48 protein-coding genes and 2 tRNA genes (1 of these 50 running past the window's edge) are annotated in these 57,671 nt (G+C 60.3%); 39 read left to right on the top strand and 11 right to left on the bottom strand.

Annotated features, from left to right (window positions below; all coding sequences use genetic code 11):
• The 6 genes from alr to AAAX31_RS06815 all read left to right on the top strand — a co-directional run.
• Window positions 1-984 carry the 3' portion of an alanine racemase gene (gene alr / locus AAAX31_RS06840; RefSeq protein WP_349076639.1) on the top strand. Its footprint begins 162 nt before the window's first position, so 984 of the gene's 1,146 nt are visible here — the last part of the coding sequence; its start codon lies off the left edge, out of view; its stop codon occupies window positions 982-984.
• Between the two features lie 8 nt (window positions 985-992).
• Window positions 993-1,613, top strand: a complete 621-nt coding sequence (locus AAAX31_RS06835; RefSeq protein WP_117776930.1) for a uracil-DNA glycosylase — start codon at window positions 993-995, stop codon at window positions 1,611-1,613.
• Window positions 1,614-1,625: 12 nt separating this feature from the next.
• Window positions 1,626-2,132, top strand: a complete 507-nt coding sequence (gene tsaE, locus AAAX31_RS06830; RefSeq protein ID WP_006235849.1) for a tRNA (adenosine(37)-N6)-threonylcarbamoyltransferase complex ATPase subunit type 1 TsaE — start codon at window positions 1,626-1,628, stop codon at window positions 2,130-2,132.
• Window positions 2,119-4,503 carry a tRNA (adenosine(37)-N6)-threonylcarbamoyltransferase complex transferase subunit TsaD gene (gene tsaD / locus AAAX31_RS06825; protein ID WP_349076637.1) on the top strand — a complete coding sequence of 795 codons (2,385 nt, stop codon included), beginning with the start codon at window positions 2,119-2,121 and terminating at the stop codon, window positions 4,501-4,503. Before tsaE ends, tsaD begins: the two co-directional genes overlap by 14 nt.
• Window positions 4,504-5,313: 810 nt before the next feature.
• The gene (locus AAAX31_RS06820; RefSeq protein ID WP_349076636.1) at window positions 5,314-7,203 is read left to right on the top strand and encodes a carbon starvation CstA family protein; all 1,890 of its coding nucleotides are present in this window, start codon (window positions 5,314-5,316) and stop codon (window positions 7,201-7,203) included.
• Window positions 7,204-7,386: 183 nt separating this feature from the next.
• Window positions 7,387-9,579, top strand: a complete 2,193-nt coding sequence (locus tag AAAX31_RS06815) for a hypothetical protein (protein WP_349076635.1) — start codon at window positions 7,387-7,389, stop codon at window positions 9,577-9,579.
• Window positions 9,580-10,455: 876 nt separating this feature from the next.
• Here the strand turns inward: AAAX31_RS06815 and AAAX31_RS06810 are convergent.
• The 4 genes from AAAX31_RS06810 to AAAX31_RS06795 all read right to left on the bottom strand — a co-directional run bounded on the left by AAAX31_RS06810 (window position 10,456) and on the right by AAAX31_RS06795 (window position 15,205).
• Window positions 10,456-10,530 (bottom strand) — tRNA-Gln (locus AAAX31_RS06810).
• 38 nt (window positions 10,531-10,568) lie between these two features.
• Window positions 10,569-11,474, bottom strand: coding sequence for a peptidoglycan-binding protein (locus tag AAAX31_RS06805; protein ID WP_192934558.1), 906 nt, complete (start codon window positions 11,472-11,474; stop codon window positions 10,569-10,571).
• A gap of 139 nt (window positions 11,475-11,613) precedes the next feature.
• Window positions 11,614-12,627: a polyprenyl synthetase family protein gene (locus tag AAAX31_RS06800; RefSeq protein ID WP_349076633.1), complete on the bottom strand. Its 1,014-nt coding sequence runs from the start codon at window positions 12,625-12,627 to the stop codon at window positions 11,614-11,616.
• A gap of 127 nt (window positions 12,628-12,754) precedes the next feature.
• Window positions 12,755-15,205 carry a PTS transporter subunit EIIC gene (locus AAAX31_RS06795; RefSeq protein WP_349076632.1) on the bottom strand — a complete coding sequence of 817 codons (2,451 nt, stop codon included), beginning with the start codon at window positions 15,203-15,205 and terminating at the stop codon, window positions 12,755-12,757.
• Between the two features lie 224 nt (window positions 15,206-15,429).
• On the opposite strand from AAAX31_RS06795, the gene AAAX31_RS06790 reads away from it, so the two are divergent.
• The 5 genes from AAAX31_RS06790 to ugpC all read left to right on the top strand — a co-directional run bounded on the left by AAAX31_RS06790 (window position 15,430) and on the right by ugpC (window position 20,821).
• Window positions 15,430-16,149 carry a GntR family transcriptional regulator gene (locus AAAX31_RS06790; RefSeq protein ID WP_055252172.1) on the top strand — a complete coding sequence of 240 codons (720 nt, stop codon included), beginning with the start codon at window positions 15,430-15,432 and terminating at the stop codon, window positions 16,147-16,149.
• A 306-nt stretch (window positions 16,150-16,455) separates the two neighbouring features.
• On the top strand, window positions 16,456-17,772 hold the full coding sequence (locus AAAX31_RS06785; RefSeq protein ID WP_055252173.1) for an ABC transporter substrate-binding protein: 1,317 nt from the start codon (window positions 16,456-16,458) through the stop codon (window positions 17,770-17,772).
• Window positions 17,773-17,859: 87 nt separating this feature from the next.
• Window positions 17,860-18,714 (top strand): sugar ABC transporter permease, encoded by an 855-nt coding sequence (locus AAAX31_RS06780; RefSeq protein WP_349076631.1) that lies wholly within the window; start codon window positions 17,860-17,862, stop codon window positions 18,712-18,714.
• Window positions 18,714-19,553 carry a carbohydrate ABC transporter permease gene (locus tag AAAX31_RS06775; RefSeq protein WP_349076629.1) on the top strand — a complete coding sequence of 280 codons (840 nt, stop codon included), beginning with the start codon at window positions 18,714-18,716 and terminating at the stop codon, window positions 19,551-19,553. Before AAAX31_RS06780 ends, AAAX31_RS06775 begins: the two co-directional genes overlap by 1 nt.
• 68 nt (window positions 19,554-19,621) lie before the next feature.
• Window positions 19,622-20,821: a sn-glycerol-3-phosphate ABC transporter ATP-binding protein UgpC gene (ugpC, locus tag AAAX31_RS06770; RefSeq protein ID WP_035137764.1), complete on the top strand. Its 1,200-nt coding sequence runs from the start codon at window positions 19,622-19,624 to the stop codon at window positions 20,819-20,821.
• Between the two features lie 457 nt (window positions 20,822-21,278).
• On the opposite strand, the gene glgP is transcribed toward ugpC, so the two are convergent.
• The 3 genes from glgP to galE form a co-directional block, all read right to left on the bottom strand.
• Window positions 21,279-23,546 carry a glycogen/starch/alpha-glucan family phosphorylase gene (gene glgP, locus AAAX31_RS06765; protein ID WP_233547417.1) on the bottom strand — a complete coding sequence of 756 codons (2,268 nt, stop codon included), beginning with the start codon at window positions 23,544-23,546 and terminating at the stop codon, window positions 21,279-21,281.
• 128 nt (window positions 23,547-23,674) lie between these two features.
• Window positions 23,675-25,180, bottom strand: a complete 1,506-nt coding sequence (gene malQ, locus AAAX31_RS06760; protein ID WP_117848868.1) for a 4-alpha-glucanotransferase — start codon at window positions 25,178-25,180, stop codon at window positions 23,675-23,677.
• A gap of 221 nt (window positions 25,181-25,401) precedes the next feature.
• Window positions 25,402-26,463, bottom strand: a complete 1,062-nt coding sequence (gene galE / locus AAAX31_RS06755; protein ID WP_349076628.1) for a UDP-glucose 4-epimerase GalE — start codon at window positions 26,461-26,463, stop codon at window positions 25,402-25,404.
• Between the two features lie 266 nt (window positions 26,464-26,729).
• On the opposite strand from galE, the gene AAAX31_RS06750 reads away from it, so the two are divergent.
• On the top strand, window positions 26,730-27,935 hold the full coding sequence (locus AAAX31_RS06750; RefSeq protein ID WP_349076627.1) for a hypothetical protein: 1,206 nt from the start codon (window positions 26,730-26,732) through the stop codon (window positions 27,933-27,935).
• Window positions 27,936-28,163: 228 nt separating this feature from the next.
• Here the strand turns inward: AAAX31_RS06750 and murB are convergent, their stop codons facing one another.
• Window positions 28,164-29,126, bottom strand: coding sequence for a UDP-N-acetylmuramate dehydrogenase (gene murB / locus AAAX31_RS06745; protein ID WP_117770535.1), 963 nt, complete (start codon window positions 29,124-29,126; stop codon window positions 28,164-28,166).
• A 183-nt stretch (window positions 29,127-29,309) separates the two neighbouring features.
• On the opposite strand from murB, the gene AAAX31_RS06740 reads away from it, so the two are divergent.
• The 20 genes from AAAX31_RS06740 to hisE all read left to right on the top strand — a co-directional run bounded on the left by AAAX31_RS06740 (window position 29,310) and on the right by hisE (window position 47,292).
• The gene (locus tag AAAX31_RS06740; RefSeq protein ID WP_006235873.1) at window positions 29,310-30,338 is read left to right on the top strand and encodes a LacI family DNA-binding transcriptional regulator; all 1,029 of its coding nucleotides are present in this window, start codon (window positions 29,310-29,312) and stop codon (window positions 30,336-30,338) included.
• A gap of 248 nt (window positions 30,339-30,586) precedes the next feature.
• Complete coding sequence (locus tag AAAX31_RS06735; RefSeq protein WP_117770536.1) at window positions 30,587-31,078, top strand: hypothetical protein; 492 nt, start codon at window positions 30,587-30,589, stop codon at window positions 31,076-31,078.
• A 35-nt stretch (window positions 31,079-31,113) separates the two neighbouring features.
• The gene (locus AAAX31_RS06730; RefSeq protein ID WP_117770537.1) at window positions 31,114-31,881 is read left to right on the top strand and encodes a GntR family transcriptional regulator; all 768 of its coding nucleotides are present in this window, start codon (window positions 31,114-31,116) and stop codon (window positions 31,879-31,881) included.
• A complete protein-coding gene (locus AAAX31_RS06725; protein ID WP_006235877.1) occupies window positions 31,866-32,579 on the top strand; it encodes a GntR family transcriptional regulator in 714 nt (237 codons plus the stop codon). Before AAAX31_RS06730 ends, AAAX31_RS06725 begins: the two co-directional genes overlap by 16 nt.
• A 275-nt stretch (window positions 32,580-32,854) precedes the next feature.
• Entirely contained in the window at window positions 32,855-33,916 is a 1,062-nt protein-coding gene (locus tag AAAX31_RS06720; protein ID WP_117770657.1) for an SIS domain-containing protein, read from the top strand.
• A gap of 21 nt (window positions 33,917-33,937) precedes the next feature.
• Window positions 33,938-34,357: a hypothetical protein gene (locus tag AAAX31_RS06715; protein WP_006235880.1), complete on the top strand. Its 420-nt coding sequence runs from the start codon at window positions 33,938-33,940 to the stop codon at window positions 34,355-34,357.
• Between the two features lie 57 nt (window positions 34,358-34,414).
• A complete protein-coding gene (locus AAAX31_RS06710; protein WP_055252644.1) occupies window positions 34,415-34,897 on the top strand; it encodes a PTS sugar transporter subunit IIB in 483 nt (160 codons plus the stop codon).
• 294 nt (window positions 34,898-35,191) lie between these two features.
• On the top strand, window positions 35,192-35,965 hold the full coding sequence (locus AAAX31_RS06705; RefSeq protein ID WP_006235882.1) for a PTS sugar transporter subunit IIC: 774 nt from the start codon (window positions 35,192-35,194) through the stop codon (window positions 35,963-35,965).
• Window positions 35,955-36,779 carry a PTS system mannose/fructose/sorbose family transporter subunit IID gene (locus tag AAAX31_RS06700; protein ID WP_197032845.1) on the top strand — a complete coding sequence of 275 codons (825 nt, stop codon included), beginning with the start codon at window positions 35,955-35,957 and terminating at the stop codon, window positions 36,777-36,779. Before AAAX31_RS06705 ends, AAAX31_RS06700 begins: the two co-directional genes overlap by 11 nt.
• Before the next feature lie 112 nt (window positions 36,780-36,891).
• The gene (locus tag AAAX31_RS06695; RefSeq protein ID WP_117770651.1) at window positions 36,892-37,737 is read left to right on the top strand and encodes a sugar phosphate isomerase/epimerase family protein; all 846 of its coding nucleotides are present in this window, start codon (window positions 36,892-36,894) and stop codon (window positions 37,735-37,737) included.
• 267 nt (window positions 37,738-38,004) lie between these two features.
• Window positions 38,005-39,066, top strand: a complete 1,062-nt coding sequence (locus AAAX31_RS06690; protein WP_117770657.1) for an SIS domain-containing protein — start codon at window positions 38,005-38,007, stop codon at window positions 39,064-39,066.
• A gap of 262 nt (window positions 39,067-39,328) precedes the next feature.
• Window positions 39,329-41,044, top strand: coding sequence for an ATP phosphoribosyltransferase (hisG, locus tag AAAX31_RS06685; protein WP_349076626.1), 1,716 nt, complete (start codon window positions 39,329-39,331; stop codon window positions 41,042-41,044).
• A gap of 105 nt (window positions 41,045-41,149) precedes the next feature.
• Window positions 41,150-42,586, top strand: a complete 1,437-nt coding sequence (gene hisD, locus AAAX31_RS06680; protein WP_117769954.1) for a histidinol dehydrogenase — start codon at window positions 41,150-41,152, stop codon at window positions 42,584-42,586.
• A 1-nt stretch (window position 42,587) separates the two neighbouring features.
• Window positions 42,588-43,703, top strand: coding sequence for a histidinol-phosphate transaminase (hisC, locus tag AAAX31_RS06675; RefSeq protein WP_197032780.1), 1,116 nt, complete (start codon window positions 42,588-42,590; stop codon window positions 43,701-43,703).
• Window positions 43,704-44,291: an imidazoleglycerol-phosphate dehydratase HisB gene (gene hisB, locus AAAX31_RS06670; RefSeq protein ID WP_117769952.1), complete on the top strand. Its 588-nt coding sequence runs from the start codon at window positions 43,704-43,706 to the stop codon at window positions 44,289-44,291.
• 80 nt (window positions 44,292-44,371) lie between these two features.
• Window positions 44,372-45,073 (top strand): imidazole glycerol phosphate synthase subunit HisH, encoded by a 702-nt coding sequence (locus tag AAAX31_RS06665; RefSeq protein WP_117769951.1) that lies wholly within the window; start codon window positions 44,372-44,374, stop codon window positions 45,071-45,073.
• Complete coding sequence (locus tag AAAX31_RS06660) at window positions 45,070-45,813, top strand: HisA/HisF-related TIM barrel protein (protein ID WP_117769950.1); 744 nt, start codon at window positions 45,070-45,072, stop codon at window positions 45,811-45,813. Before AAAX31_RS06665 ends, AAAX31_RS06660 begins: the two co-directional genes overlap by 4 nt.
• A 3-nt stretch (window positions 45,814-45,816) precedes the next feature.
• Window positions 45,817-46,599, top strand: a complete 783-nt coding sequence (gene hisF, locus AAAX31_RS06655; RefSeq protein ID WP_117769949.1) for an imidazole glycerol phosphate synthase subunit HisF — start codon at window positions 45,817-45,819, stop codon at window positions 46,597-46,599.
• The gene (gene hisI / locus AAAX31_RS06650) at window positions 46,600-46,929 is read left to right on the top strand and encodes a phosphoribosyl-AMP cyclohydrolase (RefSeq protein ID WP_117769948.1); all 330 of its coding nucleotides are present in this window, start codon (window positions 46,600-46,602) and stop codon (window positions 46,927-46,929) included.
• A 45-nt stretch (window positions 46,930-46,974) separates the two neighbouring features.
• Window positions 46,975-47,292, top strand: a complete 318-nt coding sequence (gene hisE / locus AAAX31_RS06645; RefSeq protein WP_006235893.1) for a phosphoribosyl-ATP diphosphatase — start codon at window positions 46,975-46,977, stop codon at window positions 47,290-47,292.
• 147 nt (window positions 47,293-47,439) lie between these two features.
• Here hisE and AAAX31_RS06640 read toward each other — a convergent pair whose 3' ends face one another.
• The gene (locus AAAX31_RS06640; RefSeq protein WP_117769947.1) at window positions 47,440-48,351 is read right to left on the bottom strand and encodes a PHP domain-containing protein; all 912 of its coding nucleotides are present in this window, start codon (window positions 48,349-48,351) and stop codon (window positions 47,440-47,442) included.
• Window positions 48,352-48,670: 319 nt separating this feature from the next.
• Between AAAX31_RS06640 and larC the strand changes: the two genes are divergently transcribed.
• From larC to AAAX31_RS06610, 6 genes are all read left to right on the top strand, one after another.
• Window positions 48,671-49,156, top strand: coding sequence for a nickel insertion protein (gene larC / locus AAAX31_RS06635; RefSeq protein WP_117769946.1), 486 nt, complete (start codon window positions 48,671-48,673; stop codon window positions 49,154-49,156).
• Window positions 49,157-49,229: 73 nt separating this feature from the next.
• Window positions 49,230-49,778 carry a phosphodiesterase gene (gene yfcE / locus AAAX31_RS06630; protein ID WP_217108252.1) on the top strand — a complete coding sequence of 183 codons (549 nt, stop codon included), beginning with the start codon at window positions 49,230-49,232 and terminating at the stop codon, window positions 49,776-49,778.
• Window positions 49,779-49,780: 2 nt separating this feature from the next.
• Window positions 49,781-50,641, top strand: coding sequence for a nucleoside triphosphate pyrophosphohydrolase (mazG, locus tag AAAX31_RS06625; protein ID WP_117769944.1), 861 nt, complete (start codon window positions 49,781-49,783; stop codon window positions 50,639-50,641).
• 189 nt (window positions 50,642-50,830) lie between these two features.
• Complete coding sequence (eno, locus tag AAAX31_RS06620; protein WP_117564903.1) at window positions 50,831-52,120, top strand: phosphopyruvate hydratase; 1,290 nt, start codon at window positions 50,831-50,833, stop codon at window positions 52,118-52,120.
• A 196-nt stretch (window positions 52,121-52,316) separates the two neighbouring features.
• Window positions 52,317-53,078 (top strand): hypothetical protein, encoded by a 762-nt coding sequence (locus tag AAAX31_RS06615; protein WP_233506155.1) that lies wholly within the window; start codon window positions 52,317-52,319, stop codon window positions 53,076-53,078.
• Between the two features lie 20 nt (window positions 53,079-53,098).
• Window positions 53,099-54,100 carry a hypothetical protein gene (locus AAAX31_RS06610; protein WP_117847847.1) on the top strand — a complete coding sequence of 334 codons (1,002 nt, stop codon included), beginning with the start codon at window positions 53,099-53,101 and terminating at the stop codon, window positions 54,098-54,100.
• A gap of 145 nt (window positions 54,101-54,245) precedes the next feature.
• On the opposite strand, the gene AAAX31_RS06605 is transcribed toward AAAX31_RS06610, so the two are convergent.
• Together AAAX31_RS06605 and AAAX31_RS06600 are read right to left on the bottom strand one after the other, a co-directional pair.
• Window positions 54,246-55,547, bottom strand: a complete 1,302-nt coding sequence (locus tag AAAX31_RS06605; RefSeq protein ID WP_117847849.1) for an AAA family ATPase — start codon at window positions 55,545-55,547, stop codon at window positions 54,246-54,248.
• A gap of 440 nt (window positions 55,548-55,987) precedes the next feature.
• A tRNA-OTHER gene (locus AAAX31_RS06600) sits at window positions 55,988-56,088 on the bottom strand.
• Window positions 56,089-56,213: 125 nt separating this feature from the next.
• Here AAAX31_RS06600 and AAAX31_RS06595 point away from each other — a divergent pair.
• On the top strand, window positions 56,214-57,467 hold the full coding sequence (locus AAAX31_RS06595) for a site-specific integrase (RefSeq protein WP_158556974.1): 1,254 nt from the start codon (window positions 56,214-56,216) through the stop codon (window positions 57,465-57,467).
• The last annotated feature ends 204 nt before the right edge of the window (window positions 57,468-57,671 follow it).

Raw genomic sequence — 57,671 nt, 5'->3', positions numbered from 1 at the left:
ATCATGTATTCGGCTGGTGCCGACATGTTTGCCGTGGCGACGGTCAACGAGGGCGTTGGGCTCCGTCAGGGCGGAATTACTAAGCCCATCCTGATTCTAAGCGAGCCGCCTATCGAGGCTATTCCTGCATTGCTCGAGTTCGATATCATGCCCTCGGTCTATACGTCCGATTTTGCTCTCGCGTATGGCGAATGCGCCGTCGCGGCGGGCAAGGTGGGCAAGTACCATCTTGCCATCGAGACGGGCATGAATCGTATCGGCGTTCACTACACACAGGTGCTCGACTTTGTCCGCGGCATCAGCTTCCATCGCGGTATTCAGTGCGACGGCGTATTTACGCACTTTGCCACGGCCGATGAACCTTCGGGTTGGGACTACAAGCTGCAGTGCCAGCGTTTTACCGAGGCCGTTCAGGCCATTAAGGACGCAGGTTTTGAATGCGGTATCGTGCATTGTGCCAATACGCCATCCTCGATGCTCGATTCTTCAATGCACTTTGACATGATTCGTGCCGGCATCGGTTTGTATGGTCTGCAGCCATGTGAGCTGAGTGGTCGTGTGATGCAGCTTGATCCCGTCATGAGCGTCCACGCGCGTGTGACGCGCGTGGCGCATCCTGCGATGGGCGAGGGCGTGGGCTACGGCTTTACCTACCGCGTACCGCGCACGCGCGTTCAGATCTGCACCCTTCCGATCGGTTATGCCGATGGCCTTTCGCGTACGCTTTCCAATCGTATGGACGTGCTGTATCGCGGCGAGCGTGTGCGTCAGGTGGGCAATATCTGCATGGACCAGTTTATGGTCGCCATTCAGTCCAACCCGGCGCATGAGATTCCCGAGGCCGAGTATGGTGACGAGATGATCATTGTCGGCCGCGATGGAGATGCCGAGATTACCATGGACGAGATGGCGCGCCTACGCGGCACGATTAACTACGAGGTCGCTTGCGGCTTTGGTATGCGTCTCGACAAGGTCTACGTGTAGGAGTCGCTGTGGGCGTCATGCACATTCCCGGCCATAGCCATCAGGCGCCGCGTGAGGTCGCACTCGAGGAGATCGAGGCCGTTCTGGGCGATTGTCACCTTTGCCAGCTTTACCAGTCGCGCCACAACATCGTGTTTGGCGTGGGAAACCCCCGCGCTCGCGTGATGTTTATTGGCGAGGCGCCGGGCCGTAATGAGGATTTGCAGGGCGAGCCCTTTGTGGGGGCGGCAGGCGAGGACCTCAACGGCATTTTGTCGCTGGCGGGGCTCAAACGCGAAGACGTCTACATTGCCAACGTGCTTAAGTGCCGCCCGCCGGGAAACCGCAATCCGCGCCCCGAGGAAGTGCTGGCTTGCTCACCGTTTTTGCGCGAGCAGATTCGAAGCATCTGGCCCGATATTATTGTGACGCTCGGCAACCCCGCGACGCACTTTGTGCTAAAGACCGAGATCGGCATTACTAAGCTGCGCGGCAGGTTCCACCAGATGGGGCATTTTGTGGTAATGCCCACGTTCCATCCGGCAGCAGCGCTGCGCAATCCGGCGTGGCAGGAGCTGCTGGAGGAAGACTTTAAGATGCTGGGCGACTATCTGGAGCGACATCCCGCGCCAGAGGACGCCTCGGAATAATAAGGAGCATATATGTCCCTGGAGCGCCTGGGGGTAGGTACTTACAAAACGACTTGCGCTGCCGATACGGAGTACTTTGGCGAGCTAATTGCACCGTGCCTTGAGGACGGCGATGTGCTCATCCTGACCGGTGGCCTGGGAGTGGGCAAAACTCACTTTACCAAGGGCGTCTCGCGCGGGCTGGGCGATGGGCATATGGTTACGAGCCCTACGTTCGCGCTCATGGCCGTTCACGATCAAGGTCGTATTCCGCTGTTTCACTTTGATCTATACCGCCTGGAGCATGCCTACGAGCTCGAGGATACGGGCATTTTCGATGTGCTGGGCTATGAGGGTGCTTGCCTGCTGGAATGGGGCGAACAATTCCAGGACGAGCTGACGGATGAGTATCTTTCGGTGACGCTCAAGCGCGATGAGGGCGACAGCGATGTGCGAACGATAACGCTTGAGGCGCACGGTGACCGCGCAATGGAGCTTTCCCATTTGATTGATAAGGCTGTACAAGATGAGCTTGCATAACGACAACGCGCTGGTGGTGGCGCTCGATACCTCGACCGACATGCTTGCCTGCGCGGCAAGCTGGATTGATGGGCAGACGGGCGAGACGAAGCTCGTGAGTGGCGACCACATGTGTCGCCGTCACGCCAACGTTGAGCTCGTGAATACCGTTGATGGCGTGCTGGCTCAAGCCGGTCTGGATCGCAGCGATGTTGGTTGCTATGTGGTCGGCCGCGGCCCGGGGTCCTTTACGGGTGTGCGCATCGGCATCTCCACTGCCAAGGGCCTCGCGCGTGGTGCCAATGTTCCGCTGCTGGGCGTGTCGACGCTCGACGCTTGCGCTTGGACGGCGTGGAAGGTTGGCGTGCGCGGCAAGCTTGGTATCATGGCCGATGCTATGCGCGGTGAGGTATATCCGGCGCTGTATATGCTGGTCGATGAGGGTCCCGAGCGTCAATTTGAGCGCGAACACGTGGTCAAGGCCGCCGTGGCGCTCGATGAGTGGCGCCGAGCAGCGGACTGGGACCAGGTTCAGCTGACCGGTGACGGTCTCGTGCGCTATGGCAAGCTGCTGGGTGAGGACGAGACCGCCCGCTGCGTGGAGCGCGACCTGTGGTGGCCTTCGGGCGAGGGCTTGCTGCTCGCGCACGCTGCGGGTGACGGCGATCCGGCCCGCGTCCTGCCGATTTACACGCGCCTTTCGGATGCCGAGGAAAACGAGCGCAAGCGTCTTGGTCTTGCCGAGAGTGCGCAGAGCGAAATTACGGGCGTTGCCGATGAGCTCGCCGGTCGTCATCTGCAGTTCCGTCCCATGGGCGCGGCGGATGCCGAGGGCGCGAGCGCGCTAGAGGCTGCCTGCTTTGAAGGTGCCGGACACAAGGCGTGGACGCCGGGCATGTTCCTGTCCGAACTGGGCGAGGACGTCGCTGCGCCGCGTAGTTGGTGGGTGGCACACGACGACGGCAAGCTGCTGGGCCTTGCCGGCGGTATGGTCGTGGACGGTGATGTGCAGATTCTGGATGTCGCCGTCGACCCGGCACATCGCCGTGAGGGCATTGCCCGCAAGCTGCTGTCGCACGTGAGCTATGATGCCCAGATGCTCGGCTGCACTACGGCTTCGCTCGAGGTCGAGGACGGTAACGAGGGAGCGACCGCGCTTTATAACGCTCTGGGCTTTACCGAGGCTGGCCGTCGCCGCGGCTACTATGGTGCCGGCAAGGACGCCATCGTCATGACGGCTCCGCTGCCCCTGGTGCTTCCGGTCGACAATGCTTCGCCCGAGCCGACGGCGGCAGAGCAGCGCGTATGGCCGCTGCCTGCGCCTGGGCGCTCCGAGGGGGAGCGTGCCGAAATTGAGCGCCGCCGCCTAGTGCTCGCTATCGAGAGCTCCTGCGACGAGACGGCCGTGGCGATTATCGATGCGGATGGCAATATGCTGGCCAACCAGGTGTCGACACAGATTGATTTTCACGCCCGCTTTGGCGGCGTGGTGCCCGAGATCGCCTCGCGCAAACACGTTGAGGTGATTGTGAGTGTCGTGGATGCGGCGCTCGAGGATGCCGCAGCATCGCTTGGTCTTGAGGGTGGAGCCATCGCGCCGAGCGAACTCGCCGCTGTTGGCGTGACGCAGGGTCCGGGCCTGGTGGGCGCCCTGGTGGTGGGCGTCGCCTTCGCCAAGGGCTTTGCCTATGCCGCCGGCAAGCCGCTCGTGTGCGTCAACCATCTGGAGGGCCATCTGTTCGCCAACCTGCTGGAGCAGCCCGATCTCAGGCCGCCGTTTATCTTCACGCTCGTCTCGGGCGGTCATACCATGCTCGTGCACGTGAAGGCATGGGGCGACTACGAGGTACTTGGTGAGACACTCGACGATGCTGTGGGCGAGGCCTTCGACAAGGTAGCCAAGGCGTTGGGTCTGGGCTATCCCGGTGGCCCCATCATCTCCAAGCTGGCCGAGACGGGCAACCCCCGCGCGATCGATTTTCCTCGCGCGCTTAACAGCAGGGGAGACTATCGTTTCTCGCTTTCGGGTCTTAAAACGGCCGTGACGCTCTACATCGAGCAGGAGACCAAGGCCGGGCGCACGATTCACCTGCCCGATCTGGCGGCTTCGTTTGAGGCAGCCGTCTTTGACGTTCAGTACAAGAAGGCCAAAAACGCCCTGCATGCCACCGGATGCAAGGAATACTGCATCGGCGGCGGCGTCTCGGCTAATCCGCATCTGCGCGAGATGATGATCAAGAAGCTTGGGCGTCAGGGGATCCGCGTAACGGTGCCACCTTTGTCTGCCTGTACCGATAACGCAGCCATGATCGCGGAGGTCGCTCGCCGTAAATTCGACCGAGGTGAAATCTCGCCGTTCGACGTCGACGCCGATCCAAACATGACGCTGTAGCTGGTACGGCGCGGTCCCCGGACGGAGGGGCCGGATATAAGGTTTCCTGCTCTACAGTCCTGCGCAAGACGAAGGCCACATTAAGTGGCCTTCTTTGCGTGCGGAACTCGCGATAAACCTTATATCCGGCCCCTCCGGCCGGGGACCTTTCTGTATTGATGTAGCTTCTGAGCTGGTTTGGCGTCGACAACGTCCAGCAAGGTTAACAAGCCAGTGTCGAATTTCCGGCGTTCTTTAGCTGAAAGAAAAAGTTGGCGTGCGGAGCTTTGCTCCGCACATTTGGGATGGGAATCCCTGAGAGCCGCGGGGGCCGGGCGGCGCATATGAACTTTATCGCGAGTTCCGCACGCAAAGGAAAGCACTTAATGTGCTTTCCGTCTTGCGCAGGACTGTAGAGCAGGAAAGTTCAAATGCGCCGCCCGGCTCCCGCGGCTCTCAGGGGCATCTCTTAAGCAAAAACTGTCGTTCGGTAAAGTCCGAGGTCAGTGGCGTTTTATACCGAGAAATTCAAAAAAGTTGAAAATTCATTACATATTTGCGTTGACTTTAGGTAACTAAAGTTTCATACTCCTTTTCAACCACTGGGGGATGTGAACACGCACGGATCGTTCACATCATGATTGAAGAGGATTTCCTAGACATGTTCACGCATCAGCTAAACATTATCAGCGTAGTAATTATCTGATGCGGGTTAGCACATACAGCTAGCCCGTACGATAACGGGCGGCTGATGAAGATGAGGGCCGTCGAGCGCAACCGACGGCCCTCATTTTTTATGTCTAGGAAGTTCTTTTTAGAGGAGGAAATGTAATGAACGGAGTTTTGCTCATGGTTGTGGCCGCGGCGGTGCTCGCCTGCGGCTATCTGGGCTACGGCCGCTGGCTGGCCAACAAGTGGGGCGTTGACAAAGAGACCCTCACGCCGGCCAAGCGCATGAAGGACGGCAAGAGCTTCTCGCCCGTCTCCGCCTTTACCGCGTTCTCGCACCAGTTCAGCTCGATCTGCGGTGCTGGCCCTGTCACGGGTACGATCGTCGCCATGGCCTTTGGCTGGCTGCCCGTCGTGCTCTGGGTCCTCGTCGGCGGCATCTTCTTTGGCGCCGTCCACGACTTTGGTGCTCTGTACGCTTCGATGAAGAACAACGGCAAGTCGCTCGCTCAGCTCATCGAGAAGTACATCGGCAAGACCGGCCGTCGCCTGTTCCTGCTGTTCTGCTGGCTGTTCTGCATCATCGTCATCGCCGCCTTCACCGACATGGTCTGCAAGACGTTCATGTTCACCCCGGCCGTTGACGCTTCTGGTGCTGCTACCGGTGCCATCGACTTCACCAAGTCCTATGCCGCCGGCTGCGCTGGTACCATCTCCATCCTGTTCACCTTCGTCGCTATCGCCTTTGGTTGGGCCCAGAAGAAGTTCAACCTCACCGGTGCTACCGAGTTCGTCACCGGCGTGGTCCTCATGGTTCTCATGTTTGCCGTCGGTATGCAGTTCCCGGTCTACCTGGATAAGTTCCAGTGGTTCGCCGTCGTCATGGTCTACCTGGTCTTCGCTGGCGCTATGCCCATCCAGATGCTCAAGACCCCTCGCGACTACCTCACTTCCATCATGATGATCGTCATGATCGTTTGCGCTGTCCTCGGTATCGTCGTCCTGGGTGTTAACGGCCAGGCCACCATCACCGCTCCGGCCTTTACCGGCTTCTCCAGCGCTTCTGGCATGATGTTCCCGGTCCTGTTTGTTTCCGTTGCCTGCGGTGCCCTCTCCGGCTTCCACAGCCTCGTTTCTTCTGGTACCTCCTCCAAGCAGGTCGAGAAGGAGCAGGACGCCGTCAAGGTCGGTTATGGCGCCATGATCGTCGAGTCCTTCGTCGGCATCCTTGCCATCATCGTCGCCGGCATCATGTTCTCCGATATGAACACCGCCGGTACTGGCGCCCTCAACGCCGGTGTCGCTTCCACCCCGTTCCAGATCTTCGCCGCTGGCATCTCCCGCGGTATGCAGGCCTTCGGTGTTGACGGTACGCTCGCTACCGTCTTCATGACCATGAACGTTTCCGCTCTGGCCCTGACCTCGCTCGACGCCGTCGCCCGCATCGCCCGCACCTCGTTCTCCGAGTTCTTTGCCCAGACCAACGACGCCCTGGCCATCGAGTCCAAGGCCGGCTACATGAAGGTTCTCGGCAACCCCTGGTTCGCCACGGTCGTCACCCTGCTTCCCGGTCTCGCCCTTGCCTTTGGTGGCTATGCCAACATCTGGCCGCTCTTTGGTGCTTCCAACCAGCTGCTCGGCGGTATGACCATGATCACCCTCGCCGTGTTCTGCAAGTGCACCGGCCGCAAGGGCTGGATGCTCTACGTGCCCGTCGCCTTCCTGCTCTGCTGCACCTTCACCTCGCTGGTCCAGAGCGCCATGGGCTGCATGACCGCTGTCCAGGCTTACGGCTTCTTCGGCACCATCCCGGCTACCGCCACCACGGCCGCCGTCTCCGTCGCCGCCACCAAGGGCCTGCAGCTCGTTTTTGCCGTCCTGCTGATGGTCCTGGGCCTCATCGTTGCCGTCAACTGTCTCAAGGAGTTCTTCGGCAAGGAGGCCGGCTCCATGCCCGACGAGGAGCCCGAGTGGTCCGAGATGGGCAAGGCCGAGTACGGTCGCGCCGCTGCCGCTGAAGCTCCTGCCGACGCCGAAGCCGCCAAGGCCTAGTCGGTCGGACGGGTTGAATCTCCCATCTATTTGACTCGGAAAGACCGGGTCCGCAATCAAGCGGACCCGGTCTTTTTTCTTGTGAGAACAGGTGGTGCAAGGGCGTTCTCGCAGATGTTTTGCGTGGATAGGCTCGTGCGTTGTACCATATGAACGTATATGTGTGCATATGAAAGGGGCCCCGTGGCCAAGACGGTATATTCCGATAATCAAAACAATGTCGATGCTCTGGCTGAGCGTCTGAGCAGCCAGACGTCGCTTTCTGCCGAGCGCGCCAAGCTGGTTGCCTACGACCTGCTCTGCCGCAAGGCGCTCAAGATTAAGTCGAGCGCGCTGGCGCAGATTTTCCGCTCCGTCGATAAGGAATGCGACACCAAGGCGATGCGCGATGAGCTTATCGCGGCAAATATCGTGACCAAGATCGAGGGCAGCGGCATTAACGGGCGCCCGGCGTTCTATACCATCAATGTCGAGATCCGCGATGCCCAGGAGCAGCCTGCCGAGTCCGTCGAAGATTTTGTCGTCGAGGATTCCGCTGACGTGCCTGCTGTGGAAGAAGTTGCTCCGCGTGAGCATGTTGATACCGATGAGTTGCTCGATGAGAACGTCGTGCGTGCCTTTACGGCCAAGGCAGGACGCGGCGGTTTTGGCGGGGGTGGCAAGCGCGATGCGCAGCGTCGCGCCCAGCAGGAGCGCTTCCGTCGCGCCGTTGCTCAAAAGGGTGAGACGGATGCCGAGGCTGTTGAGAACGAGGTTGCTGCCGAGTCGCAGAGGCCCGCGAAGGAGCAAAAGCCCGTGGAGGCCCAGGAGCCCCAGCGTCGCCGTGGTGCCCACTTTAAGGCTGCGCAGCAGGATGTCGCGCATGAGGTTGAAGAGCTTTCCGAGGCTGCAGACGATGTTGAGGAGTCTGCCAAGAAGGCCCCGGGCTCATGTCGTCCCGGACGTGGTTTTGCGAGGCGCGCGTATCCCGTAAGGCGTCAGGAGAAGGGCGAGCCGGCTTCGACCACTCAGGACAAGAAGGCCGAACAAACCGAGAAAACCGTTGAGCCGGCGGCTCGCGAACAGAAGCCTGTTGAGCCGCAGCTTGAGGTTGCTGCCGAGGCCAAGGGCCAGCAGCCTACTGATGAGCGGACGGAGCAGGGCGCGTCGAGCAGGCCTCGCCGCCGTCGCCATCGCGGGGGCCGCAGTTCCCATGCCGAGACTGCAGCCGAGAAGACCACGCCGCAGGACGAGGATGCGAAGGCCGAGGTTTCTTCGGGGCAGCCTAAGCGCCAGCCGGCGAAGGAGAGCAAGTCCGATCGTCCGCAGAAGCAGGCGTCTATGCCGAAGCGCGAGCGCAATTCCCAAGGCGATTCTAAGCGCAGGTCTCAGAAGAAGCCGGAGTCTGCCGCAGCAGATGCTGCTGCCCAGCAGCCCGAGCCGGCCGTCCACGGCGAGGTATCGGCGTTTGCCCTTGCCCGCGTTTTAGGCAGGCAGCTGCTCAAAGTTGTCCCTACGCCTACGGCGCTCTCTAAGATCAAGGAGCAGCAGACACAGATCGTAAAGGTCGAGGGCAAGGACGGCAAAAAGGCTCCGCAGCGCACCCAGCACAACGAGATGTCCAACCGCAAGATTGCCGAGGAGATTGCAATCATCCAGGCTTGGATCGAGCAGAACCGAGGTGCCGATACGCCGGTTGCTTCGCGTCGCCAGCGCGCCTACCAGATTTTTAACGATGAGAAGGCCTTTGACGGCAAGCACGGCGAGCGCCTAATTCGGCGTATGACCGAAAAGGGCATCAGCATGCAGGCGATTAAGGTCGCCCCCAACCGCCCCGTTCACTTTACGGGTTTCTTTACGCTGGGCGCCGATAAGCCGTTCATTATGGTCGAGAACCTGGACACCTACGACGAGATCGTCAGGCTACTGCGTGGCCGCAAGCACGCCAAGCTCTTTGGCATCAAGGTGGGCGGCGTGATTTTTGGCGGCGGATGCAAGGCGAGCGTCTCGCATGCCCTGGACGATTATCTGGCTGAGATCGGCTATCGCTTTAACTACGTCTACTACGTGGGCGATATCGACCGCGAGGGCGCGCGCATCGTCGAGCAGGCTCGCAATGCCAATGTGGTTGAGATTCGCCTGCATGCCGGCATGTACCGCGCCATGCTCGCCGAGCATAAGCGTCGCGTGAAGGCCGGCGGCGAGTGCGAGCCCGCGGCTGCCAACCAGGGCGTGCCGCAGAACTTGGCGGCGACGATCAAGGATCTGCCCATGGTCACGCGCGTGCAGTTCCGCAATGTGCTGCGCGAGGGCGGGCGCATTCCGCAGGAGATTCTGATGACCGCCGACTATCGGGATGGCGACTCGGGAAGCTTCGACCGCATGCTTAACAACTAAATTCCGCCGGCCCCGGGAGAGCGGGGACACCGGCTTAGGTTTCCTGCTCTACAGTCCTGCTCACGACGGAGGCCACATTAAGTGGCCTCCTGTTCGTGCGGAACTCGCGATAAACCTAAGCCGGTGTCCCCGCTCTCCCGGGGCCTGTCGTGGCTTGGCCGTTGCATGCGGCTCGCTTTTCGGAACGGGGCTGACGGACACGTTCCGAAATCTACCACCGTCGCTGTGCAGGGTGTCTATAAAGAGCCGTGGCCAAAAAACATCAAATATGAGTACTGATACTCTTTTAGTAGCAGTAATTTTGACCACATTTAAGGTGATTTGACGTGTCGATCGAGCAGATAAGCTGCCGTATCTCCTCAAGTGTTCATTAAAGGAAGACCTTGATGCGAATAAATCTCATTAAGATCTTCTTTTATTAACGAAAATAATGTAGCTACAACGGTAACAGTACTCATATTTGCCGTTTTTTGGCCACAGTCCTTCGGAGGGTCCTCGAAAATAGTCCCGAGCCGGCACTTGGGGACGTTCCTATAATGCCGGCACTTAGGAGCGTCCCCAAGTGCCGGCACCGCGTCTGCCTGCGGCGGCCGCGCCCCGCTGCGTCGCTCCGCATCCTTGCGGGTTCGGATTCCTCCGCTTGGCGGCGTTGGCTCGATTTGCTTGACGTGAGGGGCTCTTGGCTGGTGTGGGACGGAGGGATTCCGCGTCCGCCTGGTCGGCGGCCGCGCCCCGCTGCGTCGCTTCGCTCCTTGCGTGCTGCGCTAGAAAACGCTTCGCGTTTCCTCAGCTCCGCACCCTTGCGGGTTCAAATCCCTCCGCTTGCCCACAAGAAAGCGCCCTGGGCCGTTATGGGCTCAGGGCGCTCAATTTTAATGGCTGGGACGGAGGGATTCGAACCCCCAACAGCCGGCACCAAAAACCGGAGTTCTACCGTTGAACTACGTCCCAATGTTTGGCGTTGCCCAAAAGCAACTCGTCTAGTTTACCTAATCTGCGAGGGCATCGCAAACGCCATCGAGCAGACGTACGGCGAGGGTCTGCGCGTCGCTGGCCGTGAAGGTGCCGTTGTAGCGCGTCATTCCCGTGAGCTCGATGCGAATTCGTGCCGGCTTTTGCTGTGCGGCGACATTGGCGGTACGGATGCGCTGGGCCAGGTTGTGGCACTCGGCGAGGGCGATCGTGGCGCGCGGGGCGGCGTCTGCAGGCAACTCGTCGCTTGCAATCTCGAGCACCAGGTCGACATCGGTCGGAACCTCGGAATCGCAAAGCATCATGCCGCTGCTGTCGGTCGTCGCCGTGGCGATGTTCCACATGCGCGATGCTACGCTGCGCGCGATAGGGTCCTCGCCGATGACGGCAATCTGGAAACGCTCGAGCACGTTGGCGGCGCGCGCAAAACCGATGCGAGACTCGGCTTCGGTGACCGAGGGCTTGCCCTCCCACACATGGTGCAGGCGGTTGATGTAGGCGTAGGTGTCCTGGAAGGCCATGCCGTCGGCAAACAGGCCGACATTTTCCTGGAACTGCTGCAGGGCGGCCTCGGTATGCGGACCAAAGTAGCCGTCGTCTTCGCCACAGGCAAAGCCCAAAACGTTGAGAGCGCGCTGCAGGGCCTGCACATCGGCGCCATGGAAATTGGGCATGCGCAGATACAGAGTGCGGTCGCCCAGCTTATACGAGGCGTCGACCAGGGCGCTCCAACAGGGGATATCGACGGCATAACCGGCCGCAAGGCCGCTATCGAGCCTAAACGTGCCAACGGCCTGCTCGGTGGTGGTGCCAAAGCGCTTGTCGGCGACCTCGTCGGCATCGATGGCGTAACCGAGCTGCAGAAGGCGGGACTGAACATCCTCGACGGCTGCTCCCTGCATGCCCGTGGTAATAGGTTCCATGAACGAACCCCTTTCGGCGTACGATTCGTACTATTTTGAGCGCGTGTCGGATAGACAACGCGAGACAATGCATAAACATGCACTCAACAGTGTAGCAACTTGTACCCAAACGCGCTGCCCACAGGTTTTGTGACCCCCGCTAGTTGAGGCGCTCCACAAAGAAATCTGCCATGGAGAGGAACAGTTCGCGTGCGTGCGGGTCAAGCTCAACGTTCTCGATGGCAGCCTTGGCTTTTGCGGTCAGGTCCAGCGCGTAGGCGTGAGCATATTCGATGGAGCCGGTCTGCTGGAAGATCTCCACGGCGCGCGCGAGCTGCGTGGGGTCCTCGGTGCCCGAGGAAAGGATTGCCTCGACCTCGTCGTGATGGCGCTCATCAGACAGGGCGTGCACGGCAACGAGCGTGCGTTTGCCCTCGGTGATGTCGGTGCGGAAGTCCTTGTTGGCGGCCTCTTTGGTGCCGACCAAGTTGAGCAGGTCGTCCTGAATCTGAAAGGCAAGGCCGGTGTGCAGGCCAAAGGCGCGTAGCGCCTCGACCTGCTCTTCGCTGCCGCCGCCGATAATGGCTCCGGCGGCAAGCGGCGTGGCTCCGCTGTAATACGCGGTCTTGTGCGTCGCCATGTCCAGGTAGTCATCAACCGAGATATCAAAGCGCTCGTCACGGACCCAACCCAGGTCAAGCGCTTGACCCTCGATGGTGCGGACGATCATCTCGGTAAGCTCGTGGAGCACACGCAGCTTCACGTCGGACTCGAGCGTGGGATCGTCGAGAACCGTCTTGGTGACCATGGTGAGCGCCAGGTCGCCACAATTGATGGCAAGGCCCGTGCCCTCGGTAAGGTGCATGCAGGGCTTGCCTCGACGAAGCTGTCCGTTGTCGGCGATGTCGTCGTGAATCAGCGCGCCTGACTGGAAATGCTCGATAGCTGCCGCGGCGCTGCGGGCGCTCTCAAAGCTACCGCCCACTGCGGTTGCGGCGAGCATGCAGATAAGCGGGCGGTGGCGCTTGCCGGCGTTGGCCGTAAAAGCCGAGAGCGGCGCGTACAGGTAGCGCTCGATATCGGCGGAAGTCGCCTGTCCGTCAAAGAACGTGGCCAGATAGTCGTTAATCTGGTCAAAGTGCTGGGCTAAAAAGCTGGTAAACGGACTGGACACGGGTTCTCGCATTCTTTGATAGGTTGCATCGTTGCATTATGCAGACAACATATTGCCACATTAGGGCGTCGAGCGCGGCGGTTGAAGACGATTGGTCCATGCGGCCGCAAGTGCGGTAGGGGCTTGGCTAGATAAGCCCAAAGTGTTCGAGCGCGGTGACGACGCCGTCGTGGTCGATGCTGTCGGTGACATAGTCGGCCTTTTCCTTGAGGAAGTCCGGCGCATTGCCCATGGCGATACCGACATCGACGGCGTTCATCAGCGAGACGTCATTGCTGGCGTCGCCGATGCCGTATACGGTTCCGTGGTGGGGATCGAGGGCGTCGAGTACGGACTGGATACCCTCGCGCTTGGTGCATTCGCGAGGCGAAATCTCGGTCACTTCGAGCTCGAGCTCGTTAAAGCAGAGCAGCGGCTCAAACGCTTGATCCTGAGCGATGCGGCTGGCAAGCGACGTGGACATTAAGATCTTGTAGGCGCTGTAATGTTGCAGCTGCGTAATTGCATCGCCCACGGTGCGGGCGTATCCCGGGGCGTCGGGCGCATCGGCACTCATGCGAACGACGCCATTGAGTCCCTCAAAACGAATCACTTCGTCCGATTGCTCAAGAATGGGAGCAAGGCGCTGCAGCATGCCGGGCGTCATCGCCAAATCGCGAATCACGTGTCCCTCAAGTTCGACATAGCCACCCGCGAGGCAGACGATGCCGGTCCAGGGCAGCTCGAGCAGCTTTGGATGGATGCAGCTCAGCGTGCGCCCTGTGCAGATAAACGCCATATTGCCCTTGGCGACAAAAACACGGATGGCTTGCGAGACCGCTTCATTGGGATAGGGGGAGAGGTCTCGCTCGCTCTCGGGAAGCTCTTGTGCCACTCGAGGGTCTTGCCAGGCGAGTGTTCCGTCGATATCGAAGAAGCAGATATCGCCGCGCTTATGGGCTGCGCTGGCGGCAGGGGAGGCCGAGGTGGTGGGCACAAATCCCGGCTCGAGGCCCATGATCTGGTCAAAATGCTCTTTAACGCGGGGAACGGAGATGCCAATAATCACCTGGGCGGTCTTGCCCGTAATGATGAGGCCCTTGGCGCCCACCGCGACAAACGACGCATTATCTGCAACGATGGAAGGGTCTGCGACCTCGACGCGCAGGCGCGTGGCGCAGTTGGTTGCGCCCACGATATTGCCAACGCCACCTAAAAGCTGAATTACCCGCTCGGCGAGGACGTGATCTTGATCGGATTGAATACTGACCTCGCCATTGGGAGATTGCTCTTTGGCAAAGCCGCTTCCCGTTAAACGATCGATTGCCGCGCGATTGGAGGCATGATTCTCGCGGCCCGGCGTCTTAAGGTCATAGACCAAGATGAGTGCTCGAAAACTAACAAAAAAGATGAGGCTAAAGGCAAGACCGATACCGAGCGCCAAAAGGTAGGAGCCGGCATGCATTCGCATAAGTGGGATGAAGTTGAAGGCCGTCATTTCCATGAGACCGCCCGAGAAGATGCCGACGATGCCAAAGAAGTTCATGGTCATGGCAAGGCAGGAGGATAGGACGGCGTAGAGCAAAAAGAGTCCGGGATAGGTGAACATAAAGAGAAACTCGAGCGGCTCGGTGACGCCGCAGACCACCGAGGCGACGATGGCGGGCAAAAGGATGACTTTAAGGCCGGCGCGGCGTTCGGGTTTGGCGGTGAAATAGAATGCTGCCGCGATGGCGGGAAGGCCAAAGAGCTTGCCCCAGCCGGTGGCGGTAAAACCTGCCCAGGGCGCAAGTTCATTTAAAGGGCGCGTGCTATGGGAGAGAATGGGGAGCAGGTTGGTCCACGTGGCGTAAATACCGTCGTGAATGACCAGATTGTCGTAATAGATGGGCATATAGAGCAGATGGTGCAGCCCCATGGGCTCGAGCGCTCGCTCCAAAAACACAAAGATGCCCACGCCGAAGGGGCCGACGCCCGCAAGTGCGTGGCGCAGCGTTTCGGTCACAGCGTATGCGAAGGGCACGATGGCGGCCGAGATGGCGGCAAGGGCAAACACGGCAAAAAAGCTGATGAGGTAGACCAGCGAGGAACCCGAGAAGGTGCCGAGCCAATCGGGAACCTTGGCATCGTAGAAGCGGTCATGGATGGCAACGACGGTTGCCGACACCGCCAGCGGGCCGATAATGCCGGTGTCGAGCGTCTTGATGCCGTCGATGACGGTGATGCCGCTGGCGGGGGTCAAAGATGATGGGTACTTAAGTCCAAGGTTGTCTCCGCTCAGCTTAATGATCTCGCTCAAAAAGAAGCAATAGGCAAAATAGGCCACGAGTGCCTCGAGGCAGCAGCGTGCCGGTTGCTTTTGGGCAAGACCGATAGGCAGCGCTACGGCAAAAAGGAGCGGGAGACGTTTAAAGACCGTCCACGAGCCGCGCTGAATGATAGTCCAGAAAACGTACCAGGGGGTTCCGTATACGGCGAGGTCGCCGACGATATCCACGGTCGTTGCGAGGGCGGAGATGCCGACCATGAGGCCTGATATAGAAAACAGCATGGCGGGCGCGAACATGGCTCCGCCAAAACGTTGGATTTTCTGCAGCATAATATGCCTTCCGGATGCAACATGCTGTGCGAGCAAGAACGTTTAAACAATGAACTCATTGTAGAGGACTGGCTGCTTGCCGCATTGACGGTTTTGATTCGGTCCGATTTGGGTTTCGGGGGAACCGTCGACGGTAAATAATCCGTGCTTTACCGATAATCGGTTTAAACAACTTTAAGAAATGCTATCGTGCCTAGCCATACATATTCATTAGAGGTGAAATCATGCCAAAAGCGATTTACGAAGGAATCTACCGCGAGATCCGTTCGCGCATCATCAACGGGACCTATGCGTTTCAGGAGATGCTGCCAACCGAAGCCGAGCTGACCGCGGAGTTTGGCTGCACGCGCAATACCGTTCGACGCGCCTTGAGCATGCTGGCCGACCAGATGTTTGTGCAGCCTATACACGGTAAGGGCGTGCGCGTTATTTGGCTTAAGGGCGAAACCGACATGCTGGGCGCACTCGAAGAGGTTGAGTCGTTTGGCGAGTTCGCAAAACGCAACAATGCCGTCGCATCGACCGAGGTCAAGTCTTTTGAACATTTGATTTGCACTGAGCAACTCTCTCGTCGCCTGGGCTTTAAGGTGGGCGAGGAGCTGATTCGCGTAGTGCGTGTCCGAAGCCTCAACGGCAGCGCGCGCCAAGTGGACCATGGCTACTTTTTGGCGTCGATCGCCAAGGGCCTGACCCCCGAGATCGCGGCGGATTCTATCTACGGCTATCTGGAGCACAAGCGCGGCGTCAAAGTGATGGCGAGCCGTCGTACGGTGAGCGTCGAGCTTGCCAATGATGAGGACTGCAGCTACTTGGACCTTGGCAAGTACAACTGCGTCGCCGTTATGGAGAGCCAGTCGTACACCTCGGACGGCATCTTATTTGAGGTGACGCACGCTCGCACACACCCCGAGATCTTCCACTACCGCGTTAACTCCAAGCGATAGCCGGCTAGCTCGCAGCCTGACGAGACTCATGCCCTCAAAGCGAAAACGCCCGGTCAAACCGACGATGCATCGGCTTGATCGGGCGTTTTCTCTGCATTCGATAACAAATAATTGTTTATACAAAACTTGTCAAGTATCAAGTCGAAATTACCGTTCACCGAAGTTTTTCTACCGCTCTAGTAATACTTGTTCAAACAACTAGCCAAATAGCGTATTGTACAAGTCAGCAAAAGGGGCAAAGTCCCCGAGCCAATCTCCGAAGGCGGCGGCAAAGGGTGCCGCCACGGTGTGAAAGGGTGGATTGTAATGAAGAACGAAATGAGCAGAAGGCAGTTCCTGGGCTTTGCTGGTTCCGCGGCTGCGGTTCTTGGTCTGGGCCTCGTGGGCTGCGGTGGTTCTGCCGGCTCTGGCTCCTCTGCTTCTGGTGACGCTGCCGAGGTCTACTTCCTCCAGTTCAAGCCCGAGGTCGACAAGGAGTGGAAGGAGATCGCCAAGGCGTACAAGAAGGAGAAGGGCGTCGAGGTCAAGATCGTGACCGCCGCCTCCAACACCTACGAGGAGAAGCTCAAGTCCGAGATGTCCAAGAGCTCCGCTCCGACGCTGTTCCAGGTCAACGGCCCCACCGGCCTTAAGAACTGGAAGGACTACTGCGCCGATCTTTCCGACACCAAGCTCCGCGGCGAGCTCATCGACGACTCCCTGGCGCTGCAGTCCGACGGCAAGGATCTGGGTATCGACTGGGTTCAGGAGAGCTACGGCATCATTTACAACAAGGAGCTCCTCGAGAAGGCCGGCTACAAGGCCGAGGACATCAACTCCTTCGACAAGCTGAAGGCTTGCGCCGATGACATCCAGGCCCGCAAGGACGAGCTCGGCGTTGACGGTGCCTTCACTTCCGCCGGTATGGATGACTCCTCCAGCTGGCGCTACACCACGCACCTCGCCAACCTCCCGCTCTACTACGAGTTCGAGAAGGAGCACAATCAGGAGGACGACGAGATCAAGGGCGAGTATCTCGACAACTTTAAGCAGATCTTCGACCTGTACATCACCGACTCCACCTGCGATCCTTCGCAGCTCGCCTCCAAGACCGGTGACGACGCCACCAACGAGTTCGCAACCGGCAAGGCCGTCTTCTACCAGAACGGCTCTTGGGCCTACGCCGACCTCACCAAGGCCGGTATGACCGACGACCAGCTCGGCATGCTGCCGATCTACATCGGCGTCGACGGCGAGGAGAACCAGGGCCTGTGCTCCGGCGGCGAGAACTACTGGTGCGTCAGCTCCCAGGCTTCCGAGGATGCCCAGAAGGCCACCGAGGACTTCATGTATTGGTGCGTCACTTCTGACACCGCCACCAGCATCATCGCTGACAAGATGGGTCTGACCGCCCCGTTCAAGAGCGCTAAGGAGACCACCAACGTCTTCTCTCAGCAGGCCGTTGCTATGGCCAAGGACGGCAAGAAGACTGTCGCTTGGGACTTCGTTTACATCCCCTCCGAGGAGTGGAAGAAGAACCTCAAGCAGGCTCTCATCGCTTATGCTGCCGACAACACCAAGTGGGACGGCGTCAAGAACGCCTTCGTCGATGGCTGGAAGACCGAGAAGGCTGCTTCCGAGTAAGCAGTTGCTGCCCAAGCTATCTGATTAGCGACAGGGGGCGGGCAGACGTAGGTTTGCCCGCCCCCTGCATATTGAAAGGACCCTTCTATGGGCAAAGCACTCAAGCGCTGGTGGCCGCTCTTTATGCTGCCCACGTGCCTGGCGTTTATGATCGGGTTCGTGATTCCCTTTATCCAGGGTTTCTATCTCTCGTTCTGCCAGTTTATTACCATCAATAACGCGCACTTTGTCGGTATCGAGAACTACGTGCGCGCACTGACCGACCCGCAGTTTGCCACGTCGTTCTTCTTTACCGTGGCGTTTGCCTTCCTGTCGACGGTGCTCATCAACGTGATCGCGCTGGCCATTGCGCAGGCGCTCACCCGCAAGGCGCTCAAGGGCACCAACATCTTCCGTACGATTTTCTTTATGCCTAACCTGATTGGCGGCATTGTACTGGGTTACATTTGGCAGATTCTGATCAACTGCCTGCTCTCCAACGTGGGTGCCCAGCTTATCGCCCTCAACTCCGCCGCTGGCTTCTGGGGCCTTATCATCCTGACCCTGTGGCAACAGGTCGGCTACATGATGATCATCTACATCGCCGGTCTGCAGTCCATTCCGTCTGATTACATCGAGGCCGCCAAGGTCGACGGCGCTACGGCATGGCAGACGTTTTGGAAGGTTAAGATCCCCAACCTGATGCCGACCATCACCATCTGCCTGTTCCTGTCCATCACCAACGGCTTTAAGCTGTTCGACCAGAACCTCGCCCTTACCGGTGGTGCCCCGGCGCACTCCACCGAGATGCTCGCCCTGAACATCTACAACACGTTCTATTCGCGTGCTGGCATCGCATGGCAGGGCATCGGTCAGGCCAAGGCAGTTATCTTCTGCATCCTGGTTGTCGCTATTTCTATGATCCAGCTTAAGGCCACGAGGTCCAAGGAGGTGCAGCAGTAATGAAACGCGATAAGGCTATTAACCGCGCGCTCTCGATCTTCTTTACGATTCTGTCGCTCGCGTGGATCTACCCTGTGTTCATGATTGCGCTCAATTCCTTTAAGAAGGGGACCGCAATCAGCACCACCACGGCGTTCGATCTGCTCACGCCCGAGACGTTCAACGGCCTCGCAAACTACATGCACGCCCTTAACGAGCAGGGCTTTGCCTCGGCATTTATGTACTCGCTCATCATCACGGTCACGTCGGTCGTGCTGATCTTGGTGTGCTGCTCCATGTGCGCTTGGTACGTGGTTCGTGTCAACAACAAGATCTCGAACTTCTTCTATTACCTGTTCGTGTTCTCGATGGTCGTGCCCTTCCAGATGCTCATGTTCACGCTGTCCAATTTGGCGGACCGCATCGGCTTCAACACGCCGTTCAACATCTGCTTTATCTACCTCGGCTTTGGCGCGGGCCTGGCGGTCTTTATGTTCGCCGGTTTTGTAAAGAACATCCCGCTCGAGATCGAGGAGGCGGCCATGATTGATGGCTGCAACCCGGTCCAGGTGTTCTTTAAGATCGTCCTTCCCATCATGAAGCCCACCTATCTTTCGGTCGGCATCCTCGAGACCATGTGGGTCTGGAACGACTATCTGCTGCCCTACCTTACGCTCGACTCCACCAAGTACAAGACCATTCCTATCTTGATCCAGTACTTCCGCGGCGGCTACGGCCACGTCGAGCTCGGCCCCATGATGGCCTGCATCATGATGGTCGTTATCCCCATCGTCATCATGTACATCCTCTGTCAGAAGTACATCATCGACGGCGTGGTGGCAGGTGCCGTCAAGGGCTGATGCCGTAACTGTTTTGCAAGTTTCTGCGGCGCCCCTCAGCGCGGCGCCGCGTATCGAAAGGTAGAGACATGGCCGAGATCGTTCTCAAACATGTTCAGAAGGTGTATCCCAACAACGAGTCAAAAAAGAAGGGCTTCTTTGGCAAAAAGAAGAAGACCGAGGAGAAGAAACACAACCTCAAGGTTACCGAGGACGGTGTGCTCGCTGTAGAGGACTTCAACCTCACCGTTCACGACCAGGAGTTCGTCGTCCTCGTTGGCCCCTCTGGCTGCGGCAAGTCCACGACGATGCGCATGGTCGCCGGCCTGGAGGACATCACCTCGGGCGATGTGCTCATCGATGGCAAGCGCGTCAACGACGTGGCACCCAAGGACCGCGACATCGCCATGGTGTTCCAGAGCTATGCTCTGTACCCCAATATGACGGTGTACGAGAACATGGCGTTTACGCTTGAGCTCAAGAAGGTCCCCAAGGACGAGATCGACCGCAAGGTTCGCTCCGCTGCCGAGATTCTGGGCATTACCGAGTACCTCGACCGTAAGCCCAAGGCGCTCTCCGGCGGCCAACGCCAGCGTGTCGCTATCGGCCGCGCCATCGTGCGTGACCCCAAGGTCTTCCTGATGGACGAGCCGCTGTCCAACCTGGACGCCAAGCTGCGTAACCAGATGCGTGCCGAGCTCATTAAGCTGCGTCACGAGATTAAGGGCACCTTCATCTACGTTACTCACGACCAGACCGAGGCCATGACCCTTGGCGACCGCATCGTGGTCATGAAGGACGGCGTTGTCCAGCAGATCGCCACGCCGCAGGAGGTCTTCAACCATCCCGCGAACATCTTCGTCGCCGGCTTCATCGGCGTGCCGCAGATGAATTTCTTCGATGCCCAGCTGGTGCGCTCGGGCAACGGCTTTACCGTCAAGACCGAGGATATGAACGTGGCGCTCGCCCCCGAGACTTGCGCTCAGCTTGCCCTCAACTGGGACGGCGGCGACGTGAAGGAGATTACGGCCGGCGTGCGTCCCGAGCAGATCCTGCTTGCCGACAAGGGCGAGGAGGGCGCGCTCCAGGGTACCGTCGAGGTGACCGAGCTCATGGGCTCGACCGAGCATGTCCACGTGACCGCTCCCGACGGCCAGTTTGTTCTGATTATCCCCGTCGTCGACCTCGAGGCCAAGGGCGCGCTCAAGGCTGGCGACACCATCTGGTTCAAGTTCGAGAAGAACGCGACCCACCTCTTCGATAAGGTCTCTGGCAAGAACCTTATCTAGGCCCGGTGCATCCAGGCCCTCCCTTTGGGCGACTGCGGTATTGCCATCCTTTTGCCGCGGTCACATATAAGGCTCCCCTCCCGTCCACTGGGCGAGAGGGGAGCCTTTCTTTGTGTTGGGGTTGTCTGGCCGGTCGTTTGTCTCGATCTGTAACAGGTAGGGCCGATTTCGGACGTTAGATGTTACAGATCGAGACGGTTCCGCCGAGCTAACCATTTCATCTAAATCTGTAACACCAAAGGCGAATTTCAGCTGCTAGATGTTACAGATCGAGATAAACCCAAAGGGTGGGGCTGGTATGTCTCGATCTGTAACAGCTGGGATCGTTTTGGTTGAGTAGTTGTTACAGATCGAGATTGTTTGGCCGAGTCGGGTCACAGGGTAACGTGCGGGCACAAAAAACGGAGCCGTGTCGCCACGACTCCGTTTCTCAAGAGGATGGGTAAGGGAAGCGAAATTAGTTCAGGTGCCAGATCTCGTCGTTGTACTGGGAGATGGTGCGGTCGGACGAGAAGGTGCCGGCGTTGGCAATATTGATGAGCGCCTTGCGCATCCAGGCGTCCTGGTCCTCGTAGTCGGCCAGCACGCGCTCCTTGGTCTGGATGTACTCCTCAATGTCGAGCAGGGCCATAAACCAGTCCTTGCCCTTAATGTCGTCGTGCAGGCGCTGCAGGCGCTCGGCATTGCCGGTCGCCATAAAGGCCGGGTTGGTGATGAAGTCCACCAGCAGTTTAATGCCGGGCTTGCGGTAGAGCACACCGGCGTCATAGGTGCCGTTGGCATAGAGCTGCTCGACCTGTTTGGACGAGGCACCAAAGGTATAAATGTTCTCGTCGCCCACGAGCTCGGCAATCTCCACGTTGGCACCGTCGAGCGTGCACAGGGTTAGGGCGCCGTTGAGCATGAACTTCATGTTGGAGGTGCCGCTCGCTTCCTTGGAGGCCAGGCTGATCTGCTCGGAGATATCAGCGGCGGGGATCACGCGCTCGGCGGCGGTGACGTTGTAGTTCTCGATCATGACAACCTGCAGGTAGGGAGCCACGTCGGGGTCGTTTGCTATCCACTGCGACAGCGTCAAGATCAGATGGATGATGTCCTGCGCGATAGTGTAGGCAGGCGCCGCCTTGCCGCCAAAGATGATGGTGACGGGGTGCTTAGGTCTGTTGCCGTTCTTGATATCGAGGTACTTCCAGATGATGTAGAGCGCGAGCATCTGCTGGCGCTTGTACTCGTGGATGCGCTTGACCTGGACGTCGATGATGGCGTTGGAGGGAATGGTCACGCCCTGCTCGAGCGCCATGAACTGGCGCATGATGGCCTTGGCCTCGACCTTGGTGGCGGCCAGGCGCTCAAGAACGTCCTTGTCGTCGGCGAACTTGGCGAGTTTGCTCAGATCGCCGGTGCTGCGCCAGTCGGTGCCGATCACATCGTCGAGCAGGCTGGCGAGCGCGGGGTTGGCCCCATGAATCCAGCGGCGGAAGGTGATGCCGTTGGTCTTGTTGGAGAACTTCTCGGGATAGATCTCGTAGAACGGATGAAGCTCGGTGTCCTCCAGGATCTTGGTGTGGAGGGCGGCTACGCCGTTGATGGAGAAGCCAAAGTGGATGTCCATGTGGGCCATGTGGACGGTGTCGTGCTCGTCGATGATGGCGACGCGCGGGTCATCGTGCTCGGCCTTCGCGATCTCATCGAGCTTGACGATAATGTCGGCGATGGCAGGGGAGACCTTCTGCAGGCTGGTGAGCGGCCACTTCTCGAGCGCCTCGGCAAGAATCGTGTGGTTAGTGTAGGCGACCATGGAGCGTACGATGGTAACGGCCTCGTCAAACTCGATGTCGTGCTCGGTGGTGAGCAGGCGAATGAGCTCGGGGATGACCATGGTGGGGTGCGTGTCGTTGATCTGGACAACGGCGTAATCGGCCAGATCGTGCAGGTTGCTGCCGCGCTCGACGGCCTCGTCGATCAAGAGCTGGGCGGCGTTGCTCACCATGAAGTACTCCTGATAGATGCGAAGTAGGCGGCCCTGCTCGTCGGAATCGTCGGGGTAGAGGAACAAGGTGAGGTTCTTGGCGATCTCGGTCTTGTCGAAGTCGATGGAGCTGCCGGGGACCAGGCCGTCGTCGACGCTCGCCAGGTCGAAAAGGCGCAGGCGGTTCTTGGTGGGCTGGCCGTAACCGGGCACATCGATGTTGACGAGCTTGGAGGTAACGGCAAAATCGCCGAATTCGACGGTGTAGGAGCGGTCATCGTCGACTAGGATGTCCTGCTCACCGAGCCACTCGTCGGGGACGGCCTTCTGCTGGTTGTCGACAAAGCGCTGACGGAACAGACCGTAGTGATAGTTGAGGCCCACGCCATCGCCGGTCAAGCCCAGCGTGGCGATGGAATCCAGGAAACATGCGGCCAAGCGGCCCAGGCCGCCGTTGCCGAGTGACGGCTCGACCTCGAATTCCTCGATCTTGTTGAGGTCGTGGCCTGCGGCGGTGAGCTGGTCCTTAACCTCGTCGTAGATGCCGAGGTCGATCATGTTGTTGATGAGCAGCTTACCGATCAAAAATTCGGCGGAAATGTAATAGAGCTTTTTCTTGCCGTTGTTGAGCGGGCGGGCGGCGGAGCGCTCCTGCACGAGTTTGACCAGCAGCTTGTAAATGCGACGGTCGTCGAGCTGCTCGAGCGAGGTGCCAAAAGACTGCTCGGCGAGTTCCATGAGGTTAATTTGGGGCATGTTTTCTCCTGTGATGGGTTGTTTCATGTCTGCAATTCATAAGAAGCCCGCGCGAGGGGATTGGGGTGGCCTCGCGCGGGAAAAGCAAGCGCGTCCGCACGGTGGGGAGGGGTCAGGCGCGGTAGCTCCTATTGAGGAAGCTCGATTTCGGCTTCCGACGGGATGCGGAAGTAGGTCTCGGTCCAGTCGGTGAGTTTGTGCTCGAGCTCGCGGGTGATGGCGCCGTCGAGCATGCGCCAGGTCCAGTTGCCGCCCAGTGTGGCAGGGGTGTTGATGCGCGCCTCGTTGCCCAAGTTGAGCAGGTCCTGCATGGTGTAGATGCACGTGTCGCTCACGCTGGCTGCGATGGTTCGGTTGAGTGCGTCGGTGATAGGCTCGCCGGCCTGCTGATGGGTGTACAGGGCTGCCTGCTCGCGCTGACGCGGGGTGGCCGTTCCCTCAAACCAGCCGCGCGCCGTCTCGTTGTCGTGGGTGCCCACGTAGGCGACGGTGTTGGCGATGTAGTTATGCGGCAGGTAGTACGAGTTGGTGCCCTCAAAGGCAAACTGCAGGATCTTCATGCCGGGGAAGCCCGAGTTGTCGCGCATGTCGATGACGCCGGGGGTGAGGAAGCCCAGGTCCTCGGCGATGATGGGCAGCGTGCCGAGCTTTTCCTCGAGCGTCTTGAAGAACTTGAGGCCGGGACCCTGCGTCCACGAACCGTAGGACGAATCGGGCGAGGAGAACGGCACCTCCCAATAGGCCTCGAAGCCGCGGAAGTGATCCAGGCGGATGACGTCGTACATGTCGAGGGCGGCGCGAATGCGGCCCTCCCACCAGGAGAAGCCGTCGGACTCCATGGCGTCCCAGTCGTAGATGGGGTTGCCCCAGTACTGGCCGGTGGCCGAGAACTGGTCGGGCGGCGTGCCGGCGACGCTCACGGGATTGCCGGCGGCGTCGATCTTAAAGAGCTCAGGTGTCGCCCACATCTCGACGGAGTCACGCGAGACATAGATGGGCAGGTCGCCGATGATGAGAATGTCGCGCTCGTTGGCATAGGCCTTGAGGCGGCTCCACTGGCGATCGAAGAAGTACTGCGTCATCTGGTGGTAGAGCATACGCGCCGGATGGTCGGCGCAGACCTTGGCGGAAGCCTCGCCGCGGGTGCGGAGCTCCGCGGGCCACTCCCAAAACGCCTTGAGACCGCACTCCTCTTTGACGGTCATGAACTCACAGTAGGGGATGAGCCAGTCCTCGTTGGCTTGGATAAAGCCATCGAAATCGGCTGGCTTGTCGGCGGCAAAGCGCTCAGCGGCGCGGTCGAGAATCTGACGGCGGCCGCCAAAGATAGCACCGTAGTCGACATTGCTGGGGTCGGATCCCAGATACACGCCATCGATATCGCGCTGCTCCAGATACCCTGCCTCGATAAGCTCGGCAAAGTCGATAAAGTTGGGGTTGCCAGCGCGGGCCGAGAACGACTGATAGGGCGAATCGCCATAGCTGGTCGTCGTAAGGGGCAGAATCTGCCAGTAATGTTGTTTGCACGAGGCGAGAAAATCGACGAAGTCGTAGGCATTCCAGCCAAAGCCGCCGATTCCGTATGGTCCGGGCAGAGATGAGACGGGCATGAGGACGCCGCTTGCACGCTCCATGAATGCGCTCACCAACCTTCTTGTTGTGGGGTCGGCCTGCCGATGGGTGTGCAGTCCGCCTCCGATGTTCTGATTCGATACGCCTATTGTAAAACATGTTGTTTAAACATGTACAGGCAAGATAAAAAAGTTGGTCGATTTTCGGCGAATGGCTACATGCCATGAAAAAAGCCCCGACCTCACAACGTGAGATCGGGGCAAGAACGGTATGTAGGTTTTTGCTACTCGGCGTCGGCGAAGCCGTTGGGGTTGTGGCTCTGCCAGTTCCAGCTATCGCGGCACATGTCCGCGATGTCGTACTGGGCCTTCCAGCCCATCATGCGCTCGGCCTTTGAGGCATCGCACCAGTTGGCAGCGATGTCGCCGGCGCGGCGCTCGCGGATCACGTAGGGCAGCTCCTTGCCACAAGCCTTGGAGAAGGCGGCGATGACCTCGAGTACCGAGGTGCCGGTGCCGGTGCCCAGGTTAAAGATCTCGACGCCGGTTTTGCCGTTCATCCAGTTAAGGGCGGCAACGTGACCAGAGGCCAGATCGCACACGTGGATGTAGTCGCGCACGCCGGTGCCGTCGGGGGTGGGGTAGTCGTTGCCAAAGACCTGAACGGCCTCGAGCTTGCCCACGGCGACCTGGGCGACATAGGGCACCAGGTTGTTGGGGATGCCCTTGGGGTCCTCGCCGATCAGGCCCGACGGATGAGCACCGATGGGGTTGAAGTAACGGAGCAGCACGACGTCCCACTCGGGGTCGGCGGTGTGGACGTCCATAAGGATCTGCTCGATCATCCACTTGGTCCAGCCATAGGGGTTGGTTGCGGGCTTCTTGGGGTCTTCCTCGGTGACGGGCGGGTTGTCCGGGTCGCCGTAGACGGTCGAGGAGCTCGAGAAGATGATGGACTTGCAGCCATGGTTGCGCATGACGTCGATGAGCACCAGGGTGTTCTCGATGTTGTTGTGGTAGTACTCGACGGGCTTGCTCACCGACTCGCCGACGGCCTTAAAGCCGGCAAAGTGGATGACACGGTCGATCTGATGGGTATCGAAGATCTTGTTCATCGCATCGCGGTCGAGCACGTTGGCCTTGTAGAAGGTGAGGTTCTTGGCGGCTTCGTCGCCCACGATGGTCTTGGCGCGGTCGACGGCGACGGCGCTGGAGTTGGAGAGATCATCGACGATGACGACCTGGTAGCCACCCTCGAGCAGCTGAACGACGGTGTGCGAGCCGATAAAACCGGCGCCACCGGTAACGAGGACGCAGGTGTCTTTGGGGTCGAGTGCTTTGGACATGTAGTCTCCTATCGAATCAGGAACACTTCTAGAGGGGAGTATAGCGCAGGCGGGGACGCCCAAATGGTGCACTGTAGGAAAAGCAGAGGATTATGTTAACGTACTCATATAAGAGCTTGCTCAATTGTTACCTCAAATTTGACAATTGCTTACGAGCCGCCGACCTTGTAGTTTCCTGCCGTTCGTGGAAATCGTTGGGACGCGCCATATGTACGCTAATATGTATGAGTTGAGCGACATATAAATAAGCATGTAACGGAGTACATATGTCACCAAACAGCGATTCCATCCTTTCCCAGGAGCTCTCGCGCCGCACTGCCCTTAAGGCCCTGTTCGGCGCCGCTTCTGCGGCAGTTCTTTTTGGCCTGCCCACTCGCGCCCATGCGGCGGAGGCTTCCAAAGAAACCACCGATAAATTGAATGCCGCCCAGGCCCAACTCGACGAGGTTCAGGCCCAGCTCGACAGCATCGCAAATGAGTATGCGGCGCTGGCCAACAAGAATGCCCAGACCCTCAACGATATCGAGGGCGTACAGGGCCAGATTGACAGCACGCAGGCGCAGATTGACGAAAAGAAGGCCGAGCTCAAAAAGAAGCGCGACGATCTTTCCGATCGCGTTTCCGCCAGCTATAAATCGGGCGGTACCAACATCCTGTCGCTGCTGCTCGCTTCGGGTTCGTTTGAGGAGCTCGTCGCCAATGCGCACTATGTTGAGAAGATCAACAAGAGCGACCGCGACGCAATCGAGGACATTCAGACCATCCAGGAAGAGCTCGATGCGCAAAAGACAGAGCTTGAGTCGCAGAGGGCCGACTTAGAGAAGCTCAAGGACCAGCAGACCGCCCAGATGCAGGACATGCAGGCCAAGCAGCAAGAGGTCCAGACCGTGCTGAACGGTCTTTCCGACGACGTCAAGGAGCTCATGGCTCAGCGTGATTCCGAGATTCTCGCTGCCGCCCAGGCCGAGGAGGCCGCTAGGAAGGCCGCCGCTGCCGCGGCTGCCGCGAACAAGAACAATTCCTACTCGGGTGGTTCGAGCTCGGGCGGTGGATCGTATGCGCCCGGAACTCCGCAGCAGAATGCCGGCTCGGGCAAGCAGCAGGCCGTCGTCAACGCGTGCTACTCCACGCCTTCGCCGGGTCAGAACTGGTGCGCGGCGTGGGTTACCAATGTCTTCCGTAACGCCGGCGTTGGCTACTTTGGCGGCAACGCGTGTGACATGTTCAACGCCTGGTGCTATAGCTCCGACCGCTCGGCGCTGCAGGTGGGCATGATCGTGGCCGACTCCTCGCATAGCGGCACGGGTGCTCCGGGCCTTATCTACGGTCATGTGGGTATCTACGTTGGCGGCGGCATCGTTATGAGCAACGAGGGTGCCATTACGTCTAAGTCGCTTGATTCGTTTATTAGCTTCTATGGTACTGGCTCTGGCGTGCGTTGGGGCTGGCTTGGCGGTATTGCGCTGTCGTAACGGCGGTTTGAAGTAAGTTGGTCCGTGGCTGCCCGGAAGGCATTAGGTTGCCTGCTCGGACAGTCCTGCTCGCACGGAGAGCACATTAAGTGCTCTCCGGCTCGTGCGGAACTCGCGATCAACCTAATGCCTTTCGGGCAGCCACGGACCTCTCGGATCCAATACGCCACACGCCGGACTGGGTTATCAGAATAAATATGGTGAAGGCCCCTTTCGGGGCCTTCTTTGTTAAAGGAATTCGCCTACTCGGTGGACTTCGGGTTCTAGGTCTACGTCGAACTGCTCTTTGACTTTGGCTTGGATGTCGCGGATGAGTTCGTCAACGTCGGCGGCGGTGGCGTGGTTGGCGTTGACGATAAAACCGCAGTGCTTTTCGCTTACCTGCGCGCCGCCAACGGCGTGTCCTCGCAGGCCGGCATCCATGATGAGTTTGCCGGCAAAGTAACCCTCGGGGCGCTTGAAAGTGGAGCCGGCGCTCGGCATGTCGAGCGGCTGCTTGTCCTCGCGGCGCTGGCGGTAGTCGTCCATGTCGGCCTTGATCATCGCGGCGTTGCCCGGGGCGAGATTGAAGGTGGCCGAAAGCACGATAAAGCCGTCATCGGCGATGCGGCTCTTTCGATAACCCAGGTTGAGCTCGTCGACATCGAACTCGATGATATTGCCGCTGCCGCGGGTGCCGTCGTCGAGCTGGCGAGCGGGTTTGTAGACGCGCACGGACTCCAGCACATCGGCCATGCAGGCACCGTAGGCACCGGCGTTCATGTAGCAGGCGCCGCCGACCGATCCGGGGATGCCCGAGATGGGCTCCATGCCGGTGAGACCGGCCTCGGCTGCCGCGGCTGCGACATCGGAAAGCAGCGCGCCGGCTGCCGCCGTGACGTGCGTGCCGTCGATCGTAATGTCGGAGAGGCCTTCGCCCAGCGCCACGACGACGCCGCGGATGCCCTTGTCGCCGACGAGTAGGTCGGAGCCGTTGCCCACGATGGTGAGGGGCAGATCGCAGCGATAGCAGGTATCGAGCGTGGCGACGAGGCCCTGCTCGGTATCGGGCGTGACAAAGACGTCGGCCGGGCCGCCGATCTTAAACGTGGTGTGCTCGCGCATGGGCTCGCTCATCAGTACGTTGTCCTCGCCGGCAACGCCAGCAAGCGCGCACAGCAGGTCCTCGTTAAAAAAGTCGTTCTCGTGCATACGAATATCCGCCTTTTGGTGGTCGTTGTCATCAATCGATTGCAATATACCCCACCCGGACGGATTTGGTGCGCTGGCGGCGATAAAACAGCCGTCTACCGGATTGGTAAAGTGTTTATCACCGAGGTAGAGGGGTAGTCGCTATACTTTCAAGAGATTGCGCGTAAACCCGGAAGGAGCGAGATGGCCAACAAAGTCACCCTCAAGCAGATCGCCCAGGAGGTGGGGCTTTCCCCCTCGTCGGTCTCGCTTGTGCTCAATAATCGGCCCTGTCGCATCTCGGAAGAAAACCGCAAGCTCATCAAAGAGGTCGCGGCGCGCAACCACTATGTTCCCAACCAGATCGCGCGCAGCCTGGTCATGCGCGAGTCGCGCACCCTGGGCCTTATCGTCCCTAACATCGAGAGCCGCTTTTTTGCCTCGCTCGCCGGTAGCCTGGAAAAGCGCTGCCGCGAGGACGGCTATGCGCTCTTCATTACCAGCTCGGGCGGAAGCGCCGATGACGATCTGGAGCTGCTGCGCCAGCTGGTGACGCGCGGCGTTGATGGCGTCTTCCTGGTCGTAGGCGACGAGTTCTCCGACGACCGCGCCCTGCGCGAAGAAGTCAGCCATCTGCCTATCCCTGCCGTGATGGTCGACCGTGCCATTGAGGGGCTCGAGTGCGACAAGGTGATGTTCGACCACGAGATGGGTGGCTACATGGCCACTCGCTATCTGATCGAGCAGGGCCACCGTCGCATTGCCTGCTTGGTTAACGCGCGCCGTTCCAATACGGGGCGTAAGCGACTTGCCGGCTATGAGCGCGCGCTGCGCGAGGTTGGCCTGCCTATCGACGCACGTTTGGAGTTTGAGAGCGAGTACTACATTCCGAGTGCCTATGAGGCCTCGGAGGCGGTGCTCGCAACTGATGCCACCGCTGTGTTCGCAAGTTCGGATAACATCGCCCTCGGTCTGCTCAAGCGCTTGCACGAGATGGGGAAGAGCATCCCGGGCGATATCTCGGTGGTGAGCTATGACAACTCGGCGGCCGACGTTCTCTTTGAGCCGGCGCTGACCGCGATTGAGCAGGATCCTGGTGTCCTTGCGGAGCATGCTTTTGGCTGCATGTCCAAGCGTCTTGCCGGTAGGGGCGGCAGGCGTGCCGAAGAGGTCGTCCTGGAGCCGGCGCTTATCGTTAAGGGCAGCGTGCTCGAGCTTACCGAATGTAGCTAAGCGTACTTGTTTGTTTGCATAGATTGCATGCGGAGTGTCCGCTATTTGCCGGCGGGGCCGGGGTGCCTGCCTTGTTTTGAAAAGTGGGCTTCGCGAACTTCTCAAAACAAGGCAGGCACCCCGGCCCTCGTCCGTAAACTCTTCCGCTGGGCGAGCCATAGACGCCGCGTACCGATACGGTAAAGTGGCGGCTTGAAATTGGTGCTATATTCAGCTTGAGTTGTTTAATGCTAGTACGGGAGGGTGATATGGGGCTGTTCAAGAAGAAAAACCCGCAGGATGCCTTTGATCCCGATGTGTTTACCATCACGGATACGATTTTGGACCCACCGCGGTTTACGTTTTTGCCGGCTATCTACCAGGATGCCACGCGCCGCAAGTGGGCCGTGCATCAGCGCGGCGGCGAGCCGAAGATTTTTGACTATGCGGATGTGCTGCAGTGCGAGATTGCCGAGACCGGAAATCCCGAGGATGTGCCGGAGCTCAGCAAACGCGAACTGGCTCAGCAGATTTTGATTAATCCAGCTCAGGCTACCAAAAACAACGCTGCCAAGCGTAATATGTGCCTTGGTATGGGTGTCATCGTTGTCGTGCAAACCGGCAAGGATGAGATTTCGAAGCTTGAGATTCCGGTGACCGCGGGCGAAGTCAAGCGAGACTCCGGCCTATATCGGTCGTATCGGAACGTTGCGGAGCAGATCAAAGAAGCCTTCGACGCCATGAGGCGTCCGGAGCAATGATTCCTGCAGCATCAAGCAGTTGAGGAGTCTTGCCCATGTCGAGTGAACCATATGCGATTCCGCCCAAAGACCGCGCCTTTGAGGGCATTCTTTGGTATATCAAACATTATGACCTGCAGAGTGGCGACCGGCTGCCCGCCGAGCGTGTGCTCTGTGAAGAGCTGGGCGTGTCGCGCACGGCGTTGCGTGCTGCGATCACGCGCCTTATTTCGTGCGGAACTTTGGAAAGCCGCCGCGGTTCGGGCACCTATGTGTGTCCTCCCAAACCGCTGAACATCTTTCAGGAAACATGGAACTATACGCAGGCGGTGGAGAGGGTTGGCTCAAAGTCGACCGCGCGCCTGGTTTGGTCCAAGGTCGTGTATGCCGATATCGATCTTGCCCAAAAAGCCCAGATCGACCTGGGCATGCCGCTCTTCTGCATTCGGCGCGTGCGTGTGGTCAACGGTTCCCCGGCATCGATCGAGACGGCTTACGTCAATCTGTCTTTGTGCCCCTCGCTTCCCGATCACGATTTTGAGCAGGAAAGCCTCTACGACGTTTTGCTCAAGGAGGGGAATGTCCATGTGACGCACGGCAAGGAGCATATTTCCATCAGCCGTCTGAACGCCGACGAGGCCAAGTTGCTGAATGCTCAGGAGGGCACGCCGGTGTTTTACAAGGCTTCGCACGAGCGCGACGAGACCGATGGCTTTGTCGAGTATTGCAAGTCCGTGATTCTGCCGACCAAGTATCGTTTTGCCGATAACGGCGAGGCAGACGGCGTTGCGACGAAGGTGGGTGTCGAATGGCTGATGCAGTAGAAGACTTGCCGGTTTACAAACAAATTCGCCGCTGCATTGCGGAGCGAATCGAGCGCGGCGACTACCCGACGGGCTCGATGATTCCGTCCGAAAACGAGCTGGCCGAGGAGTTTGGCACGACACGCCTGACAATCCGAAGCGCCATGGACGAGCTGGTCAAAAGTGGCCAGATTCGTCGCGTGCAGGGCAAAGGCGCCTTTGTGGGACACAAGTGGTTTGACGAGCACGAACGCAAGGGCGGCTTCCGCCAGTCGGTTCTGGCATCGGGCGCGACGCCGTCGGTGCGCATCCTGGCGCGCTCCAAACGCTACGCCGGCCCGTATTATGCCGACTTGTTTGGCATCGCCGAGGACGATCTGCTTTACTCGGTGCGCCGCCTCAACTGCATCGATGGTGAGCCCGTATCGATCGAGATGACACTGATTCCGTGCCTGCTGTTTCCGGGCATCGAAGACGTGGACATTTCGGTCTTCAGCCTGTTCGAGACCTACGATATGTTGGGACGCAAGCCAGATCAGTCGGTAGAGAAACTCGATATCGAGGCGCTGGGCGCACGCGATGCGAGTTTGCTCAATCTTGAGCCGGGCGATCTGGCGCTCGTGCTGGAAGGCCTGACCTATGACTCGAGTGGGCAGGCAATCGAGCATGCCAAGTCTTTTACCCGCGGCGACGCCGGCGGATATACCTACAACTATTAGCGTCTAGAGCGTCCCTGCGCATGGCGGGGGCGCTCGTTTTTACGGATATATGTCGCTTGACCGATGAGCGGCAAAAACTGACCGTCTACCGAGAGGGGAGGATGAAATCATAAAATCGGTATTAAAAACGGCTAACCTGTAATCGTTCACTGGTATTAAGAACCTTTGAATTGTTGAGCTTGGGGCCAAGATGTCCACAAGGTTAAGCGGTGCGACGGGGCGGCAAGCCCGTTCATTCCGTGCGACAATTCAAACTGCTCGTGAAAGGAGCGGGAATGAAGGAGACCGAGAAGATCGAGATCATGCACTTCGACCAGGAGGGCTACCTCGAGGACGGCAGGAACGTCTACGAGGCCGGCAAGAAGATGACCGCCCTGGCCGACCGCGTGCACGAGGAGGGCTACGACGCCGTCTTCCTGATGGGCGTCGGCGGCACCTGGGACGAGTTCATGCAGCTCGAGTACCTCATGAACAAGTTCGGCGACCGCGACCTCGAGGTCTACCTGATCCACGCCGCCGAGTGGAACGTCATGGGCCACAAGCGCATGACCGACAGGTCCGTCGTGCTGACCGCCTCCGAGTCCGGCACCACCCCCGAGGTGCTCGAGGCCGTCGGCAAGATGAGGGAGATGGGCGTGCGCGTCTTCGCCATGACCAACCCCGAGGGCAAGATCGGGCAGGCCGTGGGCGCCGAGAACTGCGTCATGATGGCCTCCGACCACGGCGCCGGCGGCTGCGAGAAGGGCTACTACCTCGCCGACTGCTTCGGCCTGCGCCTGCTCAACCGCCGCGGCTGCTTCCCCAAGTTCGACCTGTTCATCGAGCAGACGAAGGACGTCTGGAAGGACATGCTCGACATCCGCAAGCGCTTCGAGCCGCGCGCCGAGGAGCTCGCCAGGAAGTACGCGCTGGCCGACTACACCATGTTCATCGGCTCGGGCGCGCTGTGGGGCGAGACCATCCTGTACTCCATGTGCCTGCTCGAGGAGATGCAGTGGAAGCGCATCCGCCACATCACCTCGCACGACTTCTTCCACGGCACGCTCGAGCTGCTCGAGCCCGGCGTCCCGGTGTTCCTGTTCATGGGAGAGGACGAGTGCCGCGCCCTCGACGAGCGCGTCCGCGCCTTCCTCACCAGCGGCGTGACCGGCGACGAGGACTACGTCATCATCGACACCGCCGAGTACGCGATCCCGGGCCTGGACGACGACTTCCGCGTCATCGTGTCCCCCTGGATCCTGTCCGTGCTGACCACCGACCGCCTCGCGCGCAACTACGAGCTGGTCACCAAGCACAACCTCAAGTACCGCCGCTACTACCACCAGTTCGACTACTAATTTCATTTGGGGGAAACCGCAATGAGGCAATACATCTTTGCCAGCCACGCGCATTTTGCGACCGGCATCAAAGAGAGCACCGAGCTGCTCTCGGGCGCGCGCGATAACGTCCACGACCTGTCGATGTTTGTCGACGGCCGCACCGACGTCGCCGAGGAGGCCGCCAAGCTCCTGGCGACCTTCGACCCCGCCGACGACGTAATCGTGTGCACCGACCTGTTTGGCGGCAGCGTCAACAACGAGTTCACCAAGATCGTCCAGACGCGCCCCAACACCTACCTGGTTGCCAACATGAATCTGCCGCTGCTGATCCAGCTGCTCTTTTCGGACCAGGAGGCTCCCGCCGATCAGGTTATCCGCGAGATCCTCGCGGCTGACGACACGCGCGTCAAGTTTGTCAACGACCTGCTGACCGATGCGGATGACGAGGAAGAGTTCTAGTCACCGCCTGCTATTAATGGGGCCGGGTTTCCGGCATGAGACCTTTGGGGGTCAATCATGATTCAACTGCTTCGCGTCGACCATCGTCTGCTTCATGGCCAGGTGGCCGTCTCTTGGGTCCAGGGCTTGGGCTCCGACTGCATCTTCTGCGTTGGCGACAAGGTTGCCAACGATCCCGTCTGGAAGACTACGCTCAAGATGGGAAAGCCGGCCAACGTCAAGCTCGTCATCAAGGACATGGAGCACGCCATCGAGGCCATCAACTCCGGTGTTACCGATAAGTACAAGATGATCATCTGCGTCGCCAGCATCGCCGAGGCCAAGCAGCTTGTCGACGGCTGCCCGCAGATCACCTCCATCAACCTGGGCAACACCAAGTCCAAGGACGAGCAGCGTCCCGATGCCCGTAAGATCTCCCGCCAGATCTTTGTGACTGCTGCCGAGGAAGAGGACATTCGTGAGCTCGTCGGCCGCGGTGTCGAGGTCGAGATTCGCGCTCTGGCCGACGACCCCAAGGTCGATGCCCTAAGCGCCCTCTAATTGGGAACCACGGGCGGCGCGCACGGCGCCGCCCCTATTCGTGGGCGTACCGGATAAACGCTTTACCCGTTACCCCCATCTACCGTTCACCGGGAGTACACGCCCGTTGAGCGATTGGTATTAAATAGTTTTCTCATGACTATATAATTGGTATCAAATCATTTGCACCGGTTTAGGTGTTAACAGCACACCGGTACAAGCTGGATCTGTCTAGGCGATTGTCGGCATGGAAAAGGGCGCGCTGACAAGTCGGGAATCGCCGCGCGGATCCAAGAGGGATCAAAGGGAGGAACAATGCTTGTTCAAGCGATCCTCATCGGACTTATCGCTGCCTTCGGTAAGCTCGATTATCAGCTCGGTACGCTCTATGCGTTCCGCCCGATCGTTCTGTGCCCGCTCGTCGGCATAGTCCTCGGGGACCTGCAGTCCGGCCTCGCCATCGGTGCGAGCCTCGAGCTGCTCTTCATGGGTTCAATCTCCATCGGCGCTTACGTGCCGCCCGATGAGTGTATTGGCGGTGTGCTCGCCTGCGCCTTCGCTATTCAGCTGGGTCAGAGCACCGAGGCCGCTATCGCGCTCGCGATGCCCATCGCCACTCTGTGCCTGGCCATTAAGAACGTCGTCAACGCCGGTATGCCCCTTCTGGTCGACCGTGCCGACGTCTTTGCCAGCAAGGGTAACCTCAAGGGTATCTACGCTATGCACTGGATTATCGGTCTCGTGATTGTCGTCCTGGCCTTTATCCTGTGCTCGGTCTCCTTCTATCTGGGTGCCGACGCTGTTCAGGGCCTGCTCGACTTCATCCCGACGTTCGTCCTCGATGGCTTTGGCGTCGCAGCCAACATCCTGCCTGCCATGGGCTTCGCCATGCTCGGCCGTCTGGTGCTTACCAAGCAGCTCGTGCCGTTCTACTTCCTGGGCTTCCTGCTGTGCTCCTATGCCAACGTGCCCGTCCTCGGCGTCGCCCTGATCGCAATCATCATCGGCATCGACAAGTACGACCTGCTGGGCCTTGGTGGCGCCCAGTCCCAGCTTTCTGTGGAAGGGGATGAGGACGATGACTTCTAATTCCGAGAACCAGATTACTCGCTCCGACCTCATTAAGAGCGCCGTGAACACCGGCGCCCTGGGCATGGAATTCTCCTGGACCTACTACAAGCAGATGAACATTGCCTTCTGCCTGATGGTCGCCAACATGCTCAAGAAGATCTATGCCGGCCGTCCCGATGATTACGCCGAGGCCTTGCACCGTCACAGCGCATTCTTCAACATCACCCCGCAGCTCGCTCCCTTCGTGGGTGGCATCGCGATGGCCATGGAAGAAAAGGTCGCTCGTGGCGAGGTTGAGCCCGAGAGCGTCAACGACATCAAGGCCGCCCTCATGGGTCCGCTTTCCGGCCTGGGTGACTCCTTCTTCCTGTCCACCCTGCGCGTCGTCGCCGCTGCCGTGGGCATCAGCCTGTGCCAGGCCGGCAACGTCTTTGGCCCCATCGCCTTCCTGCTCGTCTACAACATCCCGGCGTTCCTGATTCGTATCTTTGGCGCTATCAAGGGTTATGAGCTAGGCATTGGCTTCCTCGACGAGGCTCAGAAGACCGGCCTGATGCAAAAGATCATGGCCTGCGTCGGCATTGTCGGCGTTATGGTCGTCGGCGCCATGAGCAAGGACATGTTCTGGGCTTCGTTGCCCATCGCCATCGGTCAGGGCGACTCCGCCCAGACTCTCCAGGACATCCTGGACGGCATCATGCCCGGTATGCTCGGTATGGCCGCCTTCTGGCTCTACTACTGGCTGCTCTCCAAGAAGATCAACCCGATGGTCCTGATCCTCTGCACCATGGTCGTGGGCATTATCGGCGCTTACTTTGGCGTGCTTGCCTAATATGTTCGAATCGCGCTTCCATCGCGTCTAACGGTTGCGTCGATCTTTGGGGGGCTTGTCGCATCTGCGGCGGCCCCCTGTTTTTTAAAACTCCGTACGAAAGGGGAGGGCTATGGTCGTACCCGAGCTTTCGCTCATGAACATCAACCATCGTTACTACAGCATCGAGACGTTTTTTAAGGCTGCAGGTGAGGCCGGCTATCGCAATATCGAGCTGTGGACCGGCTCGATGCACCTGTATGTGGATTGCCATGAGCACGATTCGGTGGATAAGATTCGCGATCTTGCCGCCCAATACGGTATCAAGATCGTGTGCGTGTGCCCCGAGCAGAACAACCCCAAGCCGTGGAACGTCGCGGTGCGCGGTGAGGCGGGCCAAAAACGCATCCTCTCGTACTTTAAGAATGTGATCGACGTTGCCGTTGAGTTGGGCGTGCCGCAGATTCTGGTGACGAGTGGTTGGGCCTATCTGGACGAGCCGGCTGAGGACGCCTGGGCCCGCAGCGTTGCCATGCTGCGCTCGGTGTGCGACTACGCCGATACGCGCGGTATTCGCGTCGCGCTCGAGGCCCTGCAGCCGTCGGAGTCCGTGTTGGTCAACACCGCACAGGATGTCGCGCGCATCCTCGAGGCGGTCGATCGCCCCAACCTGAAGGCATGTATCGACTTTGGCGCCATGGAAGTTGCCGGCGACACAATCGACGGCTACTTTGAGGTTTTGGGCGACAAGATCGTTCACACCCACTTTGTCGATGTGGGCGGTGGCACGACGCATCTTGCCTGGGGCGACGGCGAGCGTGATATGCGTGCCGACCTCGAGGCACTCATGCGCCACGGCTATACGGGCTATGTCTCGGCCGAGACGTGTGACGGCCGCTACTATCAGGATCCGTCCAAGGCGACGACTCAGGTTATCGAGATGTATCGCCGTGTGACAGCGGAGATGGAAGCCGAATAACTAAACTGCGCGGTTGCGCCGGAAACGCTTGGGCGGGTCTGGCGCAACGCTTTTATAGCTGGCGAGTTGTGGGGAACCCGTTGGCAGTAGCGCTCGAAATAGACAACTATTGGCGTTGTAATACCACTCGGGCGAGGAAACCGACCGTTCGCCGCAAATCTCCGTGAGTTTGGATTGGTATTAAATAACAAGCAATCGTATGGCTATAATTGGTATCAGCAAGAAGCGCGATGTATAGAATTGCGCACATGTGATGGGAGGACACACATGAAGGAGACCGAGAAGATCGAGATCATGCACTTCGACCAGGAGGGCTACCTCGAGGACGGCAGGAACGTCTACGAGGCCGGCAAGAAGATGACCGCCCTGGCCGACCGCGTGCACGAGGAGGGCTACGACGCCGTCTTCCTGATGGGCGTCGGCGGCACCTGGGACGAGTTCATGCAGCTCGAGTACCTCATGAACAAGTTCGGCGACCGCGACCTCGAGGTCTACCTGATCCACGCCGCCGAGTGGAACGTCATGGGCCACAAGCGCATGACCGACAGGTCCGTCGTGCTGACCGCCTCCGAGTCCGGCACCACCCCCGAGGTGCTCGAGGCCGTCGGCAAGATGAGGGAGATGGGCGTGCGCGTCTTCGCCATGACCAACCCCGAGGGCAAGATCGGGCAGGCCGTGGGCGCCGAGAACTGCGTCATGATGGCCTCCGACCACGGCGCCGGCGGCTGCGAGAAGGGCTACTACCTCGCCGACTGCTTCGGCCTGCGCCTGCTCAACCGCCGCGGCTGCTTCCCCAAGTTCGACCTGTTCATCGAGCAGACGAAGGACGTCTGGAAGGACATGCTCGACATCCGCAAGCGCTTCGAGCCGCGCGCCGAGGAGCTCGCCAGGAAGTACGCGCTGGCCGACTACACCATGTTCATCGGCTCGGGCGCGCTGTGGGGCGAGACCATCCTGTACTCCATGTGCCTGCTCGAGGAGATGCAGTGGAAGCGCATCCGCCACATCACCTCGCACGACTTCTTCCACGGCACGCTCGAGCTGCTCGAGCCCGGCGTCCCGGTGTTCCTGTTCATGGGAGAGGACGAGTGCCGCGCCCTCGACGAGCGCGTCCGCGCCTTCCTCACCAGCGGCGTGACCGGCGACGAGGACTACGTCATCATCGACACCGCCGAGTACGCGATCCCGGGCCTGGACGACGACTTCCGCGTCATCGTGTCCCCCTGGATCCTGTCCGTGCTGACCACCGACCGCCTCGCGCGCAACTACGAGCTGGTCACCAAGCACAACCTCAAGTACCGCCGCTACTACCACCAGTTCGACTACTAAGAGCTGGTCACGGGTCCGATATCTTGGCTGGTTGATATCTCGACCCTGCACAAGGGCGTCCGCAATTGCGCGGGCGCCCTTTTTGCGTTGTGACAAGAGACTGCTGCTAACCGCTTGCCCTATGTTTCCAAATGAATACGGTGTGAGCCGAGGAGGACGATTCTCCCCGCAAACACTCTAGTATGCTAAAGTACCCAGAAGACCGGCGGAGCTATGCCGGTCTTTCGTTCTATATGAAACACAGCATGAGGAGGCTCACCAGATGACGGCCACACCGTGGGGATTCCGGGACATATTGCCCGAGGAGGCTCAGGCGCGCGAGGAGATCGCGCTGACGGTGAAGGGCTGCTTTAGGGAGCATCATTACCTGCCGGTCGAGACGCCGCTACTCGAGGACAAGGGTTCGCTCGAGGAAGGCGGCCGCATCGCGGATACGCCGTTTAAGCTCTTTGATGACGACGGTCGCCTGCTGGTGGTCCGTCCCGACAACACGCTGCCGATCGTTCGCCTGGTTTCGACTCGCATGCGCGCGGCCGACCTGCCCCTGCGCCTTCGCTACGAGGCGCCGGTGGTTCGCGAGTGCCAGCGCAATGCCGGCGGCTCGCGCCAGTTTACACAGCTGGGCTTTGAGCTTATCGGTGCGGGCGATACCGCGGGCGATGTCGAGATTGTCTCGCTCGTGGCCGAGGCGGTGCGCAAGCTGGCGCTGCCCGATGCACGCATTATCGCAGGTAGCGTGCGTCCGTTTAAGGAACTGCTCGCGGCGTGCGAGGATCGCGAGCTGGCTGCCGAGGCCCTGCGCTGCGTGCACGCCAACGACTTTGTGGGCCTCGATGCCCGCGTGGCGGCAAGCACCGGGTCCGATGCCGTCAAGGCCGCCATTAGCGAGCTGCCGCGTCTGCACGGCGGTGCCGAGGTACTCGACCGCGTGGACGCGCTGCTGGAGGCCGCCGGTATCGTCGCGCCGCTGACGCGCGAGCTGCGTGCCCTGGTTGAGGGCCTGGCACCCGAGGACGCCCAGGTGCTGTCGTTCGACTTCTCCATCATGAACTCTTTCGATTACTACACGGGCCTGGTCTTTAAGGCTTATGCCGGCGGCCTGCCCGATCCGGTCGGTTCGGGCGGACGCTACGACTCCATCTTTACCGGCGCATTTGGCGACGGCATCGAGGTACCGGCGGCGGGTTTTGCCTTTTCGCTCGAGCGTCTGGAGGCCGCGCGCACCTCGGCCGAGGACGCCGCTTCCGACGGCGATCACGCCGTGGGTCGCGGCGCCGAGGGTCCGCTGCGCATCGCCGTGCCCAAGGGCTCGCTCAAGGCCGACACGCTCGACGTGCTCGAGGCCGCGGGCTTGGACGTCTCTGAGCTGCGTGACCCCGGCCGTCACCTGATCGTGCGCGGCCGCGACACGCGTGTCGGCGAGGGCGCGGTCGGCGATATCGAGTTTGTCATCGTGCGCCCCAGCGACGCGCCTGCTTTTGTGGGCTGTGGCGGTGCCGATTGCGGCATCTGCGGCTGGGATTCGCTTATCGAGGCAGACCTCAACCTGCTGCAGCTGGTCGACCTGGGCTATGGCCTGTGCACCTTTATCGAGGCGGAGCCCGCATGGCGCGCCGGTCAGGCCGAGCGCAACTATGCTCGCCGCGGGTCGCTTCGCGTGGCAACCAAGTATCCGCGCATCGCGAGTGCCTGGTATGCCGAGCGCGGCGTGAACGCCGACATCGTTTCGCTGCACGGCAACATCGAGCTGGGCCCCATCGTCGGCATGACCGATCGCATCGTGGATATTACCGCCACGGGCGCCACGCTGCGCGACAACGACCTGGTCATCACCGGTCGCATCATGGACTGCACGGCCCGCTTCTTTGTCAACCCGGGTGCCGCGCGCCTTGATCCGCGCGTACGCAATCTGGCAGATCGCCTGGCCGCGGCCGTTAAGGACAAGCATTTTGAGCCCGTCGCGGGCTCGGCACAATAGCGCGAGCGCGCACGGGCGCCCCAACGTACGGGCTGCGGGCCGATTGGCGCCGCCGCCCGGTCTCTCGTTTTTCGAACATAACCTCGACCGATAGGGGATACCGATATGAAGACCATCAAACTTGCTCCCGGTGAGCGCCTCGTTACCAACCAACTCAACCGTAAGGGCGTGCTGCCGCAAAACATCGTCGACGCCGCCCGCGATATCGTGGCCAACGTGCGCGCCAATGGCGATGCCGCGGTGCGCGACTACTGTCGGCGTTTTGACGGCGTTGAGCTGCAGAGCTTCCGTCTGCCGCAAGAGCAGATCGATGCCGCGCTCGAAGGCCTCGATCCGGCCTTTGTCGCCGCGCTCGAGAAGGCCGCGCGCCAGATTCGCGAGTTCCACCAGCGCGAGGTCGAACAGAGCTGGTTTACCACGCGCCCGGACGGCACGATGCTCGGCGTTAAGGTGACCCCGTTCGCGGCGGCTGGCATCTATGTGCCGGGCGGTCGCGCGCAGTATCCCTCCACGGTGCTCATGAACGCCATTCCCGCCAAGGTTGCCGGCGTCAAGCGCGTGGTTATGGTGACCCCGCCGCAAAAAGACGGCCTGATCAGCCCCTACACGCTCGCCGCGGCAAAGCTCGGCGGCGTGGACGAAATCTATATGGTGGGCGGCGCCCAGGCCGTGGCCGCGCTGGCATACGGTACCGAGACCATTCCGCGTGTCGATAAAATCACCGGTCCGGGCAACGCCTTTGTCGCCGCGGCCAAGCAGATTGTCTCGGGCGACGTGGGAATCGACATGGTCGCTGGCCCCTCCGAGGTCTGCGTACTGGCCGATGCCACGGCCAAGCCCATGGTGGTCGCGGCAGACCTGATGGCCCAGGCCGAGCACGATCCGCTGGCAGCCTGCTATCTGGTGACTTGCGACGAGCAGTTTGCGCGCGAGGTCGAGGCTGGTATCGACATTCTGGTGGCGCAGTCGCCGCGTGCCGAGATCACGCGCGCCTCGCTCGACAACGAAGGCACCATCGTGGTGGCCGCCGATATGGCTGCCGCCGTCGAGGCCGTGAACACCGTGGCGCCCGAGCACCTGGAGCTGCACTGCAAGGATGCGATGGGCCTGCTCGGCGGCATTCGCAACGCCGGCGCCATCTTTGTGGGCGCCTGGAGCTCCGAGCCGCTCGGCGATTATGTTGCCGGCCCCAACCACACGCTGCCGACCGGCGGCACGGCCATGTTCTCCAACCCGCTTTCGGTCGAAGAGTTCGTTAAGCGCTCGAGCGTCATTTGCTATACGCCCGAGGGCCTGCTCTCCGACGCTCCCGCCACACAGCGTCTGGCCGAGGCCGAGGGCCTGTGGGCGCACGCGCTATCCGCCGCCCTGCGTCGCCGTGTGCTGGAGCAGGGCGAGGATGCCGTGAGTGCCGAGTCTCTGGCCGCGGCCGACCTGACCAAGGTCGCTTGGCCGGGTGACGCCGTGGCGACGGTTGCCGAGGGCGTTGACCTGGCGGCTGCGGGCGCGGATGGCGTTGGCGCGACCGGCGAGGAGGCCTAACATGGCCGAACTCACGCCGCGCATGAAGGAGCTCGTCCAGCCCTACCTGGCCGGCATTGAGCCCTATGATCCCAACTTTACGCCCACGCGCATCAATCTTTCGGCCAACGAGAACACCTATCCCGTGCCCGCTGTCGTGCGCAAGGCGGTTGATGCGGCCTTGGCTGCTACGCCGCTCAACCGCTACCCCGATCCCATGTCCAACGACCTGCGCGACGAGCTTGCCGCTTGGCATGGCGTGGCTCGCGAGAATATCTGCGTGGGCAACGGCGGCGACGAGTTGCTCTATAACTACCTGCTGGCGTTTGGCGGCGCGGGACGGACCTTGCTCAACTGCCCGCCGTGCTTTAGCGAGTACGCGTTCTTTGCGTCGCTTTGTCAGACCGAGGTGCGCGATGTGTGGCGCGATCCGGTAACCTTTGAGCTCGACCAAGCGGCTGTGCTCGCCGTGGCGCCGGAGTGCAACCTGGCCATCGTGACCTCGCCCAACAATCCCACGGGCGATGTGGCACCGCTCGACTTTGTCGCGGCCCTGTGCGATGCGTGCCCCGGCATGGTCATGGTCGACGAGGCCTACGTTGAGTTTGCGGACGATTCGTTTGGCGCGGCCACCACGGCGCAGGGGCTTATCGCCGAGCATCCCAACCTGGTGATTCTGCATACGCTGTCCAAGGCGTTTGGCGCCGCCGGCACGCGTCTGGGCTATGTGATCGCGGCGCCCGAGGTCATCGATGTGTTTGCGGCGATTCGCCAAATCTACTCGGTTAACGTGCTAAGCCAGGCCGCCGCGCTTGCCTGCGTACGTGCCCGCGATGCGTACGCACCCGTGGTGGCACAGGTTGCATCTGAGCGCGAGCGCGAGCTGTGCGCCCTACGCGCAATGGCTGCCGAGGGTCTGCCCGTGGAGGCGTGGCCGAGCGCGGCGAACTTTGTGCTCGTGCGCACGCCGCATGCCACGCGCGTGCGCGAGCGTCTGCGCGACGAGTATTCGATTTTGGTGCGCGACTTTAGCTACGCGCCGGGGCTCGCGGACTGCCTGCGCATTACCGTGGGCACCCCGCAGGAAAACGACGAGGTGCTGGCAGCGTTTGCCGCGCTGGTGAAGGAGGAGATGTAGATGGACCGCTATGCCGAGGTAACCCGCAAGACGGGCGAGACCGACATTGTCGTAAAGCTCGACCTGGACGGATCTGGCGTGTGCGATATCTCGACCGGCGTGCCGTTTTTCGACCACATGCTCAACGCTTTTGGCCGCCATGGTCTGTTCGATCTGACGGTGCACGCGGTGGGCGACGTCGAGGTCGATGCGCATCACACCGTCGAGGACACGGGTATTGTACTGGGCGAGGCGTTTCGCCAGGCGCTGGGCGACAAGGTGGGCATTACGCGCTTTGCCGACGCGGCGATCGCCATGGACGAGACGCTTGTGATGGCTGCCGTTGATATTTCGGGCCGTGGGCAGGCCTACTGCGAGCTGCCCGTACCGACTGAGCGCGTGGGCAGCTTCGATACCGAGCTGGCCGTCGAGTTCTTCTACGCCTTTGCGCGCGACGCCAAGCTCACTCTGCACGTGCGCGAACTGGCGGGCGGCAACTCGCATCACATTATCGAGGCCGCCTTTAAGGCCGTGGGCCGCACGATGCGCCAAGCCTGTGAGCTGGACCCTCGCGTGCAGGGCATCCCCAGCACCAAGGGTTCACTGTAACCGCCACAAGGGTAAAAACCACCACGAAGGTGCCTGTCCCCTTTGTGGTGGTTTTGGATGATGGGAAAAGGGAGGGTCGCGTGGGCGAACCGAAGATTGTGGTGGTCGACTACCACAAGGGCAACTTGTCGAGCGTTGTGCGCGGGCTTGCGCGCGCCGGTGCCGCCGCCTGCACGTCGGACGATCCGGAGCAGATCCGCAACGCCGACGGCCTGGTCATCCCGGGCGTGGGCGCGTTCTATGACGCGATTGTCTTTATGCGCCAAAGCGGCGAGGCGGCGGCCGTGCTCGACGCCGTTGCCGCCGGAACTCCGCTGCTCGGCATCTGCCTGGGCCTTCAGCTATTTTTTGAGCGCGGCAACGAGGGCGTGCCGGCGGACGAAGGCGCGGACGCGGACGACGATGCCTCCGAGCAGGCTGGCGGTCCCTGGGTCGATGGCCTGGGTATTATGCGCGGCTCGTGCACACGCTTGGAGTCGAGCCGCCTGAAGGTGCCGCACGTGGGCTGGGACCAGGTGCACATGACGCCCGCCGGCGCGGCCGATCCGCTGCTTGCTGGTTTTGCCGAGGGTGCCAACATGTACTTTACCCACAGCTACGCGGTGGCCGACGACGCCGATGCCGCCGATGTGCTGGCGCGCACGCACTATACGCGGAGCTTCCCGTGCATCGTGCGCCATGGCAACGTGTGGGGCTGCCAGTTCCATCCCGAGAAATCCTCCGCGCTGGGTCAGCGCATCCTTAAGAACTTCGTCAACATCGTCGAGGAGGCTGGCCGATGATCCTGTTTCCCGCAATCGATCTGATCGGCGGCAAGGTCGTGCGCCTGGAGCGTGGCGACCGCAGCCGCTGCAAGGTATATTCCGACGACCCCGTGGCCGTTGCTCGCTCGTTTGCCGAGCAGGGCGCAAGCTGGGTGCACGTCGTCGACCTGTCCGCTGCCTTTGGCGAGGACGAGGACACATGCGCTGCCAACTCGGCGGCGATTAAGGCCATCTGCGGCGTCAACGGTCTGTCCGTGGACGTGGGCGGCGGCGTCCGCTCGCTCGCGCGCATCGACGAGTTGGCCGGCTACGGTGCGCGCCGCATTGCGCTGGGCACCGTGCTGGTGACCGAGCCGGGTTTTGCCGAGGTGGCAGCCAAAGGTTTTGGCGAGCTGTTGGTGGCCGACATTGCCGCATACGACGGCCAGGTCAAGGTGAACGGCTGGCGTGATGGCGCGGGCGTGGCACTCGACGATGCCGTGGCACAGCTCACCGAGCTGGGTTTTAAGCACCTGGTCTACACCGACATCGCGCGTGACGGCATGCAGACGGGCATCGATGTGGCGGCGTATCGCCATGTGGCCGAGGTCGCGGGCTTTCCCGTCGTGGCATCGGGTGGCATCTCGACGCTCGACGACATCCGTGCGCTGGCCGCAGTGGGTGAGGGCGCGATTGAAGGTGCTATTACCGGTCGCGCGCTCTACGAGGGCAACTTTACGCTGGTACAGGCGCTGGCCGCCGCCCGAGGGGAGGAGTAGTCCATGCTTACCAAACGTGTGATTCCCTGCCTGGACGTCAAGGACGGCCGTGTGGTCAAGGGCGTCAACTTTGTGAGCTTACGCGATGCGGGTGATCCGGTGGAGCTGGCGCGTGCCTATGACCGCGAGGGTGCGGACGAGGTCGTCTTCCTGGACATTACCGCCACGAGCGACAACCGTGCGACGACTATCGAGATGGCGGCGCATGCGGCCGAGGAGCTCGCTATTCCCTATACCGTGGGTGGCGGTTTCCGCGACTTGGCGGGCATGCGGACCATGGTTGCCGCCGGTGCCGATAAGGTGTCGCTCAACTCTGCCGCCGTGCGTGACCCGTCGCTGATCAGCCAGGCTGCCGCGGCGTTTGGCAGCCAGGCCGTGGTCGTGGCGATCGATGCCAAGCGCGTTGGTTTGCCCGGCGCATCCGGTGCCGACAAGTGGGAGGTCTTTACCGCGGGAGGCCGCAACGCCACGGGCATCGACGCGGTGGCGTGGGCCGAGGAGGCGGCTCGCCGCGGCGCCGGCGAGATCCTGCTGACCAGCATGGACCGCGACGGCACCAAGGCTGGCTTTGACCTGGCGCTCACCCGCGCCGTGGCGCGCGCGGTGCCGATTCCGGTGATTGCGAGCGGCGGCGTGGGCACGCTCGAACATTTTGCCGAGGGCGTGATCGAGGGCGAGGCTGATGCCGTGCTGGCGGCCAGCGTCTTTCACTTTGGGACGTTCAGCATTCGCCAGGTGAAGGAGTATATGGCCTCTCAAGGTATTCCCGTGAGATTGGATTTTTAAATGGAGCAAGTGGCAACTGCGTCCGAGCTTAAATACGACGCCCGTGGGCTGATTCCTTGTGTGGTTCAGCAGTACGACACCGGCGAGGTGCTTATGGTTGCTTGGATGAACGAGGAGTCGGTGGGGCTTACGCTCAAGACCGGTACCACGTGGTTTTGGAGCCGCAGCCGCCAGGAGCTCTGGAACAAGGGCGCGACGAGCGGCAACATGCAGGCGGTCAAGGAGCTTTGGGCCGACTGCGATAGCGATACGCTGCTGGTCAAGGTCGACTCGCCGGGCCCGGCCTGCCATACCGGCAACCGTACCTGTTTCTTTAAGAAACTCGCGTAGGGCGGGCGCTCGATTAGACGCTCGGCCACCAGAAAGGATTGAACCATGGGTGTGCGCACCGCAAACGTTCAGGATGGAAATATCGGTGAGACGCTGACAGGTCTGGCCGAGGTGATTCACGGTCGTCGTGATGCATCGCCGCAGGAGAGCTATACCGCGCGTCTGCTGACCGACGTCGAGGACGAGCTGCTCAAGAAGCTTGCCGAGGAGGCAAGCGAGGTGATCATGGCCTGCAAGGATAACGATCACGATCACATCCGCTACGAGGCCGGCGACCTGGTCTACCACTTGCTCGTGACGCTTGAGCGCTACGGCATCACCCTCGACGAGTTGGCCGGCGAACTCAACGCCCGCCGCCACTAGTCATTGGGGACGTTCTTAAACGACTAGTCGTTTGGGACAGTCTTTGTTGGTGTAACGGGGTCATGGAAGTTGCGGTGAAATAGGGACTGTTTAAGCGCTTCATCAGGCAAAACAATCCCTATTCCACCGCAACTTATGAAGGGATGGCTAGGCGAGGGGTGTGGATTCCCATTCGCCGGTGGGGTGGGGGACGTCGAAGGCTCGGTAGCCACAGTCGTAGGCGTGTGCCTGGGCCTCACGGATGTTCCAGCAAATGTCGCAGGCGCGGTGTGCGTCCGAGCCAAAAGTGATCGGCACCTCGGCGTGGGCAAAGCGGCGCAGCAATCCGGTCGCGGGATAGTAGTCTTCGAGGCCCTTGCGCGGTGCGGCGGTCGAGACCTCAACGCGGCGGCCTGTATCGTGCGCGCACTCGGCCATCTGCTGCCAAAACGGTGCGGGGTCTAAGTCGGGCGCAAAGCCTTCCTTCGAAAAGCGCATGACCAGGTCGGGATGGGCCATTACGTCAAAGTTGAGTGAGCTTTCGCAAGCGCGGCACCAGTCGTCGACGTAGCGCTCCCACACGCCGTGTACCCCCAGGTTTTCCCAAACATGCAGGTTGGTGTCATCATCGATCCAGCCGCAAAGGGAATCGGGTGTATCGGGGCGAGCGACGTTTTCCGTTCCCGCCGTACCCGCGGCACCGGCCATGATATCGCCTGGGTTGCCAATCCAATGCACGCTGCCCAGGCGTACGACGGCGTCCTGGGACCAGCGCTCAACCAAAGGCTCGCAGCCCTCGTACCAATCGCATTCAAAGCCATAGATAAGCTCGAGCTCCGGCGCGATTTGCGCGGCAAGCTTGCGGGCATCCTCAAAAGCCAGACGATGTGCCGGCAGGTCGCCCTCAGTAACCTGCACTTCGCAGTTGGCATCCATGCTGGCGGGCAGTGTGAGATGGTCGGCCGAGACCATGACGCGGCAGCCGGCCGCAGCAGCGGCGCGAACGTTGTCTTCAAACGAGGCATGGCCGTCCGAGAACGAGGTGTGGGTATGGCAATCGACCAGCGGGCAGGCAGACATGGCGACTCCTTTGCATTTGGCGAATCCGCTCCATTGTAATGTTGCAGCTCTCAACACGCCGCGCGCCGGAGCTCGAAATCGATTGGAAAGGCTGCGCGGCGCGGCCTCGCTTGCTCCAATACATGTACATCAGCCTCCAAAAGCTGCAAATAATGACATGTTTGGAGGCTGATGTACATGTTTGGCCGGGGCGGTGGAGTGTCGGTTTCTTGTCGACAAGGAAAATCGCGCTCATCACGCGCCGTCACACTCGCGCAGCCTGCGATGTGCTAGCGTTTGGGTGAACAAAACGAGCCCGCGCGGAAAGGATCCAGACCGTATGCAATGCGATAGCACATCCCCGCTGTCTCGCGAGACTGATGCGCCCGAAACTATCGTCAAACTGGAGTGCGACATCGATGATGCGTCGCCCGAGGTGCTTGCCTACGCTGCCGATTGCCTGCGCAAGGCCGGCGCCCGCGAGGTGCATTGGTTGCCGCTTTACTGCAAAAAGGGCCGCCCCGGCTGGCAGCTGCAGGTAATCTGCTCGCACGATGATATCGAGCGCTTGCAGACGATTATCTTTTTGGAGACCACGACCAACGCCATTCGTCGCCAGGTGATGGAACGCGTTTGCCTGCCACGCCGCTTTGAGCGCGTAACGACGCCATGGGGCGAGGTATCCGTTAAGGTGGCGACCCTGCCCGACGGCAGCGAGCGCGCGGCTCCCGAGTACGAGGATTGCGCCCGTCTTGCCCGCGAACATGGCGTGCCGCTCCAACGCGTGATGCAGGCGGCTCAGAGCGCGGCACTGCGATTCGAGTAACACGGTAGATGGGCTCCGCATCCGCCGGATCCCGTATTCAGCCCCCATCAACCCCATTCGAAAGGATCTCCCCATGAAATACCTCATCGCTTCCGACATCCACGGCTCGGCATACTGGACCGAGCGCCTCTGCGCCGCCATTGAGTCCGAGCAGCCCGACCGCATCGTCCTGCTGGGCGACCTGCTTTATCACGGTCCGCGCAACGACCTGCCGCGCGACTATGCTCCCAAGCGCGTGATTCCGCTGCTCAACGCCCTAGCCGACCGCATCATCGCGGTGCGCGGCAACTGCGACGCTGAGGTCGACCAGATGGTCCTCGACTTCCCCGTCATGGCCGACTACGCCACGCTGTTTGACGAGACCGGCCGCGAGCTGTTCCTGACGCACGGCCATGTCTTTGGCGCCGGCATGCACAACAGCGTCGACCACGCGCCCGCGCTGCCCGAGGGCTCCGCGCTCGTCTACGGCCACACGCACATCAAGGTCAACGAGGAAAGCGCCGCGCACCCGGGCCTGTGGCTCTTCAACCCCGGCAGCGTGAGCATCCCCAAGGACGGCTCGCACAGCTACGGCATCTACGAGGGCGGCGCGTTCCGCCACGTGATCCTGGAGGAGGACTAACCATGGCGCAGCATATGGCTCAGCAAAATGCCGAGGGCTCGCGCGATCTGCCCACGCTGATAGACGCGTCGGCCGAGCTGCAGCATCTGGTGCAGACCATCTGGCGTCTGCGTCAGCCCGATGGCTGCCCGTGGGACCGCGAGCAGACGCACCGCAGCATCGGCAAGAACATGATCGAGGAGGCCTACGAGGCGCTCGACTGCATCGAGGCGGACGACGCGGTTCACCTGCGCGAGGAACTGGGTGACGTGCTCATGCAGGTCGTGCTGCATGCGCAGATTGCTGCCGACGCCGGCGAGTTTACGCTGGCCGACGTGGCGCGCGATATCGACGCCAAGCTCATTCGCCGCCACCCGCACGTGTTTGGCGATGCGGATGCCGAGAGCTCCGACGAGGTGCTCAAGATTTGGGACGAGGTCAAGCTTGCCGAGAAAGCCGCCAAGGACAAGGCCGTGGCGGCGGGCGAGGCCGCGCCCGAGGGTCTGCTCGATGGCGTGCCCACGCATCTGCCGGCGTTGATGCAGGCGCAGAAGGTGTCACGCAAGGCGGCCGCCGTAGGCTTTGAGTGGGAGACGGTCCAGGACGTGTGGGACGAGGTTGCCGAGGAGCGTGCCGAGTTTGAGGCCGAGGCCCCTGGCTCGCCCGAGCGCGAAATGGAGTTTGGCGATCTGCTCTTTGCCCTGGTCAACGTCGCGCGCAAAGAGGGGATCGACGCCGAGAGCGCCCTGCGCGCCAGCACGGCAAAGTTCCGCCGTCGCTGGGCCGCGATGGAGCAGATGGCGTCCGACGCCCACGTGGATCTTGCCGAGCTTTCGACCCACGACCTCAACGACCTGTGGGATGCCGCAAAGGCGGAGGAGTAAGACTGCGGGAACGATGGGCTGACATGCCTCATCGTTCCCGCTAAATTTTTCGAAAATCAAGTGTATCCCTCGGCTAACTTAGGGCATAATGCAAAAAGTGCGACATGGCTAACTTACGGAGACGCACCGATGGTGCACGGTCAGCCGGTCGCTTGCATCCACTACGTTTCCAAGTGAGAGGGAGACAACATGAGCGATATTTTGGACGTCTACGGTCGCGAGGTGCTCGACAGCCGCGGCAATCCCACCGTCGAGGTCGAGGTCGTGCTCGAGGACGGCAGCTTTGGCCGCGCAATGGTGCCTTCGGGTGCTTCGACCGGCGCCTTTGAGGCCTGCGAGCTGCGCGATGGCGACAAGGGCCGCTACCTGGGCAAGGGCGTTTCGCAGGCCGTCGAGCACGTCAACAACGAGTGCGCTAACGCCGTCGTGGGCCTCGATGCCTTCGACCAGCGCGCCGTCGATGCCGCGCTGATTGCCGCGGACGGTACTCCCAACAAGACCAAGCTCGGTGCCAACGCCATCCTGGGCGTGTCGCTGGCTGTTGCCCGCGCCGCTGCCGAGTCGGCGGGCCTGTCGCTGTACCAGTACCTGGGCGGCGTCAACGCCCACCTGCTGCCCACACCTATGATGAATATCCTCAACGGCGGCGTGCATGCCGACAACAACGTTGACTTCCAGGAGTTCATGATCATGCCGGTGGGTGCTCCGAGCTTTGCCGAGGGCCTGCGCTGGTGCGCCGAGGTCTACCACACCCTCAAGGGCGTGCTGCACGAGGCCGGCCTGGGCGGCGGCGTGGGCGACGAGGGCGGCTTTGCCCCCAACCTTAAGACCAATGCCGAGCCGTTCGAGTACATCACCAAGGCCGTCGAGAAGGCTGGCTTTAAGCCCGGCGTCGACTTCATGTACGCCATGGACCCGGCCTCGACCGAGTTCTACAACGCCGAGACCGGCATGTACGAGCTCAAGGGCGAGGGCGTGGAGTACACGAGCGCCCAGATGGTTGATTACTGGGAGAAGCTCGTCGACACCTATCCCATCATCTCCATCGAGGACGGCATGGCCGAGGAGGACTGGGACGGCTGGGTCGAGCTTACCCGCCGCATTGGCAACAAGGTGCAGCTGGTGGGCGACGACCTGTTCGTCACCAACACCGAGCGCCTCAAGAAGGGCATTGAGCTGGGCGCCGCCAACGCGATCCTGGTCAAGGTCAACCAGATCGGCACGCTCACCGAGTCGCTCGAGGCCATCGAGACCGCCAAGGAGGCCGGCTACGCCTGCATCGTGAGCCACCGTTCCGGCGAGACCGAGGACTCCACGATCGCCGACCTGGTCGTGGGCGTCAACGCCGGCCAGATCAAGTCGGGTGCCCCGTGCCGCAGCGACCGTATCGCCAAGTACAACCAGCTCATCCGCATCGAGGACGAGCTCGAGGGCAGCGCGCGCTACGCCGGCAAGGCCGCGTTCTACAACATTCGCTAGGCACGCGGAGGTCGCGGGGGCGGGGAAGACTCGGATTCGCCTTGCTCCAGCCGGGCGCGGTTGAGCACCATTGGGCGCTGGGCCATACGGCTCAGCGCCTTTTTTATGTCGAGCAAAGGCTGGCGAAGGCGGTGCGCGCGCTCGTGCTATAACTAGAATACTTAGCGCAAACAAACCTCAACCGCACAAGGCGCACATGGATCAGATTTACGACAACAGGTACTATTCCGCCGGTTCGCGTGAGCCGTCGCCTCGCCGTGCGCGCACGGTGCAGCTCGGTGGGTCCGCCTACGCCGGCGCCGACCGCTCCATGCAACGCCCGACAAGTACCTCGCGCCCCAATGCTCAAGTGAATACTTCGACAGATGGACCAGTGCGCCCGGCACGTTCGTCGCATGCGTCGCGTCCCTCGGCCCAGACGCACGACAGGTCGAGCAGGCCCTCGAACCGTTTTTCGGGCTCGGACTTTATGCACTACGCCAACGACAACGCGGTGGTCAAGGCGATCTACGACTTTACCCATGGTCCTCAGCGAGGGCTATTCATCGGCATCGTCGTTGCTCTGGTGCTCGTGAGCCTGTATTTCCCCGTGCGCGATCTGTACGTGGCAAAGCGTTCGAGCGATATCTTGGCCAAGCAGGTCGAGATTCGTCAGCAATACAATGATGAGCTGCAAAAAAGCGTCGACAAGCTGCTCTCGGAGGAGGGTATCAAGGACGCGGCATCCGAGGACTTGGGCCTGGTGATGCCAGGCGAGAAGAGGATTGAAGTGCAGGGCCTGGACGACGATTCGGATTCGTCTTCGAGCAAGAAGTCGTCGAACGCCAAGAAGGCCAGCGAAGTTGCCAAGGAAATCGAAGAAGTCGGTAAGGACGCCCCGTGGTATATCCAGGCGCTCGACATGCTGTTTGGGTTTAACGGTGTCGAGGGCCAGACGGTCGTGTCCAACGGCGAGTAGCGCCCGGAGGGGAACCCGCAATGGCAGATTGCAAACGATATAAGGTGGCGGCGATCGATCTGGGAACGGTGTCGTCGCGACTGGTGTTGGCCCAGGTCGAGGGCGGGGCGATCGTGGGATCGTCCAAGCATACCGAGATTACCGACCTGGGCGAGGGTGTGGACGCGACGGGTCGCTTTTGCGAGGCGGCTGTCGAGCGTGTGCTCGCTGCGTGTCGCATGTTTGTGGACGAGGCGCGTGCCTTTGGGGCCGCGTGCATTTGCACCACATGCACGAGCGCCGCGCGCGATGCATCCAATGCCGCACTGCTGCTGGACGGTCTGCGTGAGCTGGGGCTCGAACCGCAGGTGATTCCGGGCGAGGTCGAGGCGCGCCTGACGTTTTTTGGCGTGGCGCACGACTTTGCCGGCGAGCGCATCATTGTTGCCGATTCGGGCGGCGGATCCACGGAGCTCGCGACGGGCGTCTATGCGCCGGAGCGTGGGGTCTTTGCGCTGGAGGGCACGCGTTCGCTGGACATCGGTTGTCGCCGTGTGACGGAGCGATTTTTCTCGGCACTGCCGCCCGCACGCGGCGAGCTTACTGCCGCTGCCGCGTGGGCGGGCGAGCAGTTCGCTGCCTATTTTGAGGGCCTGCCGAGCAATTTTGAGCGCGCCGAACGCTTGGTCGCAGTGGGTGGCACCGTCACCACACTCGTGGCGCTCGTTCATGAGCTGGAACCGTACGATTCGAGCTTTGTGCACCTGCGCGAGCTTTCGCTGGATCAGGTTTCGGCCGCTATCGAGCGCATGTCTGCGTTGGATGCGGACGGCATCGCCGCTCTACCGGGTGTACAGTCCAAACGCGCGGGCGTGATCTTGGCTGGTGCCGTGGTAATCCGCGAGCTTATGCGAGCCGGCGGCTACAAGACACTCACTGTAAGCGAGAACAGCTTACTCGCCGGCATGGCCGCCACCATCAACGAGGCTCTCGACGGTGCGACCCCCACCATCTCCTGGACCCCCAGCCTCAGCGCCCTCTAAATAAGTTGCGGTGAAATACGGACTAAAATCGCCCTTTCGGGCACCAAACAGTCCCTATTCCACCGCAACTCAACAGCCGGCACCTGGGGACGTTCCTTTTCTGCCGGCACCTGGGGACAGTCCTTGCGGGGCGTCCCCATGGCGCCTATGCCAGCTTGTCGATTTGCCCAATCTCCCAAAGCGGAATATTGATGAGCATGCCCTCGTCTCTATATGCCGCCAGGGAGCTCCTCACGCAACGCTCGAGTTTGAATTTTTCGCAGGCTATTTTCAGACTCTTCGCTTTAAGGTTCTCTGCCGCCTTGACCTCAAGCGGAAGCACGGTTCCCGCATGGTCGATGGCAAAGTCGGTTTCGGCATTGCCGGAGGTAGAGGACCAATACGCGGGAGTTTTGTCCTGGAGCAAAAGCTCCTGCGCGACGTATTGTTCGGTCAGCGAACCTTTGAACTCGGTAAAAACAGCGGATCCGTTAAGAACGATGGCCGGAGAGAGACCGGAGAGCGCTCCGAGGATGCCGGTGTCGATGCAGAACAGTTTGAAGCCCGAGAGGTCTTCGTAGCTCGAGAGCGGCGCCTTTAGAGCGGAAACACGTGGCACCTTATGAACGATTCCGTAGTCCGTGAGCCACTGGAGGCTTTCCTCGAAATCGCGTGCGCGCGCTCCGGGACGAAGGGCGCCATAGACAAACTTCTTGTTCTCCTTTGCAAGCTGGCCGGGAAGGGATTTCCAAACCAACCTCATGCGCTCGACGATGCGGGCGGGTGCATGTTTGCCAAAATCGGATTCGTAAGCCTCGATGATTTGCTGTTGAAGCCTTCGGGCTTCGATGAAGTCGCGTGTCTCGGCGAAAGTGGAGACAACTTCGGGCATACCGCCGACAACAAGGTATTCCTTGAGCAAGCGCTCGAGCTTTTCGGTAACGTTTGCCAGAAGGTTCATGTCTGCGGCAAGGATGGCATCGGCGAGCGGGTTGCCGTCGACGGCACGAACGAACTCGGCAAACCCCATGGGACGCATGGTGAGCTGGTCGATTTTGCCGACGGGAAATGACTCGTTTTCGCGTCGGAGCGCGAGGCCCATATAGGAACCGGCTGCCACGATGTGGTATTCGGGTGCAAGTTCGTTGAAGTACTTGAGTGAGGTGATCCCGCGTGGCGCCTCTTGGATCTCGTCGAAGATGATGAGCGTGTCTGCCGGCGTTACGGTTTGGCCACGTAGGAGTTCTATCTGGGAGATGATGCGCTTGGGGTCGAGGTCCCCATCGAACAGCGAGCGTGTGCTCGGCTCGAGCATAAAGTCAAAACGAATGACATTTCGATACTGCTGGCTTGCGAATTCGTTAAGAAGCCAAGTCTTTCCTGTCTGGCGGGCTCCCCTAAGCAAGAGAGGTTTGCGATTCGCCCTTGATTTCCAAGCGATAAGTTCACTCATAAGCTGTCGCTGCATATTGCCTCCCAACCCTCTCGGCTAGTATAAGGCCATTTGGTCGTTTCCATCGGAAAATGTGCGAGACAACCACGTTTTTCCATCGGAAAATGTGCGAGACAGCCACGTTTTTCCATCGGAAAATGTGTAAATACCAACCTAAGTTGCGGTGGAATAGTTCCTAAATGGGCTGATAAACTGCCAAAACAGGAACTATTCCACCGCAACTTAGAGCCCCGCCGGCGTGTAAAAGAAACGAGCCCGCATCCCTTGGGGACACGGGCTCGAAAGCTCCATATGGTAGGGGCGGTGGGACGTCCGCGCATTTGCTGCGCAAATACGCACCGGCTTCGGACGCTGCGCGTCCGCTTAACGCTCGCCCCCTCGCGGGTTCGAGTCCCACCGGCATCTAAAAGAAGCGAGCCCGCATCCCTGAGGAACACGGGCTCGAAAGCTCCATATGGTAGGGGCGGTGGGACTCGAACCCACAATCCTTGCGGCGAGAGATTTTAAGTCTCTTTACCGCTCATATAGCTGTTTGCTACCGTTCGCCAACATCCCTTTAAAATAGCAGGTACATCGCTTATCGCTCTATCACCTTATGGCTATAATAGTCATGGTTTGTCATTGTTTCAATGAGATTCGGTACCGAGTGAGGTACCAATGGTACCGAGGTGGAGGCTTCTCATGAGGACGTACACGGCTGCATATGTGCAGAAGCGCAAGGACAGCGATGCATTTCGCGCGTTTGTTGACTTCTATGAGGAGGACGGCAAGAGGCACAAGAAGTCCAAGACGCTCAAGGCCAAGACCAAGCGTGAGGCGAACCGAGAGGCCGAGGACTGGCTCAGGGAGCTTGAGCGTCAAGAGTTGGAAAGCGATGAAACCCCAGAGGCCGTCAAAGCTGCCAACATGCTTGTTCCGGATTATGTTGAATCCTTCATCGATATTTGGGAACAGGGAAAGTCGATTGAACCGTCAACCGTGAAGGGCTATCGATCCACGGCTAAGTACATCCGTTACGGCTACCCCAAGGGCAATGTGAAGGGCTTCGCAAAGGTCAAGGTTAAAGACCTCAAGAAAAAGCAGGTTGAGGAGTGGAGCGCAGGCCTTACCGCAAGCGGCCTAACCTATTCGCCCGTCAAGAAAGCCCTTGGGCTGCTCAAGCAGGTTATGACCCAAGCCGTCTATAACGAGGTGATAGTCGTCAATCCCTGCAACGGGGTCAAGCCTCCCAAGAAGTCCAAGAAGAACGAGGGCATCAACGCCCTGACCGCCAAAGGACTCCGCGATACGCTCAGCATCCTTGCATCGCTAGAGCAGACTCCCGTAACAGTCGGTGCTCGCATTGCACTGTTCACTGGCATGCGAGAGGGCGAGATTTGCGGACTCAAGTGGAAAGACGTCGACCTTGAGAACAAAACTCTATGGGTTAGGGGCGCAATTGGTCGAGCTATCGGCGGCACTTATGAGAAGAACGCCAAGACGGATAGGGTCAGGGATATATGCTTGTCCGATAGTCTCATTGACATTCTTAGAAAATGGCTTGAGGTTCAACAGACGGAGTTCCATGAGTTCGGGCGCACTGTCGGCGCTGGCGACTACGTTCTCGGAGATTTGGACGGATACCTGAGTCCTGATACCTTGAGTAAGGGTTGGAGCGCTATTGCCAAGGCAGTTGGTGTGAAGGGAACAGAGAGTCGCATACCTACGTTCCACGACCTGCGCCATACGTGGGCAACGCGCTACCTTGCCGAAGGCGGGGACGTCAAGACCGCCTCAAGCGTCCTAGGGCACGCAAACGCCGCTATCACGCTCAACACGTACGCGAGCGCTGACCCCGATGCAAAGCGCCGTAGCGCGCTTCTTACGGAGGCGATTGCGGGCGGTCAAGTTGCGCCCAAGAGCAGCATCCTAGAGCTGACGGGCACGGACAACTAAGGGCGTTATTGCTCTCAAGCCAACAGAGTAAATGTGAAGGTCGTGAGGAGCCGATTGCTTCTCGCGGCCTTATTTTTTGGCTCTGTTAGACCATAATTGACATATAGGTGATGCCACCGTGGTATAATGGAATTGTTAACCACGGCATTGGAGCAGATATGAACGCCGAGGATCTGGTCATCACCCTCAAGAAGAATATGGCGA

The organism is Collinsella sp. CLA-ER-H5 (genome assembly GCF_040092375.1).
Classification (GTDB): Bacteria; Actinomycetota; Coriobacteriia; order Coriobacteriales; family Coriobacteriaceae; genus Collinsella.
This window is presented reverse-complemented; position numbering and strand designations above follow the sequence as displayed.

What these genes read in the sequence shown, in the direction of transcription:
- AAAX31_RS06725 (WP_006235877.1), top strand. Translation starts at nt 31,866, where the DNA reads ATGGCTGATGCAGTAGAAGACTTGCCGGTTTACAAACAAATTCGCCGC.
- hisC (WP_197032780.1), top strand. Translation starts at nt 42,588, where the DNA reads ATGGCCGAACTCACGCCGCGCATGAAGGAGCTCGTCCAGCCCTACCTG.
- AAAX31_RS06805 (WP_192934558.1), bottom strand. Translation starts at nt 11,474, where the DNA reads ATGGAACCTATTACCACGGGCATGCAGGGAGCAGCCGTCGAGGATGTT.
- AAAX31_RS06720 (WP_117770657.1), top strand. Translation starts at nt 32,855, where the DNA reads ATGAAGGAGACCGAGAAGATCGAGATCATGCACTTCGACCAGGAGGGC.
- ugpC (WP_035137764.1), top strand. Translation starts at nt 19,622, where the DNA reads ATGGCCGAGATCGTTCTCAAACATGTTCAGAAGGTGTATCCCAACAAC.
- AAAX31_RS06730 (WP_117770537.1), top strand. Translation starts at nt 31,114, where the DNA reads ATGTCGAGTGAACCATATGCGATTCCGCCCAAAGACCGCGCCTTTGAG.
- AAAX31_RS06700 (WP_197032845.1), top strand. Translation starts at nt 35,955, where the DNA reads ATGACTTCTAATTCCGAGAACCAGATTACTCGCTCCGACCTCATTAAG.
- AAAX31_RS06780 (WP_349076631.1), top strand. Translation starts at nt 17,860, where the DNA reads ATGGGCAAAGCACTCAAGCGCTGGTGGCCGCTCTTTATGCTGCCCACG.
- AAAX31_RS06820 (WP_349076636.1), top strand. Translation starts at nt 5,314, where the DNA reads ATGAACGGAGTTTTGCTCATGGTTGTGGCCGCGGCGGTGCTCGCCTGC.
- AAAX31_RS06605 (WP_117847849.1), bottom strand. Translation starts at nt 55,547, where the DNA reads ATGCAGCGACAGCTTATGAGTGAACTTATCGCTTGGAAATCAAGGGCG.
- AAAX31_RS06785 (WP_055252173.1), top strand. Translation starts at nt 16,456, where the DNA reads ATGAAGAACGAAATGAGCAGAAGGCAGTTCCTGGGCTTTGCTGGTTCC.
- hisG (WP_349076626.1), top strand. Translation starts at nt 39,329, where the DNA reads ATGACGGCCACACCGTGGGGATTCCGGGACATATTGCCCGAGGAGGCT.
- yfcE (WP_217108252.1), top strand. Translation starts at nt 49,230, where the DNA reads ATGAAATACCTCATCGCTTCCGACATCCACGGCTCGGCATACTGGACC.
- AAAX31_RS06735 (WP_117770536.1), top strand. Translation starts at nt 30,587, where the DNA reads ATGGGGCTGTTCAAGAAGAAAAACCCGCAGGATGCCTTTGATCCCGAT.
- AAAX31_RS06740 (WP_006235873.1), top strand. Translation starts at nt 29,310, where the DNA reads ATGGCCAACAAAGTCACCCTCAAGCAGATCGCCCAGGAGGTGGGGCTT.
- mazG (WP_117769944.1), top strand. Translation starts at nt 49,781, where the DNA reads ATGGCGCAGCATATGGCTCAGCAAAATGCCGAGGGCTCGCGCGATCTG.
- AAAX31_RS06775 (WP_349076629.1), top strand. Translation starts at nt 18,714, where the DNA reads ATGAAACGCGATAAGGCTATTAACCGCGCGCTCTCGATCTTCTTTACG.
- AAAX31_RS06690 (WP_117770657.1), top strand. Translation starts at nt 38,005, where the DNA reads ATGAAGGAGACCGAGAAGATCGAGATCATGCACTTCGACCAGGAGGGC.
- AAAX31_RS06790 (WP_055252172.1), top strand. Translation starts at nt 15,430, where the DNA reads ATGCCAAAAGCGATTTACGAAGGAATCTACCGCGAGATCCGTTCGCGC.
- eno (WP_117564903.1), top strand. Translation starts at nt 50,831, where the DNA reads ATGAGCGATATTTTGGACGTCTACGGTCGCGAGGTGCTCGACAGCCGC.
- tsaE (WP_006235849.1), top strand. Translation starts at nt 1,626, where the DNA reads ATGTCCCTGGAGCGCCTGGGGGTAGGTACTTACAAAACGACTTGCGCT.
- AAAX31_RS06640 (WP_117769947.1), bottom strand. Translation starts at nt 48,351, where the DNA reads ATGTCTGCCTGCCCGCTGGTCGATTGCCATACCCACACCTCGTTCTCG.
- AAAX31_RS06750 (WP_349076627.1), top strand. Translation starts at nt 26,730, where the DNA reads ATGTCACCAAACAGCGATTCCATCCTTTCCCAGGAGCTCTCGCGCCGC.
- larC (WP_117769946.1), top strand. Translation starts at nt 48,671, where the DNA reads ATGCAATGCGATAGCACATCCCCGCTGTCTCGCGAGACTGATGCGCCC.
- hisE (WP_006235893.1), top strand. Translation starts at nt 46,975, where the DNA reads ATGGGTGTGCGCACCGCAAACGTTCAGGATGGAAATATCGGTGAGACG.
- AAAX31_RS06715 (WP_006235880.1), top strand. Translation starts at nt 33,938, where the DNA reads ATGAGGCAATACATCTTTGCCAGCCACGCGCATTTTGCGACCGGCATC.
- AAAX31_RS06595 (WP_158556974.1), top strand. Translation starts at nt 56,214, where the DNA reads ATGAGGACGTACACGGCTGCATATGTGCAGAAGCGCAAGGACAGCGAT.
- malQ (WP_117848868.1), bottom strand. Translation starts at nt 25,180, where the DNA reads ATGGAGCGTGCAAGCGGCGTCCTCATGCCCGTCTCATCTCTGCCCGGA.
- AAAX31_RS06660 (WP_117769950.1), top strand. Translation starts at nt 45,070, where the DNA reads ATGATCCTGTTTCCCGCAATCGATCTGATCGGCGGCAAGGTCGTGCGC.
- tsaD (WP_349076637.1), top strand. Translation starts at nt 2,119, where the DNA reads ATGAGCTTGCATAACGACAACGCGCTGGTGGTGGCGCTCGATACCTCG.
- AAAX31_RS06695 (WP_117770651.1), top strand. Translation starts at nt 36,892, where the DNA reads ATGGTCGTACCCGAGCTTTCGCTCATGAACATCAACCATCGTTACTAC.
- AAAX31_RS06610 (WP_117847847.1), top strand. Translation starts at nt 53,099, where the DNA reads ATGGCAGATTGCAAACGATATAAGGTGGCGGCGATCGATCTGGGAACG.
- AAAX31_RS06615 (WP_233506155.1), top strand. Translation starts at nt 52,317, where the DNA reads ATGGATCAGATTTACGACAACAGGTACTATTCCGCCGGTTCGCGTGAG.
- glgP (WP_233547417.1), bottom strand. Translation starts at nt 23,546, where the DNA reads ATGCCCCAAATTAACCTCATGGAACTCGCCGAGCAGTCTTTTGGCACC.
- AAAX31_RS06705 (WP_006235882.1), top strand. Translation starts at nt 35,192, where the DNA reads ATGCTTGTTCAAGCGATCCTCATCGGACTTATCGCTGCCTTCGGTAAG.
- galE (WP_349076628.1), bottom strand. Translation starts at nt 26,463, where the DNA reads ATGTCCAAAGCACTCGACCCCAAAGACACCTGCGTCCTCGTTACCGGT.
- hisD (WP_117769954.1), top strand. Translation starts at nt 41,150, where the DNA reads ATGAAGACCATCAAACTTGCTCCCGGTGAGCGCCTCGTTACCAACCAA.
- hisF (WP_117769949.1), top strand. Translation starts at nt 45,817, where the DNA reads ATGCTTACCAAACGTGTGATTCCCTGCCTGGACGTCAAGGACGGCCGT.
- hisI (WP_117769948.1), top strand. Translation starts at nt 46,600, where the DNA reads ATGGAGCAAGTGGCAACTGCGTCCGAGCTTAAATACGACGCCCGTGGG.
- AAAX31_RS06795 (WP_349076632.1), bottom strand. Translation starts at nt 15,205, where the DNA reads ATGCTGCAGAAAATCCAACGTTTTGGCGGAGCCATGTTCGCGCCCGCC.
- AAAX31_RS06710 (WP_055252644.1), top strand. Translation starts at nt 34,415, where the DNA reads ATGATTCAACTGCTTCGCGTCGACCATCGTCTGCTTCATGGCCAGGTG.
- hisB (WP_117769952.1), top strand. Translation starts at nt 43,704, where the DNA reads ATGGACCGCTATGCCGAGGTAACCCGCAAGACGGGCGAGACCGACATT.
- murB (WP_117770535.1), bottom strand. Translation starts at nt 29,126, where the DNA reads ATGCACGAGAACGACTTTTTTAACGAGGACCTGCTGTGCGCGCTTGCT.